This window comes from Streptococcus mitis SK1080, assembly GCF_000220085.1.
In the GTDB taxonomy this organism is placed as follows: domain Bacteria; phylum Bacillota; class Bacilli; order Lactobacillales; family Streptococcaceae; genus Streptococcus; species Streptococcus mitis_K.
In genome coordinates this window covers 230376-272819 of record NZ_AFQV01000006.1, presented here as the reverse complement: position 1 = coordinate 272819, position 42444 = coordinate 230376, and the positions used below count along the sequence as shown (strand labels likewise).

Sequence of the window (42444 nt, the reverse complement as noted above, 5' to 3'; positions counted from 1 at the left end):
CTCGTTTCCCGTTTATTTCAGCGACATAGGGTTTCTTCTCCTCTGAAATACTAAGACCTGATTCCCAGCCAAATTTTGAAGAGTAACCTAAAACCTCTCCTGTCCATCCATGACCAACACGATGATGAATAAGACCTCTTTTTTGCAATTCTTTATCCAACCTATCACTCAATTCTTGTACTAATTCATTTGAGAATTTTTCTTTATTTAGATATGGATTAAATTCATGTTCATACCAACGTTTCAAAAAAGAGTAAGGATTTTCAAACTGGATGAAAAAACTGTTCATTCCAATCTTAGGTAGCCAATCAATGAAATCTAGTATATTTTCAAATGAATCCGCTCCCTCTATACATACTCCCCTATGATAGTAACTGGCTGTTTCATCTATAGATAGCTGTTTATCTAAAAAATCTTCAAATCGTAACTCTGGAACAAAGTCATGTCCGCGCCCTGGTCTAGTATACACAACCCCAAATTCATGAAACATTCGGTAAATTCCAATAAGTAAACCTACAATTGTATTAGACTCAATTCTTCCCTTACCCTTGTCTAATGAGATAAGAACATGGTCTTTTCTATCCTCTTTATTGACTAATCCTACAAAAATATCCGCTTCCTTCTCCTCGACAAGTTCTATGTCAGTCTTAAAGACCCGATTCATATAGTAACTCAATTCCTCTAAGGCGAAGCTAGAATAAGCATTTTTCTGCTGATCAAATACTCTGATAACCATCTTATTTCCCTCCATCAGTAGCTTTTTCTTTTTCAAGATTGCGTTTATCTGCAATTTTGAAGAATGGATAATAAATTGCCACAGAAACCAAAATTAACACAACTTGTAATAGAGCTCCTCGCCAACTAGCCCCTGTCGCAAGGAATCCTCCTATGATCGGTGGCATTGTCCACGGAAGAATTACACCTGTTGTATAAGGTACTAATCCTACAGCCATTGATACATAGGTAATTAAGGCATTGATTGTAGGAGTAGCAATAAACGGAATCAGCATAATCGGATTTAAAACCGTTGGAAACGTAAATAGAATAGCTGTATTGATATTAAAGATAGACGGTATAATAGCTAGCTTACCTAATGTTTTATTAGCACGACTCTTACTAAATAGGAAGAGACAAATCGCAAGACCAATAGTCGCTCCACCGCCACCAATAAATACAAATAAATCTTTAAACGGTAATGTAATAATGTGTTGTAGGGTTTGTCCTGCAGCCACAGCTTCTTGGTTTTCTGTAGTAAATTGTAACCAAACTGGATCTACAAAAGCATTTAAAACTTGTCCCCCGTTAACTCCACAGAACCAAAAGAATGAGTTTACAATAACACATAAAATCATACCTGGAAGTGTTCCTGCAATTAACTTAAGCGGCGTTCCAACAATTGCACCTAAAAGTCCGTTGAGACCTCCTGCAACTCCTGCTGCTTCCAGACCTTTTAAGACCAAAGCCCACAAAACAAAAGTAGTAAAACCAGGTAAAAGAGCTGAAAATGATTTACTGACCACATCTGGGACACCATTTGGCATTTTTATCGTAATTCCGCGTTGGATAAAAATACGATAAATCTCTGCTGTAACCAATCCAATGGTAATCGCCATAAACAAAGAAGACGCATTCAGGCTAGAAAATGGTATTGCGCCGCCAAATAACTGCTTGACCTGCTCCCCATTTTTATCATAAACCATACTTGAAAACGAGGGGCCATCAATACAAAACTGGATAAGGCTATGATCCCTGCAGACGGACCATCTGTACCATATCCTTCCGACAACCTGTAGGCAATACCGAAACAAGCGACCAAGGAGATAATCGCTACTGTTGACTGATTCATAGTTGTCAAGATACTTAGCAATCCAACACTATTCAGCCAATTTGTAAAAGCCTCTTGAGGCCAACTGATTAGAATAAGAAATAAAGAGCCGACTAAAATCAAAGGCATTGCCATCATAAATCCTTCACGAATAGCTTTCAAATGCCGTTGGTTACCAACTTTTTCACCAAACGGAGCGACTTTCGTTTCTAAAAACGTTAAAATATTGTTCATCACCGGAACTCCTTTTTTATTTTTATAAATTAAATATACCACTAACAGAAAGCGTTGTCAATATATTTTTTGCTGTTTTTACAATATTTTTTTCTTTGTATATAATAATAATTTTAATTGATTTTTTCTTATGTTTAATATAAAATAAACCAAAGGAGGAAACAAATGATTACAAAACAATCAGCCTTTTTACAAAATAGAGCCACTATACTGGAGTTTCTATATCGAAATCCAGCAACATCCCGTACAGATATTGTTAATGAAACAGGACTTACTCCAGCAACAACGACTAACATCATAAAAGATCTAAGTGAACAATCCCTCATATACGAAACTGGTGATGAATTTAGCGAGTTTTCCGGATCTGGAAGACGTAGAAAAACTATTTCTATCACAGATAATATCCCATATGTTGTTGGAGGTATTGAAATAAACGTCCTAGGTATCTTTCTCAGTCTATGTGACTTACAAGGGAAAACTCTTTTCGAGACAGAAATTTTGAATGAAGATTATCCTATTTCAGAAATCAATTCCACCATTACCAATATGATAAAAACAGCTATAGAGTACGTCCCTTTGGAGACAAAATTACTTGGATTTGGCTTATCGATACCTGGACATTATAACAAAGACTCCGGAAGCATCATTACAAATAACCCCATATGGGAATCTTTTAATTTATTAAATGTAATTAAAGATTTCAATTTTCCTTTTATTGTAAAAAATAATATCGATTGTATGGCTATAGGACAATACCTTTTTAATCCACACAATACCCCCGATAACTTTATTTTCCTACACGCTGGATTAGGTATTTACACTTCCTTTTTCACAAAAGAAAAATAGGAGCCTCTAAAAATCCTTATATCGGAGAAATTGGACACACCATTGTCGAATTGAATGGGCAATATTGTGAATGCGGAAAAAAGGTTGTTTACAAACATATATTTCGGATGCTTGGTTAATCAAACATGCCCAATTATTATTTAAAAATTCTCAACTAACTGTACTAAAAAGCCTTGTAAAAACTGAAAAAGACATTTATTTAGATACCCTTTTAACAGCTTACAACTTAGGTGACTCTGCTTTACGCCAACAAATTGATAAAGGAGTCAATTTATTGGCCACTTCTATTGCAAATCTTCTCCTCATCAATCCTGCTGATAAAATCTATATCAACAGTCAATTGCTTAATTATCAACCTTTCACTCATGAAGTCAGGGATAAAATCCAAGATCAACTCCACTTTGTTCCCTTTACTCGTAATATAGAAATTGAAATTTTACCTTACAACAAACATCGTGGAAGTATAGGAGCTTGTGCATTAGCTATCGTTGCTTTTTTCATAGAGCATAACAATGTATTACAAGATATTATTTCACCTTAATATATATTAGAAATCTATAGACCTGTTTAAATCAACTATAACCTGTAGTAAATATCTCGTATTTAGACAATATGAAAACAAGACGACTTCCATATAGGAAACCGCCTTCTCGCTATGTTGCATGAAACTGTAAAAATAGATGAAATTGATAGCGGTAGTCAAATCAAAAGGTATCATAACTCTAAAAGGTCACAATATATAAGTTCATCCTCGGAAAAATATCATTCTAATTATTGAAATGCCTACATGAAAAGAAACGTTAAATGCTCATAAAACAACGAATACAGGTATCAAAACTGTGACAAAATAAGTCCCTAAATTTACTAAAAACACTGCTCAACTTTACACCTGTAAATGGTTGTTGTATAATAAAGTTACAAAGATGTACGACCACACTGTTGTAAATCATAGTGTTCGCGAATATATTACTGATAGCATTTCTACAAATACAATTGAAGAGGCTGGATAGGGTTTAAACGAAATATGTCAGTGTTTTGGCATTCCTAGCCTTCATATCATTTAAAGAATTGTATAGATAAAATTTTTCCCAATACAGACACTCGTAACAACTGCTTCATTTTTCTACCAACATATTTAGGAACAAGATAAGATACAAGAGGATCAATCCATAAATCAGTTCTATACCAATCTAAGACAAATAAGCTAAGAAAACGATTGATAATAAGCAAATGGATTCCAAATTTTCTCTATCTCCTCATTTTAATAAACAATACTAGTGTAACTATCCTTCCAGTCAGAAGCTTGTCAAATCACACCGAAAATTCTTCTAAAATTTATCTCGTTAGGCAATCAAGCAAAAACTCGACGATAGTACAAACATTATCATACAGGATTGACTTCCTAAATTATATACTTTAGTAAGGTTTTCGGATAAGAAAAAAGGTTCATTTTACATTTCTAAACACTCTTTTCTAATACGAGCTAATTAAAAAAACTACATTTTTAAATATAAACTACAATAAGATAAACTAAATTCCATAGGAGGAAGACAATGGATTGGTACGATTATATGATACAGGCATCCAAACAATCACAATTCAACGCAAGCCATTGGTTTCGCTATTTGCGAAAAGTTATTTTTGAAGACTATTCTTATTTAACAAACCAAGATGTAGAAAAGTTGCTAGACTCCGAAGAACTAACCCATTTTCAAAAAATTAGCTTGAAGTATGCCTTTCAAGAGCATACTCCAACTCATAAATATGTGATTTCATTAAATAAACCTGCTAAGTTAACCAATGTTCAAAAATTGATGGAGAAATACAAGCATGGATAAAATGAAACCGGTCTTCCAAGCCCTAAATAAGGAATTAATTCAGGAAAATCTGACTTTAACAATTATCTGTGTCGGTGGTTATGTCTTAGAATATCATGGTTTACGTGCCACACAAGATGTTGATGCTTTTTATGACCAAAATCAGAAAATCAATGAAATTATTGCTCGTGTAGGAGAACAGTTTAATCTTAACACCCACGAAGAGTTATGGCTCAACAATCATGTTGCAAATATGAACAAACAACCTCCCTTAAGTTTATGTGAATCCTTGTACTCATTTGAGAATCTGACCGTTTTAGTAGTCCCTATTGAGTATGTGTTAGGAATGAAGATGATGAGTATCAGGGAGCAGGATTTGAAAGATATTGGTGCAATTATTAAATACAAAAACTTTCATTCACCATTCGATACCTTTAAATATTTAAAAGATATGGGATTTGATACTATTGACCTCTCTGTTCTATTAGAAGGTTTTAGTTATGCTTATGGTATGGATTGGTTAGAAAAATTTTTTAAAGAAAATCAAGATAAACTTCGCGAATTTTATTAACAGTATTAAACAAGATGATTGTCAATTAGCCAGTCGTCTTGTTTTTATGATGGAATGAAATAAAATCGGAACAAATCGCTTAGAGAATTCCAGTCAATTTCTAGCACTGTTTGAGCCGTTTCAGCGGACTATTTCAGATTCGGTCCACTATTCCTTCCCAAAAACATTGCATATTGGGCCGAAGGAATTGCTCACACTATCCCAAGCACAAAACCCTCAGTCGACTGACCGAGGGTTCCTTATTTCATTATTCAAGAACTTGATTAGCTCAACGCATCCAAGGCATCATCCATTGAAAGAACTTCGTGGAAGACACGTTGTGTCAATTCAGTTTTTTGTTCTGGAGTGAGGTATTTAGTGTTTACACAGTATCCAGAGATACGTACGATAACATCTTCACCTGACATGATCTTTTCGTAAACATCGTTCAAGTCCATAACGTTCAAGTTAACGTGTTGTCCACCGTTTTCAAAGTAACCATCAAGGATTGTTACCAAGTTATCAACTTGTTCGTCACGAGTCTTACCAAGAGCACGAGGTGATACTTGTGTAGTCAATGAGATACCATCAGCTGCATAACTAAAGTCAAGGCTAGAAAGTGAGTTCAAGTTTTGCAACCATCCACCTTTAGCTTTGTTAGATGGGTTAGCACCTGGTGAGAAGAATTCAAGTTTAGACAAGTTCACAGAGCCATCTTCGTTGAGGTATACACCTTTGTGGACTGGTGAGTTACCAGTTTGTTTAGAGTAAGCAACGTTAGATGTGATTGTCAAAAGTGATACAGTAGCTTCTGCGTCTTTGTAAAGTTTGTGGCTACGTAGACGAGTTGTGTAAGCTTCGATCAACCATTCTGCCAATTCGTTTGAACGTGGGTCATCTTCACCCCAACGTGGGTATTCACCGATTGTTTCATAATCGTAGATGTAGCCATTTTCATCACGGATTGGTTTAACTGTAGCGTATTTGATAGCTGACAATGTATCAACAGTGTTAGCAAATCCACAGATACCGAATCCCATGTTGGCACGTTGTTTAGTTGGCAAGAAGGCCATTTGAACAGCTTCATAGTTGTACTTATCAGTCATATAGTGGATGATATTCAAAGCATCTACATAAGTGTCAGTCAACCAGTCAAGAGATTTTTCAAAGTTAGCTTTAACTGATTCAAATTCAAGAACTTCGTCACGGATTGGTTCGATGTCAAATACTTTGTAGTCTTTGTGAACATCGTCGTAACCACCGTTCAAACCAGTAAGAAGGGCTTTCAATACGTTTACACGCGCACCGAAGTACTGGATGTTGTGGCGTTGTTCTTCATTTTCTGGGTCAAGTGGAGACACACAGCATGAGATACAGCTCATTTCCCCATATCCGTCTTTAGCCATTGTTGTTACACCTTCGTATTGGATAGAAGAGTGTTTGTGGCTCATGTGCATACAGTAGCGACGGAAGTTGTATGGCAATTTATCAGTCCAAAGAACTGTCAAGTTTGGTTCTGGAGAGTTACCGATGTTGTCAAGAGTGTTCAAGAAACGGTAGTCCATCTTAGTAACACGGTGACGACCGTCGTTACCCATACCAGCCATAGAAGTTGTGATGAAAGTTGGGTCACCTGAGTACAATTGGTCGTAAGCTTTTGTACGAGCAAATTTAACTGTACGAAGTTTCATAACGAAATCATCAACGAATTCTTGGATTTCTGATTCAGTAAATGTACCACGAGCAAGGTCACGTTCTGCAAAGATGTCCAATACGATTGGTACACGTCCTAGGGATGTAGCAGCACCGTTGATAACACGGCAGACAGCCATGAAGGCGATGTTAACCCATTGGATAGCTTCTTTAACGTTCATCGCTGGTTTGCGAACATCAACTCCGTAAAGGTCACCCAAGCGAACAACTTGTTGCAATGCTTGGTATTGAAGGTTGATTTCTTCACGAAGACGGATTGTTTCTTCATCGATTTCTTCAATTGCATTCCAGTCGTTTACTTTTTCTTGCATCAAGTAGTCTGCACCGTAAAGAGCAAGACGTGCGTAAACACCGATGATACGTCCGCGTGAGTATGCATCTGGAAGACCAGTTACAGTGTGTGCGTGACGAGCGCGACGGATGTTTGAAGTGTAGGCACGGAAGATACCGTCGTTAACTGTTGTTACGTATTTAGTAAAGATTTCGTGAACAGCTGGATCTGGTTCGTATCCATTTTCCTTCAAAGTAGTTTCAGCCATACGGATACCACCTTTTGGCATGAAGTTCAATTTGAAGAGTTCATCGTTTTGGATACCGAAGATAACTTCGTTTTCTTTATCGATAAATCCTGCTGGGATATCAGCGATAGATGTTGGACGAGTGTCCATTGGGAAACGAGTTTCTTCGTAGTGAGCCTTCGTTTCTTCTACAATTTTTTTGATGTGAAGTGAACGTTCTGTTGGTCCAGCAAGGAAGCTTTCATCTCCATCGTAAGGTGTGTAGTTAGCTTGTACGAAGCGTGATACACTTGCTTTTTCTTTCCAATCTACGCCTTTGAAGCCTTCCCAAGCTTTGTCAAAAATATCTTGTGCTTCAACAACTGTTTTAACAACCATGTTAATGTCCTCTTTTTTCTTTCTAGTAACAACCATCTGTTACATTCATGAGTCAAGTATACCATACAGTAACCGATTTCAACAAGTGAAAATTCCCTATTTTTACACTTTCTTTTCTAAAACAGTCTACATTTTATTTCAAACTGTATTATATTTTTGAAAAAATAAAGTCCTTTTTTCTTTTTTTCAGAAAAAAAGGTATAATAAAAGAAAATAAGCGGTAAAAAGGGGGCTAGACATGTTGATTTTTCCTTTGTTAAATGATTTGTCAAGAAAAATCATCCATATTGACATGGATGCCTTTTTTGCTGCAGTGGAAATCAGGGATAATCCTAAACTCAGAGGAAAACCTGTCATTATCGGAAGCGACCCTCGGCAAACAGGTGGACGTGGTGTCGTTTCCACTTGTAGCTATGAGGCTCGAGTTTTTGGTGTCCATTCAGCCATGAGCTCCAAGGAAGCCTACGAACGTTGTCCCCAGGCAGTCTTTATCTCAGGGAATTATGAAAAATACAAGACTGTGGGACTCCAGATTCGAGCTATCTTTAAGCGCTATACAGATTTGATTGAACCTATGAGTATTGACGAAGCCTATTTGGATGTAACAGAAAATAAACTCGGTATCAAGTCAGCGGTCAAAATCGCTCGCCTCATTCAAGAGGATATCTGGCAAGAACTCCATCTAACTGCTTCTGCTGGCGTTTCTTACAACAAATTCTTAGCTAAAATGGCCAGTGATTATCAAAAACCACATGGTCTGACAGTGATTCTACCTGACCAGGCTGAAGATTTTCTCAAACAAATGGATATTTCCAAGTTTCATGGAGTAGGAAAAAAGACGGTGGAACGGCTTCATCACATGGGTGTTTTTACCGGCGCTGATTTGCTTGAAGTCCCTGAAGTGACCCTAATAGACCGCTTTGGCAGACTGGGCTATGACCTGTATCGAAAGGCTCGTGGTATTCACAATTCCCCCGTCAAATCCAATCGCATCCGTAAATCAATCGGCAAGGAGAAAACCTATGGAAAGATTCTCCGTGCCGAGGAAGATATCAAAAAAGAGCTGACTCTCCTATCAGAAAGAGTCGCTCTCAATCTCAGTCAACAAGAAAAAGCTGGAAAAATTGTCATTTTGAAAATCCGCTACGAGGACTTTTCAACTCTTACCAAACGAAAAAGTCTGGCCCAAAAAACACAGGATGCTAGCCAGATAAGCAAAATAGCCCTGCAACTCTATGAAGAGTTAAACGAGAAAGAAAGAGGTGTCCGCCTGTTGGGAATTACCGTGACTGGATTTTAAAACCTTGAAGAGCTGCCCCTTCAAGGTTTTTCTTATACAAATAAACGAACAAAGCTATACAGTAGCAAAACACTACCAAGCACGATACGGTATTTACCGAAAAGGGTAAAGTCGTGTTTTTTCACATAACTTGTCAAGAAACGAATAGCCACCATGCTGACTGCAAAGGCCACTCCCATCGCAACCAAGAGCAAGAACAATTGCCCAAAGCTCAAGAGCTGTCCTGCTTTCACAAATTTGAAAATCTTTAAGGCACTAGCTCCAAACATAACAGGAATCCCTAGATAGAAAGTAAATTCTGTCACAACAGAACGACTGGTTCCATTCAATAAACCACCGACAATCGTTGCCCCAGAACGACTCGTTCCTGGTAAAAGGGCAAGAACTTGGAAGAGTCCAATATAGAAAGCGGTCGTATAAGGAAGCTTGTCCAACTCTGTTACACTTGGCTCGATAGCACGTGCTTTATTGCGCTTTTCCAAATAGATAAAGGCAATCCCGTAGATAATCAACATGAGAGCAACAGAAACCATGTTATGGAAGTGGGTATCAAACCAATCATCAAATTTAAAGACGGCAAGTAAAGGCAAAGTGGCAACCAAGACCTTCAACCACAGTCTCCAAGTCTTATGAACTTCCTGCTTGTCCTTAGTCGGTTTGAACGGATTGAGCTTGTTAAAGTAAATGACCATAACCGCCAAAATAGCACCAAGCTGAATCACGACATTAAACATGGACATAAAGGCTTCGTTTTGATTTTGGTATTGGATAAATTCCTCTGCTAGAATCAAGTGACCTGTACTAGAGATCGGCAACCATTCCGTAATTCCTTCAACAATCCCGAAGAAGATAGATTTTAAAATTTCAATAAGATACATAGATTACTCCTTTTTCTATCTTCCATTATAGCATACTTTTTTCAGTCTGTGGCAGTTCTCTCTAAAAGGCGCCGATACTGCCACCGCCACCGCCTCCAGAGAAGCCACCGCCAGAACTTCCATTTCCAGAAGATACGGAGTAGGTACTTGCTGTATTTGCGACGCTGGCATAATGGCTCATTTGCGCGCTTGAATGATAAAACATACTATGCCAGCCATAAGCTACATAAAGATTGATATCTGGATTTTCCACTTGAATATGGTGAACCTTCATCAAATGACTAACCTTGTCCGCATAGCCAAATAGGGTTGCATAGACCAAGAGGCGATTCCAGACTACAATACTTTCCAACTCTGCCTGATCCAATCGTGCAATCTCACGCAACATATTTTCAAAACTGGTCCAGAGATAGTAGACCTCAGCTCCCGCTTCATTTAGGACACCATCACGATTATCTAATCGAAGCTTCCAGTAATAGAAAACAGCCAAAACCAAACCTAGAAAACCAAGTATTGGCAAGGGGAGGTAAAGATAGCCATAAACGTCTAAACTGTACAAGAACAAACCAAATCCGATAAATAGGGGTAGGATAGTAGAGACCCCCATACCCACTTGCAAGGCCTTTTCCCCACCAGTTAAAGGACGATAATAATCTGGGAGCCCCCAGAAGGAAACTCGACTTCTCACTCCTTCTTGCATCTCTTTCAATACTTCTTCAAAAGAAGATTTGAGCTGACGCCCCTTTGCTTGAATCCGTTTTTCATCAGCAGTTTTGGCTCCACGATAAAGACTATCAGATACCTTGTAATCCGCAAACAAATTGGAAAGAGTTTCTTCTTTTTTGCCTGAAAAAGCCAGATTTAGACAGTCTTTCTCAAAGCTTGACAAACCATCTTCTTTGACCAGCCTCAAACCAACTGCATCTCCTTCTGAAATAATAGAGACATTCCCACGGTCTATCACATCTAGCAAGGTAGCTTGAATAAGTTGGTCAAAGGTAAATTTACCTGCTCCTTTTGTTAGAGGACTCACTTCCTCCAAGGAGGTCGAGTAGACAGCCTCTGATAAAACCATAGGCTCTAATTCCATTGGTGGTTCGTAGAGACGATGATTTTTAGCATATTTGACTGAAGGAGTGGTTTTTCTTCTATAAATAAAATAGAAGCAAATACTCAATAACAAGGAGATAGAAAGTATCGAAGGAAAGACCCAAGTAAGGAGTTGTTTACTTTGCTCTTTTTCTTTAACAATCGAGTCTTCTACCTTATTAAATTCTTCTAAATGATTTCCTTTCAATCCCTGATCCCTAGCGCTAGCAAAATCAGTTCGAGGCCAATAGGCATGCAATTCAACTCCACGCTTAGCCGGAAGATTGTCCAAACGAATAGTATAATCAAGGCTACTCTTTTCAATCGTTCCCTCTCTAAAAAGTTTGCCTGTATGGAAAAAGAGTTTTTCAGCCCCCTTCTCTCCCCTTACATGAAATTCAAACTTTCCAATAGCCCCTGAACTATCTGTTAAAGGCTGCCAATTTAATTCAGCGATGTCATCATATAGGAAAAGCAAATTTTTTAAGTTCCATGTAAGCTCAACTTCAACTGTGTCGCCATCTTGACCTGGATTATAAACTTTAACAGTATAACCATCTGCTCCTTCTGTTACTTCGCTCGTAACATCTGTCAGTTCAGCACCATTTTTCGCAGCCTGAACCTTTGGATGAGGATCAATGTCAAATCCACTAGGCATCTTGCCAGCACGTCCAAGTCCCACAATTTGGCCCTTAAAGTCCTCCTCAAACTGATAAACTATCTTTTGTCTAAATTCTGCCGTATTGTCTGCATGAATATACAAATCTCCTTGATAAGAGTTTATCTTGAAATCAATGGCAAAAACAGAGAATGGCAGAAGGCAAAACAAGCCTAACACTAGTAAGAAAAAAGTTTTTTTCATCAACTAAGCCCCCTTTTTATCTTTGCTATCATTATATCATTTTTTCTCAAGTAAGGGCTTACTTATGTTGAAAAATTACGCATTTTTCGATAAAATAGGAGACAGTTATTTTTTAATAGATTAGAAATAGGAGAAATCATGAAAAAAATATACTTATCTATTTTCACAAGTCTCTTGCTGATGCTGGGACTTGTCAATGTTGCTCAAGCCGATGAATATTTACGCATCGGGATGGAAGCAGCATATGCTCCCTTTAACTGGACCCAGGATGATGATAGCAATGGGGCTGTCAAAATCGATGGGACTAACCAGTATGCTAACGGATACGATGTCCAAATTGCCAAGAAAATCGCTAAGGACTTAGGCAAAGAACCTTTGGTTGTTAAAACCAAGTGGGAAGGTCTAGTCCCTGCCCTTACTTCTGGTAAGATTGACATGATTATCGCGGGTATGAGTCCTACTGCTGAGCGCAAACAAGAAATTGCCTTTTCAAGCAGTTACTACACTAGCGAACCAGTTCTACTAGTCAAAAAAGATTCTGCCTACGCAAATGCTAAATCTTTGGATGACTTTAATGGTGCGAAAATCACTTCTCAACAAGGTGTCTACCTTTATGACTTGATTGCACAAATCCCAGGTGCTAAAAAAGAAACAGCCATGGGAGACTTCGCTCAAATGCGCCAAGCTCTTGAGGCTGGTGTCATCGATGCCTATGTTTCTGAACGCCCAGAAGCTCTGACTGCTGAAGCTGCGAACTCTAAGTTCAAGATGGTCCAAGTAGAACCAGGTTTCAAAACTGGGGAAGAAGATACAGCTATCGCCATTGGACTTCGTAAAGATGACAATCGTATTAGCCAAATCAATGCCAGCATTGAAACCATTTCAAAAGACGACCAAGTTGCCTTGATGGATCGTATGATCAAGGAACAACCTGCCGAAGCTACAACAACTGAAGAGACTAGCAGTAGTTTCTTTAGCCAAGTCGCTAAAATTCTTTCTGAAAACTGGCAACAACTCTTGCGTGGCGCTGGTATCACTCTTTTAATCTCAATCGTCGGAACCATCATAGGTCTCATTATTGGACTTGCCATTGGTGTCTTCCGCACTGCTCCTCTATCTGAAAATAAAGCCATTTATGGCCTACAAAAACTAGTCGGCTGGATCCTCAATGTCTATATTGAAATTTTCCGTGGTACGCCAATGATCGTTCAATCGATGGTTATCTACTATGGAACTGCCCAAGCTTTCGGTATCAACCTTGACCGTACACTGGCTGCTATCTTCATCGTTTCAATCAATACCGGTGCCTACATGACTGAAATCGTTCGTGGTGGTATCCTAGCAGTTGACAAGGGACAATTTGAAGCTGCGACTGCTCTTGGTATGACTCATAACCAAACCATGCGTAAGATTGTCCTACCTCAGGTTGTCCGCAATATCCTACCAGCAACTGGTAATGAATTTGTCATCAATATCAAAGATACATCTGTATTGAACGTTATCTCGGTTGTCGAACTTTATTTCTCAGGAAATACCGTGGCGACGCAAACCTATCAATACTTCCAGACATTTACAATCATCGCCGTAATTTACTTTGTCCTCACCTTCACCGTAACACGTATCCTACGCTTCATCGAGCGCCGAATGGACATGGATACCTATACTACCGGTGCTAACCAAATGCAAACGGAGGATTTGAAATAATGACACAAGCAATCCTTGAAATTAAACACCTCAAAAAATCCTATGGACAAAACGAAGTGCTAAAAGACATTTCTCTGACTGTCCACAAGGGAGAGGTCATCTCTATCATCGGAAGCTCTGGAAGCGGGAAATCTACCTTCCTACGCTCCATTAACCTACTTGAAACGCCAACTGATGGACAAATCCTTTATCATGGACAAAACGTCCTCGAAAAAGGCTATGACCTCACGCAATACCGTGAAAAGTTGGGGATGGTGTTCCAATCCTTTAACCTCTTTGAAAATCTCAACGTTCTTGAAAACACAATCGTCGCTCAGACGACTGTCCTTAAACGCGAACGTACAGAAGCTGAAAAGATTGCCAAAGAAAACCTTGAAAAGGTCGGCATGGGAGAACGCTACTGGCAAGCCAAACCAAAACAACTCTCAGGTGGTCAAAAACAACGTGTGGCCATCGCTCGTGCCCTTTCCATGAATCCGGACGCTATTCTCTTTGACGAACCAACATCAGCTCTCGATCCAGAAATGGTTGGAGAAGTCCTCAAAATCATGCAGGACCTGGCTCAAGAAGGCTTGACCATGATTGTTGTAACTCACGAAATGGAATTCGCCCGTGATGTCTCTCACCGTGTTATCTTCATGGATAAGGGTGTAATCGCTGAAGAAGGCAAACCAGAAGACCTCTTCACCAATCCTAAAGAAGACCGTACAAAAGAATTCCTTCAACGCTATCTCAAATAAAAAGAAAAGGCTGCATCAATCGTGCAGTCTTTTTGCTGTCCAAAATGAAAAGGCAGATTCTCTATCTCTACTACTTGAGGGTCAAGAATCCGCCGTTATCCAAAGATTAATCTTCAAATTTTTCATGATTTTTTTCATAGAAATCAATTAGGCCTAGGGCTGTTTCAAATGAAATATTTTTTACTTTTGCACGACCCTGCGCCAGAGCAATGATAGACATTTCACGCGCATTCGTTTCTTTAGAGATACGGTAGCCTGTGATTTTCTTATCACGAACCCAGCCAACAACTGATTCTACTTTTTCAAAGTTTGACTTAGCCATGTTTTTCTCCTATTTTCTTCTTTACAATATTTAATTGTATACGTTTTTACTACTTTTGTCAATAAAAAAACATATATTCAACGAAAATAATTAGTTCAGAATTTTCTTACTTCCTTTTTAAAGCCGATAATATATAGGTTTTGCTAGCCTCTACACCATAAATATTTGCTAATAAAAATATTGTATTATTACCCTCTTAAGGTGCAAAATTATTCAAGCTTTTAAAAAAATGCTTCTCTATTCCCGTAAGATAGCTTATTTCTTCGATTTAAGAACTGAAGATGACAGTCCTAACCTTTAGAAATCCAAGCATTCACTAGCTCAAAACTCCTATCTTTCTTCCTCAAGAAATCATCTAAGAGATAGCCATTCCTTATATTCTTCAAATTCATCACTCATTTGGATATTGAGGTGCTAACCTAAAACCAAACACCCGATTCTCTAAACCATCCTTAATAAAGATGACAAGACAGATAAGCTCAGTCAGTTACTCATATATCCTTTTAATATGGTATATTTGTCAGCAAAAAGAAAGCAAATCACATCTTAAAGACCGTGTGAGTTTACTTTTCAAAATAGATGGGAAATCAAAATGAAGGATGGAAATCTGAGCCAAACATCATAAGTGCTATAATGAACAGAAGTAAGAATTGCACGATAAGTTTCCTAAAACCATAGGAATCGCCCCCTTTCTTCATCTTCATTATAGCACCTATACATCAGTTGTGCAAATAATATGATATTTTTTTATTAGTCCTCAGACAAGCATATTATAAAGCGTTTCATTCCCATTTAAGTTAATATAAGCCGGATCAAAACCTTCCATTCTACGGATTAAACCTGCATAATCATGCTTATCCGCTAAGGCGATTCCGATCAATACTGGACCTGTTCCCTTACTAGCTCGTTTGATGTACTCAAAACGTGTGATATCATCATTTGGCCCCAGGATATCATTTACAAATTCACGCAAAGCTCCTGGACGCTGTGGAAAATTGACCACAAAGTAATGCTTGATCCCATCATAAATCAAGGCACGCTCTTCCATTTCTGGCATACGGTTGATATCATTATTTCCTCCAGAAATGATACAACAAATGGTTTTCCCCTTGATATATTCAGCTAAAACTTCTAAAGAAGCAATACTAGCCGCTCCAGCAGGTTCTGCAACAATTCCTTGCTTAGAGTAGAGGTCAATCAAGGTTTCAGAAATCAATCCCTCATCAACACCTACTAAGGTTTGAACATGTTGACGAGTTGCTTCATAGGTCAACTGTCCTACCTTTTGCACAGCAATCCCATCCGCAAATTTGTCAATTTCCTTGAGCTTAACAGGTCCACCAGCTTCAAAGGCAGCTTTCATGGAACGTGCCCCATTCGCCTCTACTCCGATGACTTCAATTTCTGGACTTGTTTCCTTGATATAGGTAGAAACCCCGGCAATGAGACCGCCACCACCAACAGGAACCAAGACAGCATCAAAATCAATCGATTCTTTTCGAGCTTCTTCTAAAATCTCATAAGCAACGGTTCCTTGACCTGCCTGAACATGAGCATCATCAAAAGGATCAATAAAGGTACGATTTTCAGAAACTGTAAATTCTTGAGCTGCTTTAGCAGAAGCATCAAAGGTATCTCCAACTAGTTTAATGGTTACGAAATCCCCACCAAAAAAGCGAACTTGACCAATCTTTTGTTGCGGAGTAGTAATGGGCATAAAAATAGTAGCAGGAATTTTCATTTCATTACAGGTATAGGCTACTCCCTGCGCATGATTTCCCGCAGAGGCACAGACTACCCCACGCTCACGCTCTTCCTTGCTGAGTTGGGAAATGGCATAATAGGCACCACGAATTTTAAAGGAACGAACACGTTGGGCATTTTCCTTTTTCAAATAAATCTTAGCACCATACTTCTCCGATAAATAATGGTCATAATCAAGCGGTGTATTCACAACCACACCGTTCAAGACCTTGTGAGCCTTGATGATATCTTTTGAACTTAACATATAAAACCTCTTTTTCTATAAAAAACAGTCACTAATGACTGTTTTTTTAGTTATTCATCTCCAAAAACTTCAGCAACACTTTCATGATATTTATGAGCCATACGAATTGAAAACTCTTTAGGAAGTTCATAACGATTTGTAGAAATCCAATCATATAACCATTCTGCCAAACTTTCTTCACTATCATTACGATGGAAGATAAAATAGTTTAAAATTTCTTTATATTCTACATCATTCAAATCCAGCGTGTCTACAAATTGACTACGAGGAACAAAATTAGAATCTAATTTTCTTAGTTGATCTGTCAATTCTCCCAATTGTAAATCCAACTGAAAAAATAATTTTTGCAGTTGCCTATCAGTTTCATCACATCCTGTCTTGATAGAAAACAAATTGGTAATATTCATATGATTTCAACCCCTAAATAAGTACATCTAATATCCCACGAATAGCTGAAGCTAAAGTTTTCTCAAAATCCTTTGCTCTCTAATTAGTTATAGATTTTGAATGCATCATCGTCGTTTTTACCAACGAATGGCATTGCTTTACGCAATTCTGCACCAACTTTTTCAATTTCAAGGTTAGCTGCTTGTTCACGGTAAGCAGTCAATTTTGGACGTCCAGCTTTATAGTCGTTTACAAAGTCATTTGCAAATTTACCATTTTGGATATCTGCCAAGACAGCTTTCATGTTTTCTTTAACTTGTTCAGTGATTACACGTGGACCTGATACATAGTCACCGTATTCTGCAGTGTTTGAAATAGATTGACGCATTTTCTTGAATCCACCTTCGTAGATCAAGTCAACGATCAATTTCATTTCGTGAAGAACTTCAAAGTAAGCCAATTCTGGAGCGTAACCTGCTTCTGTCAAGACTTCAAAACCTGCTTCGATAAGGGCAGTCAAACCACCACAAAGTACAGCTTGTTCACCAAACAAATCTTCTTCAGTTTCTTCTTTATAAGTTGTTTCAAGAAGACCTACACGAGCTGCCCCAACACCTTTACACCAGTCCATAGCAATGTTTTTAGCATTTCCTGTTGCATCTTGGTATACTGCGTAAAGAGCTGGAACACCAAATCCTTCTTCATAAGTACGACGTACCAAGTGTCCTGGTCCTTTAGGAGCACACATAAAGACATCCACATCCGCAGGAACTTTGATAAATTCGAAGTGAATGTTGAAACCATGAGCAAATCCAACTGCATTTCCAGCTTCCAAGTTTGGAGCGATTTCTGCTTCGTAAAGTTCTTGTTGGATTTCGTCTGGTGCCAAAATCATGATAACATCAGCCAATTTAGTAGCTTCTGCTACTGTATAAGTGTCAAATCCGTCTTCTTTTGCTTTGTCAAAAGATTTACCTGGACGTACACCGATGATGACATCGCGACCTGAATCACGCAAGTTTTGAGCATGCGCATGTCCTTGTGAACCATAACCGATAACGGCGATTTTTTTACCGTCAAGTGCTGCTACTTTAACATCTTTTTCGTATTCCATTTGAACTGCCATAGTTTTTTCTCTCTTTTCTATTATTTATTGCCTTTTAGGCTGGTTTAACAAATTTAAAATATTTTTATACTCAATGAAAATCAAAGAGCAAATTAGGAAGCTAGCCACAGGCTGTACTTGAGTACGGCAAGGCAAAGCTGACGTGATTTGAATTTGATTTTCGAAGAGTATTAATCGCGGGTAAATCCAGTTGCACCCGTACGAGCGATATTGCGAATACCGTATGGTCGAATGACTCGCAATAGAGCTTCACTCTTTTCAGCATTTCCTGTCATCTGAATGGTAATCGAGCTTGGCGCTACGTCTACCACTGTTGCACGGAAAGGTTGAATAATGGCTAGAATCTCAGCACGCTTCTCAGCTGGCGCTGACATCTTAACCAAAATCACCTCGCGCTCCAAATGAGGCTTGTCTGTAATATCTCGAATGCGAATCACATCAATCTGACGATTGAGTTGCTTGATGATTTGCTCCACTTCATCATGTGAAGCTACATCAATAATAATGGTAATACGCGATACATTCGGATCTTCTGTTGCTCCAACAGAGATGCTTTCGATATTAACCTGACGACGAGATAGGACACCTGTAAAGCGATTGAGGACTCCTGAACGATTTTGTAGTTTTGCTGTTAACATTCTACGCATGGAACTTCACCCCCAACATCTCATGATTACTCTTACCAGCTGGCACCATTGGTAACACCTGCTCCTTACGAGAAATATCTACCTCGATTAGCATAGGAACATCCTCAGTGATGACTTCAAGGTCTTGAGCCAAGGTCTCAGGATTGTCAAACTTATAGTTTTTAATACCGTAAGCTTGTGCCATCAATTGGAAATCTGGAAGGGTATCAAAGACTGACTCTGATGTTCTACCTTCATAGAAGGATTCCTGCCACTGACGGACCATTCCAAGCGAGTGGTTGTTCAACATAACCACCTTGATTGGCACCTTGTAAATGTTCAAAATCGCCAATTCCTGGTTAGTCATTTGGAAACCGCCATCCCCAACAAACAAGACTACTTCCTTATCTGGGTTAGCAATTTTAGCTCCGATTGCTGCTGGAATTCCAAATCCCATGGTCCCTAAACCACCTGAAGTCACTAACTGACGTTCATTTTGGTAGGGATAATACTGGGCTGTCCACATTTGGTGTTGACCTACGTCTGTGACCACAATGGCATCTCCGTTAGTTAATTCACCAATTCGTTCAATAACAGCTTGCGGTTGAACTACACGCTCTTTCTTATCATAAGAACGAACGCGGTTCTTGTCTTTAGTGACTTTCTCAATCCATTTCTCAGTATTGTTATGAACTGTTGGTTCCGCCAACAACATTTGCAAGGCCTTTTTAGCATCTCCAACTACAGGAATATCTGCACTAATAATCTTGCCAATCTCAGCTGGATCAATATCAATGTGGGCAACCTTAGCATTCTTAGCGAAGGTCTTAGGATTTCCTGTCAAGCGGTCATCGAAACGGCAACCAATACTAATCATAAAATCAGCTTCTGTCATGGCAATATTAGCTGCGAATGACCCGTGCATGCCTCCCATTCCAAGAAAGAGTGGATGACTCGTTGCAATCGTACCTTGTCCCAAAAGACTGGTTACCACTGGAATTTGATATCGTTCTGCAAATTCATTTAATTCTGCAGCTGCTTCAGCATAACTAATCCCACCACCAGCTAGCAAGACTGGTTTTTTAGCCTTGGATAATTGCTTCAAGATTTTCTTGATTTGCATATCATTTGGCTCAAGAGTTGGCTGATAGCTTGGCAGGTTCACTTCTGGTGAATAAATGAAGTCTGTTTCTAAAGCAGATACGTCTTTAGGTAGGTCAATTACGACTGGCCCTGGACGGCCTGTAGTTGCGATATGGACAGCTTCCGTAATAATACGAGGAATATCAGCTGTCTCACGAACTTGGTAATTGTACTTAGTGATTGGCATGGTAATTCCCACGATGTCTGCCTCCTGAAAAGCATCCTTCCCAATCCCTGCTCGCGCCACCTGACCAGTAAAGACCAAAAGGGGAACACTATCGCTCATGGCATCGGCAATCCCTGTAATGGCATTTGTTGCTCCCGGTCCGCTAGTGACGACGGCAACACCCAACTTTCCAGTTGATTTGGCATAACCTTCAGCTTCATGCAAACAACCTTGCTCATGGCGCCCTAGAATGTGGCGAATGCCTTTAAAATTATATATCGCATCATAAAAAGGCAAGACCGCACCACCAGGATAACCAAAGATGGTATCAATTCCTAAATCACGAAGTGTTTCCAAAACTAGGTCCGACCCCGTCTTAGGAGATTCTAAACTGATTTTCTCCATTGTTCCCCTTTCTCTTCTCTTAAAAATAACTTGTTACTATCATACCATTTTTTCAAAATTTTTCAAGACAAAAGAAGAAATTTTCTGAATTTTCTATTTTAATGTTTATTTATGAATGTTATTTTTGTTTTTATTAAAAAAGATACCGATTTCATTATTCAAATGAAGAAAAAAGAACTGATTTCTCAGTTCTTCATCAATCTTATTCCACACTAAATAGGTATGGGTAAACAGGTTGTTGGCCTTGGTGAATCTCGACTTCAACATCTTCGAATTCTTCTGCGATTTCTTGGGCAATTTCATTGGCAAGTTCTTCGCTTCCGTCTTCACCGACATAGAAGGTTACGATTTCACTATCTTCATCCAACATATGTTTCAATGTTTCAGTCAAGGTTTGGTGCATGTCAGGGTTTGACACAAGGATTTTCCCATCCACCATACCAAGATTATCGTTTTCATGGATTTCTAAGCCATCAATCGTTGTATCACGCACGGCTGTTGTGACGCTTCCGCTAACGACATCGCTAAGAGCAGCTGTCATACGCTCTTGGTTTTCTTCAATGGACTTGCTTGGATCAAAGGCAAGAAGACTTGTCAAACCTTGAGGGAGAGTGCGAGCTTCCACCACTACTGCTGGTTGCTCCAAAACTTCTGCTGCAGATTGAGCTGCCATAAAGATATTTTTGTTGTTTGGCAGGAAGATAATGTTACGAGCGTTGACCTGTTCAACAGCCTTGATAAAGTCTTCTGTTGAAGGGTTCATAGTTTGACCGCCTTCAATAACATAATCCACACCTTGAGAACGGAAGATATCTGCTAGACCTTTACCAGCCACCACAGCAATCAAAGCATACTCTTTTTCTTCAGCTGGTTTGCTAACTTGAGCAGCTTCTTTCTCAACCTGCGCTTCGTGTTGGTTACGCATATTGTCAACTTTTACCTTGACCAAGCTACCATATTTGAGACCTTCTTGCATAACAAGTCCTGGATCTTCTGTATGGACATGAACTTTGACAATTTCATCATCGTTAACAACGAGGAGAGAATCTCCAAGTTCATTCAAGTAGTTACGGAACTCGTCATAGTCAAAATCTTTGGCATAGGTTGGACCTTGCTTAAGAGCAACCATGATTTCAGTACAATAACCAAAGGTAATGTCCTCAGTCGCTACATGACCAGCTACAGACTTGTGGTGCTCCGCATTAATCATTTCACTCATATTAGCAGGAGTGGCTACAAAGTCCTCAGATGCAATATATTCGCCAGTAAGGGCTGAAAGGAAACCTTCGTAGATGAAGACCAGTCCTTGACCACCTGAGTCCACAACACCAACTTCCTTCAATACTGGAAGCATGTCCGGTGTTTTAGCTAGAGCTGTTTTAGCACCTTCTAAAGCGGCACGCATGACTTCAACAGCGTCATCTGTTTGCTCAGCCTTTTTCTTAGCACCGATAGCAGCACCACGAGAAACTGTCAAAATCGTTCCTTCAACTGGTTTCATAACGGCCTTATAAGCAACTTCCACACCTGATTGGAAGGCAAGGGCCAAGTCTTGACCTGTTAACTCGTCTTTATCCTTGATGGCTTGTGAAAATCCACGGAAAAGCTGAGACGTAATAACTCCTGAGTTTCCACGCGCGCCCATCAAAAGACCTTTAGCAAGAATGCTCGCTACCTCGCCAACTGTAGAAGCTGGCTTATCTGCAACTTCTTTAGCACCATTTTCAATGGTCATCCCCATATTTGTCCCAGTATCTCCATCTGGAACTGGAAAGACGTTTAATGAATTGACATATTCAGCTTGCTTATTCAAGCGAGTTGATGCAGCCTGCACCATTTCTTGAAATAAGCTAGTAGTAATTTTTGACACGGTTATTCTCCTACAACTTTGATATTTTGAATGTAGACATTTACAGTCTGAGCAGTAATTCCAAGTTGGTTTTCCAAACTAAAACGAACACGCTCTTGAATGTTTTTTGACACTTCGCTAATCTTTGTTCCGTAGCTCAACACGGTATATACATCAACTGCAATACTGCCATCTTCAGCTGCCTTTACGACGACACCTTTGGAATAATTTTCCTTACCTAGAAGGGCTTGAAAATTATCTTTGAGGGCATTTTTACTAGCCATACCGACCACACCAAAAATCTCAGTTGCTGCTCCACCTACGACGGTTGCAATCACTTCATCTGTTAGTTCGATTTGACCATCTTTTGTATTAATTTTTACAGTCATCCTTTTTACCTCAACTAGTTGATACTCTATTCTATCATATTTCAGTCCAAGTGTAAAAGCAGAATACTGTATCAGCGGATATTTACTCTATTTTTCAAATGATTTTATATCTACAGTAAAAGAAAAAAGACCCTAAGGTCTCCTTACTTTTATTATTAAACGCGTTCAACTTTACCTGATTTCAAAGCACGAGCTGAAGCCCAAACTTTTTTAGGTTTACCATCGATAAGAACAGTAACTTTTTGAAGGTTTGGTTTTACGGCACGTTTTGTTTGGTTCATCGCGTGTGAACGGTTGTTTCCTGATACAGTCTTACGACCTGTAAAGTAACATACTTTAGCCATTGTGTTTTCCTCCTATTAGATCTAATATAGCGGATGTGCTAGCACCACATACCGTACTATGTTATCACACTTTCTTCATTTTTGCAAGGGAATTGGAAGATTTTTTTATTTAACGTAGACAATTCCCAACTTCCCAAAAGCCACATCTCCACGGATAATCAAGGTTTTGCTGGTTGGGGCTAGAGGGGCATCTGCCTTGGCTACACCACAGAAAGTTTCCACCTTCAAATCAACTCTCCAATGTTGGGGAACATAGATAACTGCATTGCCAAAACCAACTTCGATATCCAGAGTAGCAAAATCACCTAACATCTCTGCATTGTCATAATATATCTTGGCATTCCCAAAACCAACTTCAACTTGGTCTTCTACCAATTCTTGGTCTTGCTTGTAGAAAGTCCCACTTCCAAAAGCAACTTCCTTATCTGTTAGAATGGTCTTTTTACCATCATACCACCATTTTTTCCCGTTCCAAGTCCTGTTAGAATGAGTGAGTGCGCTGACACCCATTACGATTAAAATACTAGCCCAGAACAATGACTGATTTGGGATAGGCAAAATGTTATAAAAATGATTTGCAATCATTAAGGCTACTAGAGCGGTAAAAACTGCTGATGTCAGGTGACGACGAAGCAAAGCTTCAACTGATTGATAGGCAAAAAATGCAATACCAAGCAAGGGCCAAATGTGCCCTCCAAGAGAAGGGATCCCAAAATTCCCCTGTAATAATACTAAAGCTGCCAATACTAGCAACACAATACCAAATACTTTCTTTTTCATCTTCTTACCTCATATTTCTTAGATTTTCTTTTAGGAGGGATTGATAGTGCCGCGACACGTGAACCTCCTTGTGGGTCTGATAAAAGGAAATGGTGCCCGTTCCTGAAAAGGATTTGTCCACCGAGTAAACCTGACGGATATTTGCAATAGTCGACTTGGATACCCGACTAAAATAGCGAGGAAGGATAGACTCTAACTCATAGAGTTTGAGCCGAACCTCGTAGGCTTCTTTCTGGGTATGGGCATAAATCTTGCTACCTTCCGTCTCAAAAAAGAGAATTTCCGATAAGTCCAGATAATATTCGCCCGTCCCCTTGTAAAAAATCAACCGAGGAGACTTGGACTCTTGCAAGAGCCGCTGTAAATCCGCAATCTCATCTGTCAATGCCGCTGCCTTGATGACAATTTCAGTTTCCTCTAAATTGCTGTCAATTTCGATTCGTAACTTCATTCCATCTCCTTTCTGACTCTACTATATCAAAGCTAAAATAAGAAAACAAGAGCAAAAAAGCAAGTGGTTACTTTAGACCCGTAAGTGGTTGTAAGGCTACCTTAACTTACAGGTCAAAATAGAAAGAAAAGCGCACCCCACACAAGACCACAAATATAGCCAACCACTACATCCTTGGGAAAATGCACTCCACCCAAGACTCTCACTAAACCTAGGAGGGCTGACAAGACCAACAAGATAACCCCTACAGATAAACTAGCATGTAAGCAAGCCATGGAGATAATGGTTGCTGAAAAGACATGACGACTGGGCATAGACTGACCAGGACTATCTCTGTCAAGCAAGGGTTTAATATCCCATTCCTCATAAGGCCTAGGGGCATTGATTTTCTTACGGAAAAGAGACAAAATTACAAAACCTGACGCAGGAACAAACAAATAGATTCCGACCTGTTTCCCAAGTCCTTCTTGGAGATAGGTAGTAGTTAACAAGATTAAATAAACTATAGGCATAACTACTGTCATGAAGCGATTGAAAGCTCTTAACAAGCTCCGAAGGAAAGACTTATTTTCAATCTTACCAGCAATATGGTCATACCATTCTTGATAATTTTTCATATATTTTCTCATTACTTACTCAAATTTTATACTCAATGAAAATCAGAGAGCAAACTAGGAAGCTAGCCACAGACTGCTCAAAGCACTGCTTTGAGGTTGTAAATAAGACTCATATACCTACGACAAGGCGAAGCTGACGCGGTTTGAAGAGATTTTCGAAGAGTATTGCTTATAGGGAAGCACTTGTCTTCTAGTATAGTGCAGAAAAAGAAGGCCGTCAAGCCTTCTTTCGATTTACTCTTCCACTTCGTCTTCTGTAAATTGACTGTTGTAGAGATCAGCGTAAAAACCAGCTTGCGCCATTAGCTCATCATGATTTCCTTGCTCGATGATATTGCCATCCTTCATAACCAGAATCAGATCAGCATTTCGGATAGTAGACAAGCGGTGGGCGATGACAAAGGAAGTTCTCCCCTCCATCAAACGATCCATAGCTTTCTGAATCAATTCCTCCGTCCGAGTATCAACAGAAGAGGTCGCCTCATCTAAAATCAAGAGTGGTGCATCTTTCAGCAAAGCACGAGCAATGGTCAAGAGTTGTTTTTGTCCGACAGACAAGGTCACTGTGTCGTCCAAGACTGTATCGTAACCATCTGGTAGGGTCATAATAAAGTGGTGAATCCCTACAGCCTTGCTGGCTTCAATCACGCGCTCATCACTAATACCCTCTTGGTTATAGATAAGATTGTCTCGGATAGTACCTTCAAAGAGCCAGGTGTCCTGCAAGACCATTGAAAAGGCATCGTGTACTTCCGAACGCTTCATCTCCTTGGTATCCACACCATCGATACGGATACTTCCCTTATCAATCTCATAAAACTTCATCAAAAGATTGACAATGGTTGTCTTCCCAGCCCCAGTCGGTCCGACAATGGCAACCTTTTGACCTGCATGAGCCGTCGCATAAAAATCGTGGATGATAGTCCGATCAGGAGTATAACCAAAGGAGACTCGATCAAAGACTACTTGACCTTTCATATCGCTCAATTGTCTTTCTTTATGGGATTCATCTTCCATTTCCTCTTCAGCTAGGAATTCGAAGACACGTCCCATGGCTGCACTAGCCTGCTGCAAACTAGTGATCCCTTGGGCAATTTGTGAAAGGGGCTGAGAAAAGATACGAACGTAGGCCATAAAGGCAACGATAATCCCGATACTGATGTGTCCATTTAAGGCCAAGGCTGCACCAACGATAATCACCAAGGCATAGCTAAAGTTCCCAATAAACATCATAATCGGCATCATAATCCCTGAAATAAATTGAGATTTCCAGATACTATCATACAGACGATTGTTTAATTTCGCAAACTCTTCTTTCGTACTCTCGATGGCATTGTAACTGGTCACCACATTATGGCCAGAGTACATTTCCTCCACATAGCCATTGACAGCTGCCAAATCTTGTTGCTGACTCTTAAAGAAACCCTGTGATTTGCCCATAAAGACGGACACGAAAACAAAACCGATAAGAGTTGACACAACCGTCACCAAGGCTAAAATCCAGTTCATCCCAAACATGGTTACCAAGACTGCCAAGACCAATAAACTAGATGAAAGAACCGTTCCCAAACTTTGGTTGAGGGACTGGGCTGCAGTATCAACATCATTGGTTACACGAGATAAGGTATCTCCCTGAGAATGTCCATCAAAATATCCCAATGGCAGGCTATTGATTTTCTCTGCAATGGCTCTTCTCAAACGCTCTGAAAAACGTTGAATAGCTGTTGTAAACAGAAAGGCCTGTAAATAATTTGATAGGAGTCCAATCACATAAATCGCGGCCAAAAAACCACCAATAGCTGCAACTGCCACGACATCCACACTTGTTTCCAAACCACTGGCAATAATATTAGTCATTTCCTTGATACGGGTTGGACCATATACAGTAATGATATTGGATAAGATTGTTGCTAGAAAGGCGATTAGAAGGGCAAACTGGAGGCCTGCAAGATAGGGTTTACTCTGTTTCCAGAGAGACATTTTCTTATTTTCCATGTTCCAATTCCTCCTTCGATAGTTGTGAGTAGGCAATTTCTTGGTAAACTTCGTTATTAGCTAGAAGTTCCTTGTGGGTGCCTTGTCCCACGACTTTTCCTTGATCCAAGACCAAAATCAAATCTGCATCCATAATCGTTGAAATGCGTTGTGCAACGATAAGCTTGGTCATAGACTTGGTTTTCTCTGCTAGCTCTTGGCGTAGGACACGGTCTGTCTTGTAGTCCAAGGCTGAGAAGGAGTCATCAAAGATGAGGATTTCTGGCTTCCGAGCTAAGGCACGCGCAATTGCCAGACGCTGTCTTTGACCACCTGAGAAGTTGGTTCCTCCTTGGGCCACTTCTGATGCTAAGCCCGCTTCCTTGTCTTCGATAAAGTTCTTAGACTGGGCCAACTCCAAAGCCTGCCACATAGCCTGCTCACTAAGTGGTGTTTCTTGACTCTGTCCAAAGTCCAAATTGCCCTTAACATCACTTGAAAAGAGAACCGCTTTCTGAGGAATATAACCAACCTTGTTGCGCAAATCTTCCAAACTGTAATCTTGAACATTAACTCCGTCCACCAGAATTTCTCCTTCTGACACATCGTAGAAACGTGGAATCAGATTGACCAGAGTTGACTTACCAGAACCAGTTGAGCCGATAAAGGCCACTGTTTGACCAGCTTCTGCATTAAAGCTAACATGCTCAATAACCGCCTCCGAATTTGCCGCATAGCGGAAAGTCACATCCTTAAATTCGACCTGACCTTTGAGACTTTCATCAGCCAACTGCACTTGAGCAGGATTTTGGATAGAAGAATGCAAATCTAAAACCTGATTAATCCGCTTGGCAGAGACCATGGTTCGGGGAAGAACGATGAAGAGCGCCCCCATAAGAAGGAATCCCATAACAACCTGCATGGCATAAGACATGAAAACAACCATATCACTAAATAGAGGCAGACGCGCTATCGGAGCAGCGTCGTTAATCACATAGGCCCCAATCCAGTAAATCGCCACACTCAAACCACTTGAAATCCCCATCATGATAGGGTTCAAAATAGCCATAAGACGGTTGACAAACAAATTCAAGCGTGTCAATTCATCATTTGCTGCTACAAATTTTTCATTTTGGTAATCCTCTGCATTGTAGGCGCGAACGACACGAATACCTGTTAAACTCTCACGAGTGATACTGTTCAGTTTATCTGTCAGCCCCTGAATCAAGGACTGTTTTGGAAAGGCTAGCGTCATCAAAACAGTCGTCATCAAAACGTTGACAATCACTGCCACAAGTACGGCCCAGAGCCAGTATTCTGAATGACCTAAAATCTTCCCGATAGCCCAGATAGCCATAATTGGACCACGCGTCACCACTTGCAAGCCCATGGTAATCAACATCTGAACCTGAGTAATATCATTGGTAGTACGAGTTAAAAGACTGGGAATAGAGAATTTCTTAATTTCTGTCTGCGAGTAATCCAAAACTCGGTTAAAAATATCACTTCTCAGCCTACTAGTATAAGAAGCCGCCACTCGGGATGCAAAAAATCCAACTGCAACTACGGATAAGAAGGCAAGAAAGGACATTCCCACCATCATGCTTGCTGGCTGCCACAACTCATCTAAATTAGTTCCTTGACTACCTAGCAAATCCGTAATTTTCGAGATATAAGTCGGCACTTCCAACTCCAGATAGACCGAAAAGCAGGTAAAGAGAATGGCTAGTAAAATCATCCCCCATTCTTTTCTACTAATTCGTTTGGCTAATTTCTTCATTCTCTCCTCCTATTCTCTTGATATTTTCCTGTAGTTGACCGAGAACTTTCTCAAAAATCAGTAATTCATCTTCATCAATGTCTTCCATCAACTGCTTATCAATTCGTTCAAAAAAAGCCTTAACCTCTTGCATCTGAGAACGTGCTTTGTCCGTCAAACGAACAAATTTTGCCCGCTTATCGCTAGGACTCGCCTCCAATTCCACTAAACCATTTTGCACCATACGCTTGACCAAATTACTAGCAACAGACTTGGTAATATTGAGTTCCTGCTCGATATCTTTAATCAAGACCAAGTCTTGGTTTTTCTCACAATTATCCAAAAAACGCACAACCTGACCTTGAGGCCCACCCATAAATTCAATACCACAACGTTTGGCTTCCTTTTGCACCATCAGGTGAATCTGATGACCAAAACGCTTAAAGACTAACATCGGTTTATCCATACTAACCCCTTTCTAATCATTGCATTTAGTTCTCCTAGGAACTAAATAAGTTTCCATGGGAACTATTTTACCACTTTGAAAAGAGATGTCAAGAAAAAGTTTGCTAGAGAACTATTTTCTTGATTCAAAAAATCCCAAGTGATTTTTTCACTTAGGATCATGTTCTCTAGGTTAAATTAGAACCCGTCTACGTTTGTGTAGATTTTTTGTACGTCTTCGTCGTCTTCAAGGACGCTGTAAAGTTTTTCAAAGGTTTCAAGGTCATCGCCTGACAATTCCACTTCTGATTGAGGAATCATTTCCAATTCAGTCACTTGGAATTCTTCGATACCTGACTCACGAAGGGCAACGATAGCCTTATGAAGGTCAGTTGGAGCTGTGTAAACTGTGACTGTACCTTCTTCTGCTTCTACGTCATCCACATCCACATCTGCTTCTAGCAATTGCTCAAAGACCGCGTCCGCATCTTCTCCAGCAAATACGATAACACCCTTGTTGTCAAAGAGGTATGAAACCGAACCTGAAGCACCCATGTTTCCGCCGTTTTTACCAAAGGCAGCACGGACATTGGCCGCTGTACGGTTGACATTAGAAGTCAAAGTATCAACAATCAGCATAGAACCATTTGGTCCAAAACCTTCGTAACGTCCTTCTGTAAAGGTTTCGTCTGTGTTTCCTTTAGCCTTGTCCAAAGCCTTATCAATAACGTGTTTTGGCACTTGGGCTTGTTTGGCACGGTCGATAACGAATTTCAAAGCTGAGTTTGATTCTGGATCTGGATCACCTTTTTTAGCTGCTACATAGATTTCTACACCAAATTTTGCATATACTTTAGAGTTAGCTCCATCTTTAGCCGTTTTCTTGGCTACGATATTGGCCCATTTACGTCCCATTAGGAATCTCCTTTTTTCACATTTTAATCCTTCTTATTATAACACAAGTTTTTTCGATTTTCACTAGAGGAAATGGATTTTATTAGCAAATCAAGCTAGGAGAGTACTTTGGTTACCAAGATTGCCTTGCCTTTCCATCCTTATCAACATTCAAAAAACAAACTAGCCCATTATCTGAAAATAGAAAGTTTCAGCCAAGTTTGACTAAGTCTGCTCAAACTACTGTTTAGAATTTGTAGATATAACAACAAAAACAATCATACTGCACCTTTTGTTGACAGTCTACTCCAGACATATCATAGTTCAAGTAAATACTTTGAAATTCAACAGTTCTTATAGGCACTATTGTATTCTAAGAAATCAATAGAAGAGTTTCTAAACAAAACCATAATTTATATGTTCCCGAAACAGAAATTTATGTTCTTTTTGATTTCACATGATACTGAAATTAGACTAGTACACTGGCACTTCTAAAACAAGCAAAAGGTAGCTAATCCCCTGTATAGCAAGGAGTTTCACTACCCTTTTTACTTTTTTACACATCCTGTTTGATAGACTTATTTTAACATCACGAGCATACTCCAATGGAAATCGCTAGGCAAGAAATAAACTTTCAGATATTCGCAGAGAGATCATCGCCTCTTTTTGTCGCAAACATTCTTCTCTCCTAATCATTTTCTACCTTATCCTCTACCTGAGGATAAAGAGTCGTTCCCCAAATAGAAATCGTCCGCTTACGCACTAGTGGCAAGTCGGTTTTTTCATAAACCGTACGCCACCATTCCCAGGCAAGTCCGGTACACTCTCTAATTTTGACAGAGAGATTGCGAACATTCCCTTTCAAAGGAATACTAGTGGTAAAATGAGCCGTCAAATCCTGCCCATTTCTGTTCCAAGACTTAGGAGTCAAGACTTCCTTACCTTGATAATCATAGGATAATTCATCCCAAGCAATGTAATATTGGGCAACATAGGCACCACTATGATCCAAGAGTAAATCTCCGTTTCTGTAGGCTGTCACCTTAGTTTCAACATAGTCTGTACTGTTTTGAAAGGTCGCAACTACATTGTCCCGTAAAAAAGAAGTTGTATAAGAAATCGGCAAGCCTGGATGATCGGCTGTAAAGCGACTGCCTTCTTGAATCAAGTCCTCTACCATATCCACCTTGCCTGTTACAACTCGGGCACCCGAACTCGGATCCCCTCCTAAAATAACCGCCTTCACTTCTGTATTGTCCAAAATCTGTTTCCACTCTGTCTGAGGAGCTACCTTGACTCCTTTTATCAAAGCTTCAAAAGCAGCCTCTACTTCATCACTCTTACTCGTGGTCTCCAACTTGAGATAGACTTGGCGCCCATAAGCAACACTCGAAATATAGACCAAAGGACGATCGGCAGAAATTCCTCTCTGCCTTAAACCCTCTACCGTTACAGTATCTTGAAACACATCTCCTGGATTTTTAACAGCATCTACGCTGACTGTATAATAAATCTGCTTAAAATTAACAATCTGAATCTGCTTTTCGCCCGAATGGACGGAGTTAAAATCAATATCAAGAGAATTCCCTGTCTTTTCAAAGTCAGAACCAAACTTGACCTTGAGTTGTTCCATGCTATGAGCCGTGATTTTTTCATACTGCATTCTAGCTGGGACATTATTGACCTGACCATAATCTTGATGCCACTTGGCCAACAAATCGTTTACTGCTCCGCGAACACTTGAATTGCTGGGGTCTTCTACTTGGAGAAAGCTATCACTACTTGCCAAACCAGGCAAATCAATACTATAAGTCATCGGAGCACGATCGACCGCAAGAAGAGTGGGATTATTCTCTAACAAGGTCTCATCCACTACGAGAAGGGCTCCAGGATAGAGGCGACTATCGTTGGTAGCCGTCACGGAAATATCACTTGTGTTTGTCGACAGGCTCCGCTTCTTTCTTTCGATAACAACAAACTCATCGGGTAACTGATTCCCCTCTTTGATGAAACGATTTTCAATACTCTCTCCCTGATGGGTCAAAAGTTTCTTTTTATCGTAATCCATAGCTAGTATAAAGTCATTTACTGCTTTATTTGTCATCTTCTACCTCCTAATAAGTTCCTGGATTGAGTTGCATAAACTCAGACTTGTTCAGCGAAATCAGCCGTGGTTGGACTAAGTGATCCAAAATTTCCTCGTACAATTCTTCTGAGACATTGCGTCGCCGTCTGGCTAGATAAGAAGTCGGAATGACCGTATTATCCAACATAAATACCTTATCTAAGTCAATCAAGGTTGGTCTTGTAAAAGGATTACGAGCTAGATCCGGCTCTTCTATCATAAAGTTCTTGACCAAACGTCTGGTCAAGAGAGCTGGTTTGAAGGTCTGATTTTTAACCAACTCTTTGTTTTTAGTCATGCTGTTGTCAATACAGATATACATATGATTCTTCACAGCCAAATCGCTACTAATACTTGGAAAAGGCAAATAAAGAGCTACAACATCTCCTCTCTTAATCAAGCAAGAGCACCCCCTTTTCTCCTAATGTAACATAGACAGGATTGACCAAGTCTTCTGATTGGCTCAGAATTTCCAAAGTTTGAGTTTGGCGCGCTGTCAATTTAGTAGCATCTTGTCTCTTCAATACAAAATGCTTGTCGCCAATTACCTTGACACTATAATCCTTCTCCAAAGCTGACTGGTAAATCCACATCAGATCTTGTCTGTTCTGAGAACTCAAGAGAGAAGGATGTTCAAGCCTCCCGACAGCCTGATAAAAATCAAAAACAGGAGCTAACTCCTGCCAATCTGACTGGCTAGTTGTCAAGGCTAGAAAAAGAGCTTTGCGAGCTGATACTTCTTGATTAGCCTTGAGAGTCCCTTTTCCCTCCAAGTTTTTTAGAAAGTGGGAAACTCCAGAAAGCAAATCTTTCTCTAACTGCGAGAAATAAAAACCTTGCCTTCCCAAACATAAGTCTCTCAAGTCGCTTTCTCTAGCAAATAAGAGTTCAAACATTTGATAATAAAAGAAAAATATCTGGCACTGAGTTACGCTCATCTTTTCCTTATCGGCTTCTTTTTTCAACCAGAGCAAGGGCAAAAGGTAGCTGGATTGAGACATTTCCTCCACCTCCTATTCTTTTTTCTCTGGAGCATCTGCACTAGCTGCCACTTCTTTTGACTGGATACTTTCCCACTGGTTGATTTCCTCTGAGATAATACCTTCGCATGTCTTGACAAATAGAGCAAAAGCCTTGGTTTTTCCTGCATATTTCTCCGTTTGGCATTGATATAGGAATTTTTCTCTCTCCAGGAGTTGCGCAGTCTTTTGGTAAGAAATCCAGTGTTCCTTGGCATTATACAAATTGAGAATCCCTTCACACAGTAAACCGAGACTGGATAAGGCAACCGAAATCAAACGGTAGCGATCACCTGGCATAGGAATAGCACAAAAGACAGCTATGAGGAAACCTGCCACGATTTCTGTTATTTTTAATACCTTATAGCGTCTACGATGTTGAACGCTTTTCTTTAAAAAATGAGCTATCTGTACATCCAATCGCTCTGTCAGGTACATTTCTTCTGACGTCATGTTCGTAACCCCTTTCATTTACTTTGATAATCGTAGTATAACATATTTGAATATCAAAGTATAGTAAAAACTGGAAAGCTATATCTTATTATAAAATCCAAATATAAAATGTTTGTGAAATGAGAGAAAAATATCACAAAAAGGATGGAACAAAAAGTTTCAAAATAAAAATCACCAGAAGGATAGTATTCCAACTAGCTTTTCTGGTGATTTTTGAATTGTTTAGTTCGTTAGTGTGAGATATGAATAATTGAAGATTAAGCTTTTTCAAGACCTAATAATATGCGCTGTTCTGATTTGAAAGACATTCCATTATTATTTTACTGTTATCAAGCCTTCAGGCTCGACTGTAAATTCTGGTCTGTCTGCTATCGTACCATCTTCTTTAAGGTAATACCAGCCATCATTTGATTTGACAAAGGCATTAGAAACCATGTCCCCATTTTGACTATCAAGATAGTACCAAGTCTCCTTGTATTTGATCCAGCCTGTTTTCATAGCACCTTCTCCATCGAAATAGTACCACTTCTCAGCGATTTTCTTCCAGCCTGTCGCCATTTCGCCTGACTGGTCAAACCAGTACCAGTTGCCGTCTATGTGCTTCTTCCAGCGGTCTGCAAGCATATATCCTGAACCGTCAAAGTAATACCAGGTACCATTGACTTTCTCAAACTTATCTTTTGGATAAGAACCATCTGAGTGTACATACCAGGTGCCAGTATCGTTCTGTTGCCAGCCTGCTTCAATCGTCAAGCCGTTTTCAATATCCTGCTTAAACTGCTCACGGCTAATACCCCATTTGGCAAGATAAGGATAGGGGTCAATGTGATCTGAGTTGTTGTCAGGTTGGTTATTGGTGCAATATTCGTGTGTCTTGATACCTGCCAAGTCGTCTGTATCAAGTGTTTTCGGTATGCCAGCTTCATCCGCTAGATTGCGCAAAAGTTCGATATAGAGACGATAGTCAATCAGAAACTCTTCTTTCGATTCATGGCTTTCAATCAGTTCAACTTGTGCATAACCTTCTGCATTCCAACCGCCCCCAACGTCCCAGGCACCATTATCAACAGGTCCTACCTGCATAACACGACCATTACCGACTACGTGAGAAAAGAAGCCCAATTCAGGATCTTTTCTGTAATGGTAGTCAGCCTCATTTTGAACCGTTGAGTTGCGGTTGCCTGTGGAATGGGCATGGACTTGCCTATATGGTTGCACGCCGACTTGAGGCAAATCTGTTCTTAATTTACTCACATCAATTTCCATATTCTACTCCTTATCGATTAAGACAACTCATTTTTTACAATACAGAATCAGAAACTCCTTTATTTATACCTTGCAAAGAAGACAATCTTAGTCACGATTAGGCTTGTAGGTAGAACTTTAAAACGCACTATTTTGACACTGTAAATAGGACTGGCAAGATCTGCATTCTATCTACAATAACACCCCAGACTAAAAAGCTTTTCAAAAGTATATTTTTACAGTCTCTATATGTCCTTTTCATAAATACTATACTTTATTATATCATATAAAAGAAGTCAAAAGTCTATTAAACTATTTTCAAGACCAAACTAAAGAGGAGAACACAAGTTTTTTCGATTTTCACTAGAGGAAAGAGATTTTATGCAGTAAATCAAGCTAGGATGACACTTTTGTTGCCAAGATGGCCTTGCCTTCTTTTATCAAGGGGTGACGGAATAGTGAGAAGTACAGTTGGATGGTCATGGCAACCCAGATAAGGGGTTCGCAAAGAATAACTCCTCTATAGCCTGCCCAAGAGATAATCAAGACCACAAAAGCGATTTTCCCGATTAGTTCGATAAAACTAGATACCAGAGGAAGGACTTTTTGCCCCAAGCCCTGCAAGCAATTGCGATAAATCAACAAGAGGCTCAAAATGGGATAAAAGGCTGAACTGATTTGCAAGTACAGACTGCCATTTTCTACCAAATAGCTATCCGTCGAACTAGACAAGAAGGAAACCAAGGCTGGACTGGCAAAAAAGAGGAAGACACAAACAAAAACTGCCCAGGACATACTTAGAAGACTACCGATTCGAAGACCTTGAACAATGCGGTCTGGTCGCTTAGCTCCTAGATTCTGAGAAGAAAAGGTCGTCATAGATGCAGAAATAGCGGTCATAGGAAGAAGGGCGAAAGCCATAATGCGGCGAGCTGCCGTCTGGGCACTAATAATCACTGCACCAAAGGTATTAACAGAAGACTGTAAAATCACACTGCCGATGGACACAATCGAACTCATCAAGCCCATAGCCAAACCTTGCTCCAAGAGATCGGCGTACAAGGACTTATCCCATTTGAAATGCTTGCGCTGAGGCAAAAGTTCTGGCACACTCTTACGGATATAATAAAAGCAGAGAACCGCTGATAAGCCCTGCGAAATGATGGTGGCAAGGCCCGCAGATTGAACCCCCAGTTGCAGTTGCGTAATAAAATAGAGATCCAGAACCACATTAACCAGAGCAGAGAAAATCAGAAAACCAAGCGCAGCTAGACTGTCCCCAATGGACCGCAACAAACCTGCAAAGAGATTATAAGCAAAGCTGACACCAACACAGGTCACAATCATAGAAATATATTGATAGGATTGGGGAAGGATTTCTACAGGGGTATCTAGGTACTGTAAAAGAGGATACAAACCAAGAAAGCCCAGTAGCATCACTACAATACTCAAAAGCGCACCTAAAATCCAAGTTGCTGCTACTGCTTCCTTGATTTTAGTGAAATTCCGAGCTCCATAATAACGGGCAATGACAATTCCCATGCCATTGCCAACACCAAGAGTAAAACCTACAATCAAGTCAAAAATCGCTGTCGTCGCTCCTACTGCAGCCAAGGATTCTTGACCAAGAAAACGCCCAACAATCAAGACATCAGCAGTATTATAGAGCTGTTGAAAAATATTTGATAGCAAGATTGGGAAGGCGAAGCTTAAGAGCGAGGGAAGAATCGGACCATGTATCAGGTCCACTGTTCGTTTTTTATTCATAAGGCTATTATATCAGCTTTCTAGAGGAGCGACAAGAAACAGCAAACTATGCGTGAGCTGAAAACCAGAAAAAGACAACGAAAAAGCAGTGGATTTCTCCACTACTTTGACAGCTTATTCTTCAATTTCGATTTCAAGTTCGTCGCCTAGGTCAAGTGTAACTTCTTCATTTACAGAATCTGCTTGAACTGCTTCATCTTTTTTAGTTTCAACACCTTCTACAGAAGCTTCTTCTCCATCAACCAAACCAAATTGAACACGGACTTGATGGTCAATTTCATCAAAGACTTCTGGGTGATCTGCCAAGTATTTCTTAGCATTTTCAGAACCTTGCCCGATTTTCTCATCCTTGTAAGAGTACCAAGCTCCTGCTTTTTTGATGATATCCAAATCGCTTGCGATTTTCAAGAGTTCACCAGTCTTAGAAATCCCTTCTCCGTACATGATTTCAACGAAGGCTTCCTTAAACGGTGGAGCTACCTTGTTTTTCACGACCTTGATTTTAGTTTCTTTACCGACATTGGTATCTTTTTGGTCACCAGTTCCCTTGATTTGTGTACTTCCACGAACATCCAAACGGACTGATGCGTAGAATTTCAGAGCACGTCCACCAGGAGTTGTTTCTGGATTTCCAAACATGACCCCAACTTTTTCACGTAATTGGTTGATAAAGATGGCAATTGTTTTGGTTTTATTGATAGAAGCACCGAGCTTACGCATAGCCTGGCTCATCATACGAGCCTGCAAACCAACGTGGCTATCTCCAATATCTCCATCAATTTCCGCACGAGGTACAAGGGCCGCAACTGAGTCGACCACGACAAGGTCAACTGCACCTGAGTCAATCAATTTTCCTGCAATCTCAAGACCTTGCTCTCCTGAGTCTGGTTGTGACAAGAGCAATTCGTCAATGTTAACACCAAGGGCCGCAGCATAAGCTGGATCGAGGGCATGCTCCGCATCGATAAAGGCTGCAATCCCACCTTCTTTTTGCGCTTGTGCAACTGCGTGAAGGGCAACTGTTGTCTTACCAGATGACTCTGGTCCATAAATTTCAATGATACGTCCCTTAGGATAACCACCTGAACCAAGGGCAATGTCAAGAGCTAAAGAACCTGAGCTCATCACTTGTACCTTTTGCTCTGCGCGTTCACCCAAACGCATGATTGAACCCTTACCAAAGTCTTTCTCAATCAATTTAAGAGCGTCATTCAAGGCTTTTTCACGTTCTGCCCCAAATTTTTTTGAAATTTCATCTAATTTTTTTGGTTTTTTCGCCATTCTATTCTCCTACATTCTAATGGTTCTCAGACCTATCTACTATTATATCAAAAGTTAGTCACTTAATAAAGCCTTGCGAACTAGGTTAAAGGCATGCATAACCGCAATGTGACGTACATCTGCTCGACTTCTGCCTCCAATATTAACCTTGATAACCTCAGTTCCATGTTCTTGAGCCAACCCTATAAAGACTGTCCCAGCTGGATGTCCTTCTAGGCTATCTGGTCCTGCCACACCAGTCAAACTAAGACCAAAATCAGACTGGGTCTTGATTCGTACCTGCTCAGCCATCTTTTGAGCTGTAAATTCAGACACAACACCATATTCTTCCAAATCCTTGACAGGAATATCCAACATCTTTGATTTTTCTTCCAAGCTATAGGTTACAAAACCACCCTTAAATATACTTGAAGCACCCGAAAAATCCGCTACATTGGCTTGGAAAAGACCTGCCGTCAAACTCTCTGCAGCCGTGATGGTTTTCCCTTGCTTTTTCAGTTCTTCTACGACAATGCTGGTCAAACTAGTCTCTTCCCCATAGCCATAACAAAGTTCTCGCAAAGAAAGGCCTTCAAAGGTCTGGTGGTTCAAAATTTGATTTTCCAAAACATCCAGCGCATGATTCGCCTCTTCTTGACTACTATCTTTTGTTGACAGACGCAGAGTGACTTCTCCTGTCTTGGCATAAGGTGCTAATGTCGGATCTGTTTGATTGTCAATCAAATCAGCCAAAATGGTCACCAACTGACTCTCACCAATTCCAAAGAAACGAAGAACTCTGGAATACAACTTGCTCCCTGTCATCAACTTGGGTAGAAGTTGGTTTAAGACCATGGGTTTCAATTCACTTGGTGGACCTGGAAGGACGACGTAGGTCACTCCATTGACTTCCAAAATGCCTCCCACAGCCAGTCCTGTTTCGTTGGGCAGTGGAGTCGCTCCTTCTACAATTTGGGCTTGTCTTTCATTATTCGGTGTTCGGGCATAGTCTGGTCTCTGAGCAAAAAAGACATCCAACTTGTCCTGAGCCTGAGTATCGAAGACTAATTCTTTCCCTAAAAATTTAGCCAAGGTTTGTTTGGTTAGGTCGTCCTCAGTTGGCCCTAAACCACCTGTCAAAATCACCAAACTGCTACGTTGACTGGCAATCTCAAGCAAAGACAAGAGACGAGCTTCATTGTCTCCTACAGCCGTCTGAAAATAAACATCTACCCCAATCTCTGCTAGTTTTTCCGATAAAAACTGGGCATTGGTGTTGACAATCTGTCCTGTCAAAATCTCTGTTCCAACAGCAATGATTTCTGCTTTCATGTTTCCTCCTACCTATCTATTCGTATTTTTTTGAAAAAATCGCAGGAATTTTCCTACGATTGATTTTTTATTTTTATCAACAAATGAACTATTCTACTTCATTTGTTACAAAGACACCTTGTTCTTGATTATCTCCATCACCAACAGGCACCCGTCCAAACAAATCTTCAAATAAGACCGCATTGGTTTCGACCTGGGTAACTTCTTCTTGTCCCAAAGAACGTCGGAGTAGATTTTGCATTTCCAACATATGGGCTCTCGAAACAACCTGGTAAGAAACACCTTGAAGCATCTCTCCTTCACCCTGCAACTGCTGAGTTTCAATGGTTTTAAATGAATCTTTATAGCCTAGCAAGTTAGGGATACTTTTTGCAGACAAATCAATATTGGTCTGCATATTATCACTCAAAGCTTTTAGAATCTCTTGATAATGACCAACGCTATTTAAACTGAGAGCTTTTTCCATGACTTTTTGAATAACTTCACGTTGACGTTTTTGACGACCATAATCTCCCTCAGGATCTTGGTAACGCATTCGTGCATAGACTAGGGCTTCTTCTCCCCCAATATGTTGCTCCCCAACACCGATAGAAATGGTATTAAATTCTTCTTGGTCACTGATAGAAATTGGGAAACCTAGGGTATTATTGACTGTAATACCACCTACTGCATCCACTAGTTTTTGCAACCCTTTCATATTGACCATCACATAGCGATCAATATGGATATTCATCATTTTTTGAATGGTTTCTATAGCAAGCTCTGCTCCACCATCTGCATATGCTGAATTCAGTTTCGCTTCATGAGCCTGACCATTCCCTGATTCAATGCGGGTCAGAATATCCCGCTCTAAACTCATCATCGTTGTTTTTTTTGTTTTAGGATTCACTGTCATCAAGATCATGCTATCACTTCTACCGACCCAAGTTTCAGTTCGTTCAGCATTTCCAGTATCAACCCCCATTAACAGAATGGTCAAAGGTTCAGTCGCTTCAATAACCTTGGTTTCTTCGCCGATTTTTTTATAGGTTTTAGCTAAGGTTTCTGTCCCTTGTTGATAAATAGTATAAGCAAAAATACCTGCTCCTACTACAGTTACAGAAAGTAAAGCCAGCACCATTCCAATAATTTTTTTAACCATATTTCTACTAATCTATCAGTTTACCCATCAAGTAAACATCGATAAATTTCCCTTCTTCTATATATGCTCCACGCTCTTGGCGACCTTCAATTACAAAGCCATGCTTTTGATAAAGATGGACTGCTGCTTGATTACGAGTTTGGACAGTCAGTTGGAGACGACGCAGAATGCCACTTGCTTGTGCCCACTCTATCGCTTCTTCTAGCAACAAACTTCCCAAGCCATTATTCCAATATCTTTTTCCAATCACAATAAAGAGATCTCCAATATGACGAACTCTCTTACGCTGGTCAGCTGTGATATTTACAATACCAGCAATTTTATCATTTAAGAATGCAAGTAAGGTTATCTGATTGTCCGAACTAGCTTGCTTGTTGAGGAATACTCCCATCTCCTCACTGGTCAATAGAATACCTTCCCCGTCCAGACTGGTAAAATATGTCTCCAAACTCACACGATTTAAAAAGGCCACTAATTCAGCTGCATCTTTAGGCTCTGCTTCTCTAATGAGCAATTCATACTCCATGTTGAAGCTCCTCCAAGAGTTTTTCTGCACGCAAACCCTTTGCCTGAAAATTTAAACGGCGACCGTCTTCTTCTTTTAGAATTTCCAACTCTAAATAAGTATCTGGCAAGGCATCTCCTAAGAGATTTCCCCACTCAATAACAGTCACGCCTCCACCAAAGAGAAATTCATCCAAATCAATAGAATCCGCATCTCCTCCAATACGATAAACATCTAAATGGTAAAGCGGAAGACGCCCCTCATACTCTCTTACGATAGTATAGGTGGGACTTTTAATCATTTGAGAAATCTGCAATCCTTTCGCAAGTCCTTTAGTAAAGGTCGTTTTACCTGCGCCCAGTTCTCCAGTTAAGATTAAAACATCATTCTTTGCTAATAGATGACCCAAACGCTCCCCTAAGGATTGTAGCTCTTCTTCATTTTTTGTGTACATACTCTTATTATACCAAAAACTTTTCTTTTGTGTCTATTTTCCTACTAAACTTACCATCATAACATCCATAAAAACAAGCTTTCTCTAAAAGAAAATGAGCGTAGCAATGACCAATACAAGATCTCGGAAAATATGACCATAAAAGGAAACTTCCTTTTTAACAGAATTTGGGACAAGATAGGCTGCAAAAAACAAACCCAGTCCAATATACATCAGAAGTGATACAATGGTCATTGGATTTCTTAAGAAAAGAAGTGTTGCTAAAATAGTCACCAACACTGTCTTTTTTCTATCTAGCATAGCAAGCAAATCGCGCATGTATTTTTTCAAGGGTAAAAAAATCAGCAAATCTAGCCCAAATAGAAAGAAAAAGGACGGCAATAAAAAGTCAACTAATTCTTGCTGCAGCGTATTTTTGATGAACAAGTTATCTGACAGGACAAGAACAGCTCCTAACAAATTAATTAAGAGCAGGGTACTGTAAAGAAGCTTCACTGACTGCTTACTGGCTAGGACACTATGAACTTCTTGCTTACGGGTATAAAGATAATTTACTCCAGCACAGATTCCTGAAACGAAGACCATACTTCCGATGAAAAAAGCTGTACTTTGTTTAAAGGACAAGATGCATTCCTTCCATAGGAAACAGCTACTCAAACTGATTTGAATTAAAGCTAACAAAAATAAGATTCTCATTGATTTCATCTTTTCTCTCCCTTCCTACCAATCATTATACTAGGAGAAAAGAGAGAACTGTTTCCAATCTTCTCAAATGTCTCTTTAAGACGCTAAACAAACACTAGAGACTAATACTCAATGAAAATCAAAGAGCAAACTAGGATGCTAGCCACAGGTTGCTCAAAACACTGTTTTGAGGTTCAGATAGAGCTGACGTGGTTTGAAGAGATTTTGGAAGAATATAAACTTGAAATAAGGCTGATAGTATTCATTTCACTATCAGCCTTACAGGTTATTTAACGTTTCAGAAAAACTATAATGTCAAGA

At 39.9% G+C, this 42444-nt stretch carries 36 protein-coding genes and 4 pseudogenes; 6 read left to right on the top strand and 34 right to left on the bottom strand.

Going from position 1 to position 42444, the window contains the following annotated elements:
* Nucleotides 1–736 (bottom strand): annotated as a pseudogene (locus HMPREF9957_RS04700) (DUF4838 domain-containing protein); the annotation flags it as partial.
* 1 nt (nucleotide 737) lies between these two features.
* Nucleotides 738–2059 (bottom strand): annotated as a pseudogene (locus HMPREF9957_RS04695) (PTS sugar transporter subunit IIC).
* A 165-nt stretch (nucleotides 2060–2224) separates the two neighbouring features.
* Between HMPREF9957_RS04695 and HMPREF9957_RS04690 the strand changes: the two are divergent.
* The 3 genes and pseudogenes from HMPREF9957_RS04690 to HMPREF9957_RS04670 all read left to right on the top strand — a co-directional run bounded on the left by HMPREF9957_RS04690 (nucleotide 2225) and on the right by HMPREF9957_RS04670 (nucleotide 5293).
* Nucleotides 2225–3446, top strand: a pseudogene (locus HMPREF9957_RS04690) (ROK family transcriptional regulator).
* Nucleotides 3447–4458: 1012 nt separating this feature from the next.
* Complete coding sequence (locus HMPREF9957_RS04675; RefSeq protein WP_000384128.1) at nucleotides 4459–4743, top strand: hypothetical protein; 285 nt, start codon at nucleotides 4459–4461, stop codon at nucleotides 4741–4743.
* Complete coding sequence (locus tag HMPREF9957_RS04670; protein WP_000359823.1) at nucleotides 4736–5293, top strand: DUF6036 family nucleotidyltransferase; 558 nt, start codon at nucleotides 4736–4738, stop codon at nucleotides 5291–5293. The genes HMPREF9957_RS04675 and HMPREF9957_RS04670 overlap by 8 nt, the downstream gene beginning before the upstream one ends.
* Nucleotides 5294–5556: 263 nt before the next feature.
* Here HMPREF9957_RS04670 and pflB read toward each other — a convergent pair whose 3' ends face one another.
* Nucleotides 5557–7881, bottom strand: coding sequence for a formate C-acetyltransferase (gene pflB, locus HMPREF9957_RS04665; RefSeq protein ID WP_000260628.1), 2325 nt, complete (start codon nucleotides 7879–7881; stop codon nucleotides 5557–5559).
* A 238-nt stretch (nucleotides 7882–8119) separates the two neighbouring features.
* On the opposite strand from pflB, the gene dinB reads away from it, so the two are divergent.
* Nucleotides 8120–9181 carry a DNA polymerase IV gene (dinB, locus tag HMPREF9957_RS04660; RefSeq protein ID WP_000904601.1) on the top strand — a complete coding sequence of 354 codons (1062 nt, stop codon included), beginning with the start codon at nucleotides 8120–8122 and terminating at the stop codon, nucleotides 9179–9181.
* A 32-nt stretch (nucleotides 9182–9213) separates the two neighbouring features.
* Here dinB and HMPREF9957_RS04655 read toward each other — a convergent pair whose 3' ends face one another.
* Both HMPREF9957_RS04655 and HMPREF9957_RS04650 read right to left on the bottom strand, forming a co-directional pair.
* Nucleotides 9214–10059: an undecaprenyl-diphosphate phosphatase gene (locus HMPREF9957_RS04655; RefSeq protein ID WP_000280767.1), complete on the bottom strand. Its 846-nt coding sequence runs from the start codon at nucleotides 10057–10059 to the stop codon at nucleotides 9214–9216.
* 61 nt (nucleotides 10060–10120) lie between these two features.
* Nucleotides 10121–12010 (bottom strand): DUF2207 domain-containing protein, encoded by a 1890-nt coding sequence (locus HMPREF9957_RS04650; RefSeq protein WP_000750625.1) that lies wholly within the window; start codon nucleotides 12008–12010, stop codon nucleotides 10121–10123.
* A gap of 138 nt (nucleotides 12011–12148) precedes the next feature.
* Here HMPREF9957_RS04650 and HMPREF9957_RS04645 point away from each other — a divergent pair, with 138 nt between their 5' ends.
* Nucleotides 12149–13714, top strand: coding sequence for an ABC transporter substrate-binding protein/permease (locus tag HMPREF9957_RS04645; RefSeq protein ID WP_000725637.1), 1566 nt, complete (start codon nucleotides 12149–12151; stop codon nucleotides 13712–13714).
* The gene (locus HMPREF9957_RS04640; RefSeq protein ID WP_000189477.1) at nucleotides 13714–14454 is read left to right on the top strand and encodes an amino acid ABC transporter ATP-binding protein; all 741 of its coding nucleotides are present in this window, start codon (nucleotides 13714–13716) and stop codon (nucleotides 14452–14454) included. The genes HMPREF9957_RS04645 and HMPREF9957_RS04640 overlap by 1 nt, the downstream gene beginning before the upstream one ends.
* Nucleotides 14455–14560: 106 nt before the next feature.
* Here the strand turns inward: HMPREF9957_RS04640 and HMPREF9957_RS04635 are convergent, their stop codons facing one another.
* The 29 genes and pseudogenes from HMPREF9957_RS04635 to HMPREF9957_RS04500 form a co-directional block, all read right to left on the bottom strand.
* The gene (locus tag HMPREF9957_RS04635) at nucleotides 14561–14776 is read right to left on the bottom strand and encodes a capsule biosynthesis transcriptional regulator (protein ID WP_001130036.1); all 216 of its coding nucleotides are present in this window, start codon (nucleotides 14774–14776) and stop codon (nucleotides 14561–14563) included.
* A gap of 106 nt (nucleotides 14777–14882) precedes the next feature.
* Nucleotides 14883–14996, bottom strand: a pseudogene (locus HMPREF9957_RS13455) (SPFH domain-containing protein); the annotation flags it as partial.
* Between the two features lie 537 nt (nucleotides 14997–15533).
* Nucleotides 15534–16784 carry a threonine ammonia-lyase IlvA gene (gene ilvA, locus HMPREF9957_RS04630; RefSeq protein WP_000952975.1) on the bottom strand — a complete coding sequence of 417 codons (1251 nt, stop codon included), beginning with the start codon at nucleotides 16782–16784 and terminating at the stop codon, nucleotides 15534–15536.
* 50 nt (nucleotides 16785–16834) lie between these two features.
* Nucleotides 16835–17191 carry a hypothetical protein gene (locus HMPREF9957_RS04625; protein WP_001027897.1) on the bottom strand — a complete coding sequence of 119 codons (357 nt, stop codon included), beginning with the start codon at nucleotides 17189–17191 and terminating at the stop codon, nucleotides 16835–16837.
* 83 nt (nucleotides 17192–17274) lie between these two features.
* A complete protein-coding gene (gene ilvC, locus HMPREF9957_RS04620) occupies nucleotides 17275–18297 on the bottom strand; it encodes a ketol-acid reductoisomerase (RefSeq protein ID WP_000290683.1) in 1023 nt (340 codons plus the stop codon).
* Nucleotides 18298–18467: 170 nt separating this feature from the next.
* On the bottom strand, nucleotides 18468–18944 hold the full coding sequence (gene ilvN, locus HMPREF9957_RS04615) for an acetolactate synthase small subunit (RefSeq protein WP_001253803.1): 477 nt from the start codon (nucleotides 18942–18944) through the stop codon (nucleotides 18468–18470).
* Complete coding sequence (locus tag HMPREF9957_RS04610; RefSeq protein ID WP_000411735.1) at nucleotides 18937–20637, bottom strand: acetolactate synthase large subunit; 1701 nt, start codon at nucleotides 20635–20637, stop codon at nucleotides 18937–18939. The genes ilvN and HMPREF9957_RS04610 overlap by 8 nt, the downstream gene beginning before the upstream one ends.
* Before the next feature lie 202 nt (nucleotides 20638–20839).
* Nucleotides 20840–22507 carry a DAK2 domain-containing protein gene (locus tag HMPREF9957_RS04605; protein WP_000036655.1) on the bottom strand — a complete coding sequence of 556 codons (1668 nt, stop codon included), beginning with the start codon at nucleotides 22505–22507 and terminating at the stop codon, nucleotides 20840–20842.
* A gap of 2 nt (nucleotides 22508–22509) precedes the next feature.
* Nucleotides 22510–22875 (bottom strand): Asp23/Gls24 family envelope stress response protein, encoded by a 366-nt coding sequence (locus HMPREF9957_RS04600; RefSeq protein ID WP_000216437.1) that lies wholly within the window; start codon nucleotides 22873–22875, stop codon nucleotides 22510–22512.
* A gap of 155 nt (nucleotides 22876–23030) precedes the next feature.
* Nucleotides 23031–23219: a 50S ribosomal protein L28 gene (rpmB, locus tag HMPREF9957_RS04595; protein WP_001140948.1), complete on the bottom strand. Its 189-nt coding sequence runs from the start codon at nucleotides 23217–23219 to the stop codon at nucleotides 23031–23033.
* 105 nt (nucleotides 23220–23324) lie between these two features.
* Nucleotides 23325–23999 (bottom strand): LiaF transmembrane domain-containing protein, encoded by a 675-nt coding sequence (locus HMPREF9957_RS04590; RefSeq protein ID WP_000730927.1) that lies wholly within the window; start codon nucleotides 23997–23999, stop codon nucleotides 23325–23327.
* Between the two features lie 4 nt (nucleotides 24000–24003).
* Nucleotides 24004–24450: a LytTR family DNA-binding domain-containing protein gene (locus HMPREF9957_RS04585; RefSeq protein ID WP_000776608.1), complete on the bottom strand. Its 447-nt coding sequence runs from the start codon at nucleotides 24448–24450 to the stop codon at nucleotides 24004–24006.
* A 113-nt stretch (nucleotides 24451–24563) separates the two neighbouring features.
* A complete protein-coding gene (locus tag HMPREF9957_RS04580; protein WP_000800901.1) occupies nucleotides 24564–25067 on the bottom strand; it encodes a phosphatase PAP2 family protein in 504 nt (167 codons plus the stop codon).
* Between the two features lie 234 nt (nucleotides 25068–25301).
* On the bottom strand, nucleotides 25302–27062 hold the full coding sequence (locus HMPREF9957_RS04575; RefSeq protein ID WP_000428270.1) for an ABC transporter ATP-binding protein: 1761 nt from the start codon (nucleotides 27060–27062) through the stop codon (nucleotides 25302–25304).
* Nucleotides 27052–28821: an ABC transporter ATP-binding protein gene (locus HMPREF9957_RS04570; protein ID WP_000731784.1), complete on the bottom strand. Its 1770-nt coding sequence runs from the start codon at nucleotides 28819–28821 to the stop codon at nucleotides 27052–27054. Before HMPREF9957_RS04570 ends, HMPREF9957_RS04575 begins: the two co-directional genes overlap by 11 nt.
* Nucleotides 28796–29266 carry a MarR family winged helix-turn-helix transcriptional regulator gene (locus tag HMPREF9957_RS04565; RefSeq protein ID WP_000360534.1) on the bottom strand — a complete coding sequence of 157 codons (471 nt, stop codon included), beginning with the start codon at nucleotides 29264–29266 and terminating at the stop codon, nucleotides 28796–28798. Before HMPREF9957_RS04565 ends, HMPREF9957_RS04570 begins: the two co-directional genes overlap by 26 nt.
* Nucleotides 29267–29442: 176 nt before the next feature.
* Nucleotides 29443–30159, bottom strand: coding sequence for a YebC/PmpR family DNA-binding transcriptional regulator (locus tag HMPREF9957_RS04560; RefSeq protein WP_000532884.1), 717 nt, complete (start codon nucleotides 30157–30159; stop codon nucleotides 29443–29445).
* A 667-nt stretch (nucleotides 30160–30826) separates the two neighbouring features.
* Entirely contained in the window at nucleotides 30827–32242 is a 1416-nt protein-coding gene (gene ply, locus HMPREF9957_RS04555; RefSeq protein WP_004242030.1) for a cholesterol-dependent cytolysin pneumolysin, read from the bottom strand.
* Between the two features lie 10 nt (nucleotides 32243–32252).
* On the bottom strand, nucleotides 32253–32663 hold the full coding sequence (locus tag HMPREF9957_RS04550) for a hypothetical protein (RefSeq protein ID WP_000595751.1): 411 nt from the start codon (nucleotides 32661–32663) through the stop codon (nucleotides 32253–32255).
* Nucleotides 32656–33264 (bottom strand): hypothetical protein, encoded by a 609-nt coding sequence (locus tag HMPREF9957_RS04545; RefSeq protein ID WP_000083608.1) that lies wholly within the window; start codon nucleotides 33262–33264, stop codon nucleotides 32656–32658. The genes HMPREF9957_RS04550 and HMPREF9957_RS04545 overlap by 8 nt, the downstream gene beginning before the upstream one ends.
* Nucleotides 33265–33276: 12 nt before the next feature.
* Nucleotides 33277–33735 carry a DUF4231 domain-containing protein gene (locus tag HMPREF9957_RS04540; RefSeq protein ID WP_000200019.1) on the bottom strand — a complete coding sequence of 153 codons (459 nt, stop codon included), beginning with the start codon at nucleotides 33733–33735 and terminating at the stop codon, nucleotides 33277–33279.
* 315 nt (nucleotides 33736–34050) lie between these two features.
* Complete coding sequence (locus HMPREF9957_RS04535) at nucleotides 34051–35001, bottom strand: N-acetylmuramoyl-L-alanine amidase family protein (protein ID WP_000401885.1); 951 nt, start codon at nucleotides 34999–35001, stop codon at nucleotides 34051–34053.
* A 375-nt stretch (nucleotides 35002–35376) separates the two neighbouring features.
* Nucleotides 35377–36747, bottom strand: a complete 1371-nt coding sequence (locus HMPREF9957_RS04530; protein WP_001036259.1) for an MATE family efflux transporter — start codon at nucleotides 36745–36747, stop codon at nucleotides 35377–35379.
* A gap of 114 nt (nucleotides 36748–36861) precedes the next feature.
* The gene (gene recA / locus HMPREF9957_RS04525) at nucleotides 36862–38028 is read right to left on the bottom strand and encodes a recombinase RecA (protein ID WP_001085453.1); all 1167 of its coding nucleotides are present in this window, start codon (nucleotides 38026–38028) and stop codon (nucleotides 36862–36864) included.
* Nucleotides 38029–38082: 54 nt separating this feature from the next.
* Nucleotides 38083–39339, bottom strand: coding sequence for a competence/damage-inducible protein A (locus tag HMPREF9957_RS04520; RefSeq protein ID WP_000642692.1), 1257 nt, complete (start codon nucleotides 39337–39339; stop codon nucleotides 38083–38085).
* 88 nt (nucleotides 39340–39427) lie between these two features.
* Nucleotides 39428–40480 (bottom strand): glycopolymer--peptidoglycan transferase LytR, encoded by a 1053-nt coding sequence (gene lytR, locus HMPREF9957_RS04515; protein WP_000239275.1) that lies wholly within the window; start codon nucleotides 40478–40480, stop codon nucleotides 39428–39430.
* 7 nt (nucleotides 40481–40487) lie between these two features.
* Complete coding sequence (locus tag HMPREF9957_RS04510; RefSeq protein ID WP_000455543.1) at nucleotides 40488–41006, bottom strand: GNAT family N-acetyltransferase; 519 nt, start codon at nucleotides 41004–41006, stop codon at nucleotides 40488–40490.
* The gene (gene tsaE / locus HMPREF9957_RS04505; protein WP_000288247.1) at nucleotides 40996–41439 is read right to left on the bottom strand and encodes a tRNA (adenosine(37)-N6)-threonylcarbamoyltransferase complex ATPase subunit type 1 TsaE; all 444 of its coding nucleotides are present in this window, start codon (nucleotides 41437–41439) and stop codon (nucleotides 40996–40998) included. Before tsaE ends, HMPREF9957_RS04510 begins: the two co-directional genes overlap by 11 nt.
* A gap of 84 nt (nucleotides 41440–41523) precedes the next feature.
* Nucleotides 41524–42144: a hypothetical protein gene (locus HMPREF9957_RS04500; protein ID WP_000839912.1), complete on the bottom strand. Its 621-nt coding sequence runs from the start codon at nucleotides 42142–42144 to the stop codon at nucleotides 41524–41526.
* Nucleotides 42145–42444 lie beyond the last annotated feature (300 nt).

Bases quoted from the DNA above. Each gene is read 5' to 3' on its own strand.
- HMPREF9957_RS04675 (WP_000384128.1), top strand. From the start codon at position 4,459: ATGGATTGGTACGATTATATGATACAGGCATCCAAACAATCACAATTC.
- HMPREF9957_RS04670 (WP_000359823.1), top strand. From the start codon at position 4,736: ATGGATAAAATGAAACCGGTCTTCCAAGCCCTAAATAAGGAATTAATT.
- pflB (WP_000260628.1), bottom strand. From the start codon at position 7,881: ATGGTTGTTAAAACAGTTGTTGAAGCACAAGATATTTTTGACAAAGCT.
- dinB (WP_000904601.1), top strand. From the start codon at position 8,120: ATGTTGATTTTTCCTTTGTTAAATGATTTGTCAAGAAAAATCATCCAT.
- HMPREF9957_RS04655 (WP_000280767.1), bottom strand. From the start codon at position 10,059: ATGTATCTTATTGAAATTTTAAAATCTATCTTCTTCGGGATTGTTGAA.
- HMPREF9957_RS04650 (WP_000750625.1), bottom strand. From the start codon at position 12,010: ATGAAAAAAACTTTTTTCTTACTAGTGTTAGGCTTGTTTTGCCTTCTG.
- HMPREF9957_RS04645 (WP_000725637.1), top strand. From the start codon at position 12,149: ATGAAAAAAATATACTTATCTATTTTCACAAGTCTCTTGCTGATGCTG.
- HMPREF9957_RS04640 (WP_000189477.1), top strand. From the start codon at position 13,714: ATGACACAAGCAATCCTTGAAATTAAACACCTCAAAAAATCCTATGGA.
- HMPREF9957_RS04635 (WP_001130036.1), bottom strand. From the start codon at position 14,776: ATGGCTAAGTCAAACTTTGAAAAAGTAGAATCAGTTGTTGGCTGGGTT.
- ilvA (WP_000952975.1), bottom strand. From the start codon at position 16,784: ATGTTAAGTTCAAAAGATATCATCAAGGCTCACAAGGTCTTGAACGGT.
- HMPREF9957_RS04625 (WP_001027897.1), bottom strand. From the start codon at position 17,191: ATGAATATTACCAATTTGTTTTCTATCAAGACAGGATGTGATGAAACT.
- ilvC (WP_000290683.1), bottom strand. From the start codon at position 18,297: ATGGCAGTTCAAATGGAATACGAAAAAGATGTTAAAGTAGCAGCACTT.
- ilvN (WP_001253803.1), bottom strand. From the start codon at position 18,944: ATGCGTAGAATGTTAACAGCAAAACTACAAAATCGTTCAGGAGTCCTC.
- HMPREF9957_RS04610 (WP_000411735.1), bottom strand. From the start codon at position 20,637: ATGGAGAAAATCAGTTTAGAATCTCCTAAGACGGGGTCGGACCTAGTT.
- HMPREF9957_RS04600 (WP_000216437.1), bottom strand. From the start codon at position 22,875: ATGACTGTAAAAATTAATACAAAAGATGGTCAAATCGAACTAACAGAT.
- rpmB (WP_001140948.1), bottom strand. From the start codon at position 23,219: ATGGCTAAAGTATGTTACTTTACAGGTCGTAAGACTGTATCAGGAAAC.
- HMPREF9957_RS04590 (WP_000730927.1), bottom strand. From the start codon at position 23,999: ATGAAAAAGAAAGTATTTGGTATTGTGTTGCTAGTATTGGCAGCTTTA.
- HMPREF9957_RS04585 (WP_000776608.1), bottom strand. From the start codon at position 24,450: ATGAAGTTACGAATCGAAATTGACAGCAATTTAGAGGAAACTGAAATT.
- HMPREF9957_RS04580 (WP_000800901.1), bottom strand. From the start codon at position 25,067: ATGAAAAATTATCAAGAATGGTATGACCATATTGCTGGTAAGATTGAA.
- HMPREF9957_RS04575 (WP_000428270.1), bottom strand. From the start codon at position 27,062: ATGGAAAATAAGAAAATGTCTCTCTGGAAACAGAGTAAACCCTATCTT.
- HMPREF9957_RS04570 (WP_000731784.1), bottom strand. From the start codon at position 28,821: ATGAAGAAATTAGCCAAACGAATTAGTAGAAAAGAATGGGGGATGATT.
- HMPREF9957_RS04565 (WP_000360534.1), bottom strand. From the start codon at position 29,266: ATGGATAAACCGATGTTAGTCTTTAAGCGTTTTGGTCATCAGATTCAC.
- HMPREF9957_RS04560 (WP_000532884.1), bottom strand. From the start codon at position 30,159: ATGGGACGTAAATGGGCCAATATCGTAGCCAAGAAAACGGCTAAAGAT.
- ply (WP_004242030.1), bottom strand. From the start codon at position 32,242: ATGACAAATAAAGCAGTAAATGACTTTATACTAGCTATGGATTACGAT.
- HMPREF9957_RS04545 (WP_000083608.1), bottom strand. From the start codon at position 33,264: ATGTCTCAATCCAGCTACCTTTTGCCCTTGCTCTGGTTGAAAAAAGAA.
- HMPREF9957_RS04540 (WP_000200019.1), bottom strand. From the start codon at position 33,735: ATGACGTCAGAAGAAATGTACCTGACAGAGCGATTGGATGTACAGATA.
- HMPREF9957_RS04535 (WP_000401885.1), bottom strand. From the start codon at position 35,001: ATGGAAATTGATGTGAGTAAATTAAGAACAGATTTGCCTCAAGTCGGC.
- HMPREF9957_RS04530 (WP_001036259.1), bottom strand. From the start codon at position 36,747: ATGAATAAAAAACGAACAGTGGACCTGATACATGGTCCGATTCTTCCC.
- recA (WP_001085453.1), bottom strand. From the start codon at position 38,028: ATGGCGAAAAAACCAAAAAAATTAGATGAAATTTCAAAAAAATTTGGG.
- HMPREF9957_RS04520 (WP_000642692.1), bottom strand. From the start codon at position 39,339: ATGAAAGCAGAAATCATTGCTGTTGGAACAGAGATTTTGACAGGACAG.
- lytR (WP_000239275.1), bottom strand. From the start codon at position 40,480: ATGGTTAAAAAAATTATTGGAATGGTGCTGGCTTTACTTTCTGTAACT.
- HMPREF9957_RS04510 (WP_000455543.1), bottom strand. From the start codon at position 41,006: ATGGAGTATGAATTGCTCATTAGAGAAGCAGAGCCTAAAGATGCAGCT.
- tsaE (WP_000288247.1), bottom strand. From the start codon at position 41,439: ATGTACACAAAAAATGAAGAAGAGCTACAATCCTTAGGGGAGCGTTTG.
- HMPREF9957_RS04500 (WP_000839912.1), bottom strand. From the start codon at position 42,144: ATGAAATCAATGAGAATCTTATTTTTGTTAGCTTTAATTCAAATCAGT.